Origin of the sequence: Chitinophaga sp. CF418 (assembly GCF_900142925.1) — a bacterium.
Classification (GTDB): Bacteria; Bacteroidota; Bacteroidia; order Chitinophagales; family Chitinophagaceae; genus Chitinophaga.
The window spans coordinates 608342-666012 of sequence record NZ_FRCN01000003.1 but is presented as its reverse complement, the minus strand read 5'-3'; the positions used below and the strand labels follow the sequence as shown (position 1 = coordinate 666012).

The 57671-nt window shown below is 45.0% G+C and carries 46 protein-coding genes (2 of these 46 running past the window's edge); 21 read left to right on the top strand and 25 right to left on the bottom strand.

Annotation, left to right across the window (positions count from 1 at the left end):
* The 6 genes in view from F3I09_RS10200 to F3I09_RS10175 are tightly spaced (at most 47 nt apart) and all read left to right on the top strand, a layout consistent with a single transcriptional unit that may run on beyond the window.
* On the top strand, positions 1-361 hold the 3' end of the coding sequence (locus F3I09_RS10200) for an amino acid adenylation domain-containing protein (RefSeq protein ID WP_149694927.1). 7769 nt of this gene lie to the left of the window's left edge; the window shows 361 of its 8130 coding nt (coding positions 7770-8130); its start codon lies beyond the left edge, outside the window; it ends in the stop codon at positions 359-361.
* 21 nt (positions 362-382) lie between these two features.
* On the top strand, positions 383-1045 hold the full coding sequence (locus F3I09_RS10195) for a methyltransferase domain-containing protein (RefSeq protein ID WP_149694926.1): 663 nt from the start codon (positions 383-385) through the stop codon (positions 1043-1045).
* Between the two features lie 33 nt (positions 1046-1078).
* Positions 1079-16321 (top strand): non-ribosomal peptide synthetase, encoded by a 15243-nt coding sequence (locus F3I09_RS10190; protein WP_149694925.1) that lies wholly within the window; start codon positions 1079-1081, stop codon positions 16319-16321.
* A 30-nt stretch (positions 16322-16351) separates the two neighbouring features.
* The gene (locus F3I09_RS10185) at positions 16352-17950 is read left to right on the top strand and encodes an MBL fold metallo-hydrolase (protein ID WP_149694924.1); all 1599 of its coding nucleotides are present in this window, start codon (positions 16352-16354) and stop codon (positions 17948-17950) included.
* Positions 17951-17976: 26 nt separating this feature from the next.
* Positions 17977-18942, top strand: a complete 966-nt coding sequence (locus tag F3I09_RS10180; protein WP_149694923.1) for a TauD/TfdA family dioxygenase — start codon at positions 17977-17979, stop codon at positions 18940-18942.
* Between the two features lie 47 nt (positions 18943-18989).
* Positions 18990-20309: a KamA family radical SAM protein gene (locus F3I09_RS10175; RefSeq protein ID WP_149694922.1), complete on the top strand. Its 1320-nt coding sequence runs from the start codon at positions 18990-18992 to the stop codon at positions 20307-20309.
* A 106-nt stretch (positions 20310-20415) separates the two neighbouring features.
* On the opposite strand, the gene F3I09_RS10170 is transcribed toward F3I09_RS10175, so the two are convergent.
* The gene (locus F3I09_RS10170; protein WP_149694921.1) at positions 20416-22860 is read right to left on the bottom strand and encodes a TonB-dependent receptor; all 2445 of its coding nucleotides are present in this window, start codon (positions 22858-22860) and stop codon (positions 20416-20418) included.
* 101 nt (positions 22861-22961) lie between these two features.
* Between F3I09_RS10170 and F3I09_RS10165 the strand changes: the two genes are divergently transcribed.
* Both F3I09_RS10165 and F3I09_RS10160 read left to right on the top strand, forming a co-directional pair.
* The gene (locus tag F3I09_RS10165) at positions 22962-23579 is read left to right on the top strand and encodes a Crp/Fnr family transcriptional regulator (RefSeq protein ID WP_223233194.1); all 618 of its coding nucleotides are present in this window, start codon (positions 22962-22964) and stop codon (positions 23577-23579) included.
* Between the two features lie 90 nt (positions 23580-23669).
* Positions 23670-24641: a zinc-binding alcohol dehydrogenase family protein gene (locus F3I09_RS10160; protein ID WP_149694920.1), complete on the top strand. Its 972-nt coding sequence runs from the start codon at positions 23670-23672 to the stop codon at positions 24639-24641.
* A 52-nt stretch (positions 24642-24693) separates the two neighbouring features.
* On the opposite strand, the gene F3I09_RS10155 is transcribed toward F3I09_RS10160, so the two are convergent.
* The 3 genes from F3I09_RS10155 to F3I09_RS10145 all read right to left on the bottom strand — a co-directional run bounded on the left by F3I09_RS10155 (position 24694) and on the right by F3I09_RS10145 (position 25733).
* On the bottom strand, positions 24694-25020 hold the full coding sequence (locus F3I09_RS10155) for an MGMT family protein (RefSeq protein ID WP_223233193.1): 327 nt from the start codon (positions 25018-25020) through the stop codon (positions 24694-24696).
* Positions 25021-25157: 137 nt separating this feature from the next.
* A complete protein-coding gene (locus tag F3I09_RS10150; RefSeq protein ID WP_149694919.1) occupies positions 25158-25391 on the bottom strand; it encodes a hypothetical protein in 234 nt (77 codons plus the stop codon).
* A gap of 75 nt (positions 25392-25466) precedes the next feature.
* Entirely contained in the window at positions 25467-25733 is a 267-nt protein-coding gene (locus F3I09_RS10145) for a DUF3892 domain-containing protein (RefSeq protein WP_149694918.1), read from the bottom strand.
* Between the two features lie 58 nt (positions 25734-25791).
* Between F3I09_RS10145 and F3I09_RS10140 the strand changes: the two genes are divergently transcribed.
* On the top strand, positions 25792-27063 hold the full coding sequence (locus F3I09_RS10140; RefSeq protein ID WP_223233192.1) for a DUF4236 domain-containing protein: 1272 nt from the start codon (positions 25792-25794) through the stop codon (positions 27061-27063).
* Between the two features lie 133 nt (positions 27064-27196).
* On the opposite strand, the gene F3I09_RS10135 is transcribed toward F3I09_RS10140, so the two are convergent.
* The 9 genes from F3I09_RS10135 to F3I09_RS10095 all read right to left on the bottom strand — a co-directional run bounded on the left by F3I09_RS10135 (position 27197) and on the right by F3I09_RS10095 (position 33802).
* The gene (locus F3I09_RS10135; RefSeq protein WP_149694917.1) at positions 27197-28165 is read right to left on the bottom strand and encodes a zinc-binding alcohol dehydrogenase family protein; all 969 of its coding nucleotides are present in this window, start codon (positions 28163-28165) and stop codon (positions 27197-27199) included.
* A gap of 56 nt (positions 28166-28221) precedes the next feature.
* A complete protein-coding gene (locus tag F3I09_RS10130) occupies positions 28222-28617 on the bottom strand; it encodes a nuclear transport factor 2 family protein (protein ID WP_188133755.1) in 396 nt (131 codons plus the stop codon).
* Positions 28618-28706: 89 nt separating this feature from the next.
* Entirely contained in the window at positions 28707-29306 is a 600-nt protein-coding gene (locus tag F3I09_RS10125; protein WP_149694915.1) for a Crp/Fnr family transcriptional regulator, read from the bottom strand.
* A gap of 76 nt (positions 29307-29382) precedes the next feature.
* Positions 29383-30702: a cell wall metabolism sensor histidine kinase WalK gene (locus F3I09_RS10120; protein ID WP_149694914.1), complete on the bottom strand. Its 1320-nt coding sequence runs from the start codon at positions 30700-30702 to the stop codon at positions 29383-29385.
* Between the two features lie 7 nt (positions 30703-30709).
* Positions 30710-31384 (bottom strand): response regulator transcription factor, encoded by a 675-nt coding sequence (locus F3I09_RS10115; RefSeq protein ID WP_149694913.1) that lies wholly within the window; start codon positions 31382-31384, stop codon positions 30710-30712.
* 5 nt (positions 31385-31389) lie between these two features.
* Positions 31390-32259, bottom strand: coding sequence for an outer membrane protein (locus tag F3I09_RS10110; protein ID WP_149694912.1), 870 nt, complete (start codon positions 32257-32259; stop codon positions 31390-31392).
* Positions 32260-32281: 22 nt separating this feature from the next.
* Positions 32282-32620 (bottom strand): hypothetical protein, encoded by a 339-nt coding sequence (locus F3I09_RS10105; RefSeq protein ID WP_149694911.1) that lies wholly within the window; start codon positions 32618-32620, stop codon positions 32282-32284.
* Between the two features lie 26 nt (positions 32621-32646).
* Positions 32647-33195 (bottom strand): hypothetical protein, encoded by a 549-nt coding sequence (locus F3I09_RS10100; protein ID WP_149694910.1) that lies wholly within the window; start codon positions 33193-33195, stop codon positions 32647-32649.
* A 172-nt stretch (positions 33196-33367) separates the two neighbouring features.
* Complete coding sequence (locus F3I09_RS10095) at positions 33368-33802, bottom strand: hypothetical protein (protein WP_149694909.1); 435 nt, start codon at positions 33800-33802, stop codon at positions 33368-33370.
* Positions 33803-34000: 198 nt separating this feature from the next.
* Between F3I09_RS10095 and F3I09_RS10090 the strand changes: the two genes are divergently transcribed.
* Positions 34001-34726 carry an SDR family oxidoreductase gene (locus tag F3I09_RS10090; RefSeq protein WP_149694908.1) on the top strand — a complete coding sequence of 242 codons (726 nt, stop codon included), beginning with the start codon at positions 34001-34003 and terminating at the stop codon, positions 34724-34726.
* Positions 34727-35031: 305 nt separating this feature from the next.
* On the opposite strand, the gene F3I09_RS10085 is transcribed toward F3I09_RS10090, so the two are convergent.
* Positions 35032-35718, bottom strand: coding sequence for a DUF1361 domain-containing protein (locus F3I09_RS10085; RefSeq protein WP_149694907.1), 687 nt, complete (start codon positions 35716-35718; stop codon positions 35032-35034).
* Between the two features lie 24 nt (positions 35719-35742).
* Entirely contained in the window at positions 35743-36489 is a 747-nt protein-coding gene (locus F3I09_RS10080) for a ferritin-like domain-containing protein (protein ID WP_149694906.1), read from the bottom strand.
* 457 nt (positions 36490-36946) lie between these two features.
* On the opposite strand from F3I09_RS10080, the gene F3I09_RS10075 reads away from it, so the two are divergent.
* Positions 36947-38038, top strand: a complete 1092-nt coding sequence (locus tag F3I09_RS10075; protein ID WP_149694905.1) for an amidohydrolase family protein — start codon at positions 36947-36949, stop codon at positions 38036-38038.
* 51 nt (positions 38039-38089) lie between these two features.
* On the opposite strand, the gene F3I09_RS10070 is transcribed toward F3I09_RS10075, so the two are convergent.
* Both F3I09_RS10070 and F3I09_RS10065 read right to left on the bottom strand, forming a co-directional pair.
* On the bottom strand, positions 38090-38449 hold the full coding sequence (locus F3I09_RS10070; protein ID WP_149694904.1) for a DUF6717 family protein: 360 nt from the start codon (positions 38447-38449) through the stop codon (positions 38090-38092).
* A gap of 858 nt (positions 38450-39307) precedes the next feature.
* Positions 39308-39691, bottom strand: a complete 384-nt coding sequence (locus F3I09_RS10065; RefSeq protein WP_149694903.1) for a hypothetical protein — start codon at positions 39689-39691, stop codon at positions 39308-39310.
* A 161-nt stretch (positions 39692-39852) separates the two neighbouring features.
* Here F3I09_RS10065 and F3I09_RS10060 point away from each other — a divergent pair, with 161 nt between their 5' ends.
* The gene (locus tag F3I09_RS10060) at positions 39853-41835 is read left to right on the top strand and encodes a sensor histidine kinase (protein WP_149694902.1); all 1983 of its coding nucleotides are present in this window, start codon (positions 39853-39855) and stop codon (positions 41833-41835) included.
* On the top strand, positions 41825-42460 hold the full coding sequence (locus F3I09_RS10055) for a response regulator transcription factor (RefSeq protein ID WP_149694901.1): 636 nt from the start codon (positions 41825-41827) through the stop codon (positions 42458-42460). Before F3I09_RS10060 ends, F3I09_RS10055 begins: the two co-directional genes overlap by 11 nt.
* A gap of 3 nt (positions 42461-42463) precedes the next feature.
* Here F3I09_RS10055 and F3I09_RS10050 read toward each other — a convergent pair whose 3' ends face one another.
* Both F3I09_RS10050 and F3I09_RS10045 read right to left on the bottom strand, forming a co-directional pair.
* Positions 42464-43045, bottom strand: coding sequence for a zinc-dependent metalloprotease family protein (locus F3I09_RS10050; RefSeq protein ID WP_149694900.1), 582 nt, complete (start codon positions 43043-43045; stop codon positions 42464-42466).
* Entirely contained in the window at positions 43035-44000 is a 966-nt protein-coding gene (locus tag F3I09_RS10045; protein ID WP_149694899.1) for a hypothetical protein, read from the bottom strand. The genes F3I09_RS10050 and F3I09_RS10045 overlap by 11 nt, the downstream gene beginning before the upstream one ends.
* Positions 44001-44125: 125 nt before the next feature.
* Between F3I09_RS10045 and F3I09_RS10040 the strand changes: the two genes are divergently transcribed.
* The 7 genes from F3I09_RS10040 (at position 44126) to F3I09_RS10010 (ending at position 51206) form a co-directional block, all read left to right on the top strand.
* Complete coding sequence (locus F3I09_RS10040) at positions 44126-44680, top strand: RNA polymerase sigma factor (RefSeq protein ID WP_149694898.1); 555 nt, start codon at positions 44126-44128, stop codon at positions 44678-44680.
* Positions 44658-45320, top strand: coding sequence for a hypothetical protein (locus F3I09_RS10035; protein ID WP_149694897.1), 663 nt, complete (start codon positions 44658-44660; stop codon positions 45318-45320). The genes F3I09_RS10040 and F3I09_RS10035 overlap by 23 nt, the downstream gene beginning before the upstream one ends.
* An 8-nt stretch (positions 45321-45328) precedes the next feature.
* On the top strand, positions 45329-46435 hold the full coding sequence (locus F3I09_RS10030; RefSeq protein WP_149694896.1) for a hypothetical protein: 1107 nt from the start codon (positions 45329-45331) through the stop codon (positions 46433-46435).
* A gap of 80 nt (positions 46436-46515) precedes the next feature.
* Positions 46516-47334 carry an AraC family transcriptional regulator gene (locus tag F3I09_RS10025; RefSeq protein WP_149694895.1) on the top strand — a complete coding sequence of 273 codons (819 nt, stop codon included), beginning with the start codon at positions 46516-46518 and terminating at the stop codon, positions 47332-47334.
* A gap of 97 nt (positions 47335-47431) precedes the next feature.
* Entirely contained in the window at positions 47432-47812 is a 381-nt protein-coding gene (locus F3I09_RS10020) for a VOC family protein (RefSeq protein WP_149694894.1), read from the top strand.
* 51 nt (positions 47813-47863) lie between these two features.
* A complete protein-coding gene (locus tag F3I09_RS10015) occupies positions 47864-50239 on the top strand; it encodes a GAF domain-containing protein (protein ID WP_149694893.1) in 2376 nt (791 codons plus the stop codon).
* A gap of 112 nt (positions 50240-50351) precedes the next feature.
* Positions 50352-51206: a helix-turn-helix domain-containing protein gene (locus F3I09_RS10010; protein WP_149694892.1), complete on the top strand. Its 855-nt coding sequence runs from the start codon at positions 50352-50354 to the stop codon at positions 51204-51206.
* Between the two features lie 49 nt (positions 51207-51255).
* Here F3I09_RS10010 and F3I09_RS10005 read toward each other — a convergent pair whose 3' ends face one another.
* The 3 genes from F3I09_RS10005 to F3I09_RS09995 are packed head-to-tail and all read right to left on the bottom strand — an operon-like array spanning position 51256 to position 53757.
* Complete coding sequence (locus tag F3I09_RS10005; RefSeq protein ID WP_149694891.1) at positions 51256-51963, bottom strand: M17 family peptidase N-terminal domain-containing protein; 708 nt, start codon at positions 51961-51963, stop codon at positions 51256-51258.
* A 4-nt stretch (positions 51964-51967) separates the two neighbouring features.
* Positions 51968-53350, bottom strand: coding sequence for an alginate export family protein (locus F3I09_RS10000; RefSeq protein ID WP_149694890.1), 1383 nt, complete (start codon positions 53348-53350; stop codon positions 51968-51970).
* Positions 53347-53757 carry an OsmC family peroxiredoxin gene (locus F3I09_RS09995; protein ID WP_149694889.1) on the bottom strand — a complete coding sequence of 137 codons (411 nt, stop codon included), beginning with the start codon at positions 53755-53757 and terminating at the stop codon, positions 53347-53349. Before F3I09_RS09995 ends, F3I09_RS10000 begins: the two co-directional genes overlap by 4 nt.
* Before the next feature lie 154 nt (positions 53758-53911).
* Here F3I09_RS09995 and F3I09_RS09990 point away from each other — a divergent pair, with 154 nt between their 5' ends.
* On the top strand, positions 53912-55519 hold the full coding sequence (locus tag F3I09_RS09990; protein ID WP_149694888.1) for a sigma 54-interacting transcriptional regulator: 1608 nt from the start codon (positions 53912-53914) through the stop codon (positions 55517-55519).
* A gap of 84 nt (positions 55520-55603) precedes the next feature.
* Here F3I09_RS09990 and F3I09_RS09985 read toward each other — a convergent pair whose 3' ends face one another.
* From F3I09_RS09985 to F3I09_RS09970, 3 genes are all read right to left on the bottom strand, one after another.
* The gene (locus F3I09_RS09985; RefSeq protein ID WP_149694887.1) at positions 55604-56080 is read right to left on the bottom strand and encodes a Dps family protein; all 477 of its coding nucleotides are present in this window, start codon (positions 56078-56080) and stop codon (positions 55604-55606) included.
* A gap of 464 nt (positions 56081-56544) precedes the next feature.
* A complete protein-coding gene (locus tag F3I09_RS09975; RefSeq protein WP_149694886.1) occupies positions 56545-57606 on the bottom strand; it encodes a PLP-dependent aminotransferase family protein in 1062 nt (353 codons plus the stop codon).
* Positions 57607-57638: 32 nt separating this feature from the next.
* On the bottom strand, positions 57639-57671 hold the final stretch of the coding sequence (locus F3I09_RS09970; RefSeq protein WP_149694885.1) for an MFS transporter. 1134 nt of this gene lie beyond the right edge of the window; only the last 33 of its 1167 coding nucleotides appear in the window; its start codon lies beyond the right edge, outside the window; it ends in the stop codon at positions 57639-57641.

Below are 57671 nucleotides of genomic sequence, written 5' to 3'. Positions count from 1 at the left end.
CCCCGTTTTTGATGTTACGGTGATCTTACAGAACATACAACTGAACAAGGGACAGGATACTACTATGGAGGGAGTGACCGTTTATGCGGAATTACCCGAACTGCATATCAGCAAAGGAGATCTCCGTTTCCAGTTTATAGAGAGTGAAGGCAGTATAGCCGGTAATATTGAGTATAATACCGATTTGTTTGATGCTCCGCGTATAGAACAGATGTTCCTGGATCTGAAAGCATTGTTAACCAGTGTTGTTGCTGACCCCGGAATATTACTTCGCAGGATCAGTTATATGGAAGGTACACAGGCCGCCCGTATTGAAAAGCAGCAAATTCATTTCATGTCTGATATTGATGAATCTTATTAACAACCCACTAAAGAAACCCTGATGATCGAAGCTTTAATCCCGGAGAAATACATGGTTGAATGGAGCGGATGGCCGCTCACAGACAACCGGTTTGGTGAAGAATTTGACCGGGACGCCCGGATAAGAATGGTAATGGGCGGCAGGAGACTGATCCCCTATTTGCTGAAGAACAGGAAATACCTGAAAGGTGATCTCCTGGAAATAGGCCCGTTTTTCACTCCGCTGCTATACTCCCCTGAACTAAGGGAGGTACTGCCTCCGTCAGCCAGTATCACTTTCCTGGAGAATGACAGCGATGCGCTGCAATGGCTGCAGCATCAGGGTCGTTGCCGCTTGCTCAATCTTGATATGAACGCAGCTTCTTTTGCCCGGGATCTGCAACAGCAGTTAGCTGGTGAAGTATTCGATAACATCATTATTTCCCAGGTATTGAACTATGTTGACTATAAAAACCTGCTTACAGAATTGTTTGTACTGGTCAGGCCCGGTGGGCATCTCTTTATCAATAATGTTTGTGACTATGGCCTGCCTGTACTTTTTTCAGGAAAGCGGCCTTCAGATAATGAATCTGTGATAGCGGCATCGCTTGCCGCAGGATTCAGCATAAAAGAACAACGTGTTATCCCGAAATATTTCAGAAAGGAGCCGGCTGACAGGCTGATACTCATTCTACAGCGTCCCTGAAATATTGCAAAGATTCCCAAAACTTCATTCCAGATGTCGAAATCATTTATCCATAGCGTTATAGAAAGCAAGGCCGCTTTACTGAAGGACAAGGTAGCTATTGAAGAGTCGCATGATGTAATCAGCTATGAAGCGCTTTCTGAAGAAAGCAACAGATTGTCTCATGTGTTATTGTCGCTCAGTATTACACCAGGCAGTAATGTGGGTGTCGTTATGCACTCCAGCATCAGGCTGGCTGTTGCTATGCTGTCATGTTTCAAGACCAACCAGGTATATGTACCCCTGGATATTGACCAGGCGCCAGCACGTGTATTACAGATGTTGTCGCTTACAAGCCCGGCGGCGCTGATCACTTTTTCAGAAGATCTGGACAAACTACAACAGTTCCTCCTGCAGCGGAATGTACATATACCATTGCTGATAGGCCTTCCTGCAGCAGCCTATACGTTACTGGCAGATCTGCAGCTGGATGCCAGTATGATTGAAACACAGGAATCAGGTTATACAGTGGCCAGACTGGCAGGTGATATTTATACCTGTGAAACACTTACGTTGTCTGCCTTCAGTACTACATTACCAGATATACCACAACAGGCTGATGACAGCAATTATATATTCTTTACATCCGGTACTACCGGTACGCCGAAAGGTATATTGGGATGCCATGAAAGCCTGAGTCATTATATACATTGGCATGCCGGAGAATTGAATATTGATGAGTCGACCAGGATCAGTCAATTGGCCCCGGTGACCTTCGATGCATCCCTGAAAGACATACTAACTGCATTGAGCACTGGCGCTACCTTATGCATCCCTGATCCCGCTGTACGCTATCAGTTGCCTGCACTCGTAAAGTGGTTGTATAACTCCGGCATTATGCTCCTGCAAACAGTACCTTCATTATTCCGCCTGATCACCAGGGCCATGAAGGAGCAGCAGATCATTTTACCACAATTGAAACATGTGGTGCTGGCAGGCGAGAAGCTATATGGAAAGGATGTGCTCAACTGGCGTGCTGCAGCGGGAGAGCATACTGTTATCTATAATATGTATGGGCTCACCGAAACGACCATCCTCAAATCCTGTTATCGTATTCCTCATTGGGAATGGCAGCCGGGAGAAGTGATCCCGGTAGGAAAGGCCATTAGCAATACCCAGCTGGCGGTGATTAATGAAAGCGGTTTATGTACAGGAGGAGAGATAGGAGACGTATACATTAAGAGCCCTTACGTAACCAAAGGATATATTAATCAGCAGGATGTTCAGACATTGTTTGTTCAGAATCCACTTGTAAAAGACCGAAAAGACATTGTATGCAGAACGGGTGATCTGGGACGTTACAGACCGGATGGCATGCTGGAATTGCTGGGGCGGCGTGATGAACAGGTAAAGATACATGGTGTGCGTGTAGAGCTGGATGCGGTTAAATCATCCATGCTGAAACAGGAAGGAGTGGATCAGGTAGAGCTGGTCGTATATCAGGACGATGACTTTCAGCAGGAGTTGATCTGTTATTATATCGGTAATCCCCGTAAGGATGCCGATCTGCGTAAATTGCTGGCAGAAGAATTACCTGTTAGCCATCTGCCTGCACATTATGTATGGCTGGCTAGCTTTCCGCTGAACATCAATGGTAAGGTAGACAGGAAGCGTTTACCCAGACCGGAACAGTTACTGGCAGGGCAACAGTTTGACGCACCGCATGCCGGACTGGAACAACAGCTGTTAACCATCTGGCAGGCTATCCTGGGAATTACAAATATCAGCAGAGATGCCTCTTTCTTTGTGAATGGAGGATCATCTTTAAAAGCTATCCAGCTGATCTCCCGTATTTATAAAGAGCATGATGTACAGCTTACCATTGCTGATATCTTCAAACATACTTCTATAGCCGGACAGGCAGTGTTGATCCGGGACGCGAAGAAAGCTGTTTTCCAGTCGATCAGTCCTGTAGCTGCACAACCCCATTATGCACTGTCATATTCTCAGAGACGCTTGTGGTTGCAATCCCAGAGATTGCTGGATGCACAGCCTTTCAATGGACTGGAGACGTACCGCCTGAAAGGAAAACTGAATAGGGAGGCAATAACTGCGGCGTTCTATACAGTGCTTGAACGGCATGAATCGTTAAGAACTGTTTTCATATTACATAATGGAGAACCCAGGCAAAAGATCTGTGGCCTGGCGGAATCAGGTTTTGCAATTACCTTCCAGGATATCAGTTCCGGTGAAGATATTGGACTGATCATTTCGCAACGTCAGAAAGAAGTAGTAGAAACGCCTTATAATCTTGAAAAAGGCCCCCTGCTTCGCATTGTATTGCTGCAAACTGCGGCAGAAGAATTTACATTGCTGTTTGGCATCCATCACATTGTTTCTGATGAATGGTCTATGCAGCTCATGATAAAGGAATTGCTGCTGCTTTATAATGCGTATCATGATGGGCAGGGCAATCCGCTATCACCACTGCAGTTGCAGTATAAAGACTATGCTGCCTGGCAGATAGCACAGGTAGAAGACAGTGAACATAGTACACACCGCAAATACTGGCTGGAACACCTGGGTGGTGAGATACAGGCACTGTTGCTGCCGGTAGACAGACAGCGTCCGCAGATACCCACTTATAGAGGAGCACAATATCATTTCAATATTGATAAAGGAAGAAGCACTGCTTTCCAGGCATATCTGAATAAACAAGAAGCTACTCTGTTTATGGGATTGGTAGCGCTGGTAAAAACATTGTTATTCCGCTATACCGGTCAGTCTGATATAGTAATAGGTACGCCTGTTGCTGGCCGCGAGCATACTGAATTGGAAGACCAGGTAGGGTATTATCTCAATACACTTGCACTTAGAACACAGGTAGACGGCAACGCAGGTTTTTCAGCATTGCTGGAAGCTGTAAAATACTGCGCTGTGAATGGATTCCAGCATCAGGCATATCCGTTTGATCTGCTGGTAGATGAATTGGGCGCGGATGCAGATCCGGCCCGTAACCCACTATTTGATGTGGCGATAGTATTGCAGAATGTGCAGCTGGATACTTCTGCAGTACAGGAAATGAAGGGAATAGAAATAGAAATGGCGCCTTCGCTCTTATCGATCAGTAAAGGAGATCTGCGTTTTCAGTTCAGCATCCGGAATGATGTACTGGAAGCCGGCATAGAATATAATACTGATTTGTTCAACAGAAGCCGGATCACTACTATATCTGAAGATCTTGACCGACTGCTCACAGCAATACTTGCCACGCCTGACAGCAGTATCCGGACATTAGCATATCATAATAAATCAGTACCCGAAGGTGCGGTGTCTTTTGATAAGCGTCAACTTATAAAATCTCATAAACCAGTATATCAGCTATTTGCTGAAACAGCGGCATTATATCCTCTCCATGTGGCTATTGAAGAAGAAACAGGCAGCGTTAGCTATGAAGAACTGGAAAAAGATAGTAACAGGTTAGCGAGACTGCTGAAGGCAAAGGGTGTGACCCCGGGAGATGCCATTGGTGTAGTGCTCACATCCGGGATTAATCTGGTTACAGCCATGCTGGCAGTGATGAAAAGTGGTGGGATATACCTGCCGCTGGACCTGCGGCAGCCGCGGCGTATATTGTCAGGTATATTGGAGCAACTGGCTCCGGTAATATTGATCACTGACAGCAGTTCCCTGCAGGATGTTAAAGGAATGGCGGGAGATATTCCATTATTGCTTGAAATGCCTGCATCCGGAGAAGAGATCCTGAATGAACTGGATATTGAATTCTCATCACTGATAGGTATTGAAAAACGCCCTTATCGTTGTTTTACCCCGGAAGGCTTGCTGCCCGAGTATGAAGTGCTGCCGGAAGAATTATCATCGGCAGCGTTGGATGTCATTATTCCTGATGATGCACCCGCGTACGTATTTTATACCTCAGGTTCAACAGGTGTGCCGAAGGGAATCAAAGGTAATCACCGTAGCCTCAGTCACTATATACAATGGCATGGTAAGGAGTTTGCAGTAGATATAGACAGCAGGATCAGTCAGATCGCACCTGTTACATTTGATGCATCCCTGAAAGATATACTCGTAGCCCTCACTTCAGGCGCTACCTTGTGCATACCTGCGCCTGATACCCGTCAGCGCATTCCTTCGCTGGTGAAGTGGCTGTCAGATACGCGTATCTCCATTGTTCAGACGGTGCCATCCCTGTTTCGTCTTATTACACGTGAGATGGAGGAATCCGGTATTGGACTGCCAGGGTTACGGCATGTCGTTCTGGCGGGAGAACGCTTATATGGACGCGATGTGCTGAACTGGAAGAAAGTAAATGACGGAAAGGCACGTTTGTCGAATATGTACGGACTGACAGAAACTACAATTCTGAAGAGCTGTTATCATATAGACGGTCCTGATTGGGAGCCGGGAGAAGTATTGCCTGTGGGAAGGCCTATCGAAGACACCAGCATTGCCGTCATCAACAATGGATTACTTTGTGTGGAGGGAGAGATCGGAGAGATCTATATCAGCAGCCCCTATGTTACACTGGGATATACAGACCCAATACTGACGGATGCTTTATTTGTACCTAATCCATTGCTGGAAGATGACAGGTTCCTCGTTTGCCGTACCGGCGATATAGGCCGCTACAGAAGCGAAGGTATACTGGAGTTGCTTGGCAGGAGAGATGACCAGGTAAAACTGCATGGTGTGCGCGTAGAACTGGATAGCATCCGTCAGGCGCTGCTGGGATTAGAGGAAATACGTCAGGTGGAGCTCATTGTACAACAGGATGAAGAGCTGGTGCAGGAGTTGATCTGCTACTACAGTGGAAAAGAGTATGAAGCTACCACACTGAGAGCTTTGCTGGAAAACGAATTACCGCTTACCCATCTGCCGGTGCATTATATTTTTATGGAGGTCTTTCCGCTGAACATTAATGGAAAGGTGGACAGGAAAAAACTGCCCAAACCTTCTGACAGGAAAGAACAGGAAGGCAATGACCAACCACATGAAGGCATAGAAGAGCAACTCGCCGGCATCTGGAAAGCTATTTTACGTGTGGATAAAGTTGGACGCAATACCTCATTCTTTACTATCGGCGGCTCTTCATTGAAAGCCATACAGCTTATATCACGTATATATAAGGAACTTGAAATACAGCTGACCATTGCTGATATATTCAATCATACTACTATCGCTGCACAGGCTGTACTGATCAGCGGGACGAATGCCCAACAGTATCAGCAGATTAGCATAGCACCTGTTCAGCAGGATTATCCGCTATCACACGGGCAGCGTCGTCTGTGGGTGATCGATCAGCTGGAAGAAAACATGGTGGCTTATAGCCGCCCGCTGGCTTATACTTTGCAGGGAGCTTTGGATCAAACGGCTTTGCAGCAGGCTTTCCTGAAAGTGATAGAAAAGCATGAAAGTCTGCGTACGATTTTTCCACTCGTCAATGGAACGCCAAGGCAGAAAGTAGTGCCAGCAGAAGACCTGGATTTTACTATTGTTACACACGATCTCAGCGATGGTAGTGGTACAGTGGAGCAATATAAACAGTTACTGGCTGCAACACCATTCTCTCTTAGCCAGTGGCCATTATTGCGTGTTTGGTTACTGAAATTATCAGCAGATCAATATACCCTTTTGCTTGCTGTGCATCATATCGTTTCCGACGAATGGTCTATGCAGGTATTTGTGAAAGAGGTGATCAGCGCGTATAATGCATTTCATCGCGGAGAAGCTTATCAATATAAACCATTGCCGCTTCAGTATAAAGATTATGCCGTATGGCAGCTGGAACAGCTGAGTGACGACAGGCTGCAGGAACACAGGAACTTCTGGCATAATACACTTTCCGGTGAATTGCCCGTATTGGAGCTACCGCTTGATCGCCCCAGAGCTAATAACCGCACCTACAATGGTGAGCAGCTACGTATTCATCTCCCCGCTACACTCAGGGCTTCCCTCAAAGAAGTTGCCGGAACAACGGGTGCTACTTTATTCATGGGATTAGTGGCTACCGTGAAAGCGTTGCTTTACCGTTACACCGGGCAGACTGATATCATTGTCGGAACCACAATCGCCGGAAGAGAACATTTACAGTTGGAAGAGCAGATCGGTTTCTATGTGAATACACTGGCGCTGAGAACTGTCATTGATGGAAATGCAGCTTTCCCGGCATTGCTGGATCAGGTTAAACATGTTATGCTGGCGGCGTTTGACCACCAGGTGTATCCGTTTGATAAACTGGTGGATGAGCTGGATATTCCCCGTGACCTCAGTCGCTTCCCGGTTTTTGATGTGGCAGTGGTGATGCAACAGGGTATGCAGACGGAAGAAAGTATTCCGCAAATGGATGACCTGCAGGTAGAGGAAGACAGAGTCGGGGTTACTACCAGCTTATATGACCTTACCTTCTGGTTCCTGGATCGTGGAGATGGTATTACACTGACATTGGAATATAACACAGATCTTTTCGCAAGAGAGAGGATTGAATTCATGGGCCGGCACTTCGGAAAATTGCTGGAACAATTGTGTGGAGGAGCTGCTGTTATTGATGCAGATTTCCTGGATGTAGAAGAGAAGGACAGGCTATTACATGTGTTCAATAAGCCAATAGCTCCGCCTGGCAAAGATACTTTGCCTGGTCTCTTCAGCAATCGCAGCCCCGCATGGTCGGATCTGCCTGCGATAATATGTGAAGGCCGGCAGATGTCTTTCGCTACACTAGATGACTATACTAATCGCCTGGCTGTGCATCTTATCAGCCATTACGGGGTAAAACCGGGTGATATAGTTGCCCTGCTTTCATCGCGAAATGAATGGGCGCTTGTATCTGTGCTGGCTGTTTTGAAAGCAGGAGCAGCCTATGTACCTATGGATATTACTTATCCTGTTCAAAGGATCAGTTATATCCTTAAGGATACGGCGGCAGTATTATTGATTACAGATGAAGAGATCGCGGTGGCGGATGTGCCGGTACTGCATACAGCTGGCATCAGTACTGAAATTACGCAATGGGAGAGTGGTTTATTGCCGGTTGTTTCCCCCGAAGATGTAGCTTATGTAATGTATACGTCCGGCTCTACCGGCAATCCCAAAGGAGTTATTATACAACACAAAGCCGTACTGAATTATCTGTTATGGGCTAATAGCTGGTACTTTAATGATCAGCGGGGCAACGTGTTCAGCGTGTTTACATCATTATCTTTCGACCTGACTATTACAGGGCTCTTTTCAGGATTGCTGAGGGGTGATAGTGTACATCTCTTCCCCGGAGAAAATATCGAACAGGTGTTGTCTGATACTTTCAACAATGCTGCTGTGAATGCAGTGAAGCTGACGCCCTCCCATATCAGCGCACTGGAACTGCTGGATATTACCGCTACCAGCGTTAGTACAATCATCGCCGGAGGCGAAGAACTGCATAGTGGACATATCAGGATATTACGCCAACTCAATCCGGACATAAGGATCTTCAATGAGTATGGTCCTACGGAAACAACTGTAGGATGTACGGTATACGAGGTGAAGAATGATGACCGCATATACATAGGAACACCTGTGGCCAATGCGCAGATCCTTGTACTGGACGACAAGCTACAACTGTCGCCTGCAGGTATTGAAGGTGAGATATTTATTGGAGGCACTGGTGTGGCTGCTGGTTATCTCGCACAGCCGCAGCTTACTGCTGAGAAATTTATACATCATACATTAACTGATCAGCTATTATATCGTAGTGGAGACCGTGGACGCTGGTACTTCAACGGACAATTGGGCTATGCGGGCAGAAGGGATGAACAGCATAAGATCCGTGGCTATCGCATAGAAACGGCGGAGATCGCACAGGCGCTGTCTGCTTATCCTGGTGTGAATGAGGTGTTTGTTACTGTGCTGACGCAGAAAGAGGATAAACAGCTGGTGGCCTATTATACAGCAGAACACAGCATAGCCACAACGGATTTGAGAGCGCACTTGTCCCGGTCCCTGCCCGAATATATGGTCCCCACCTGGTATGTGCAGCTGGATGCTGTGCCGTTGAACAGTAATGGAAAGGTTGATAAGGTAAAATTGCCAGCTCCGCTGACCACTGCAGGCGACCAGTATGTAGCGCCTCGCAATAAGCTGGAGAAACAACTGGCAGCGATATGGATGGATATTCTCGGTGTATCGCAGGTAAGTGTAAGTGATAACTTCTTTACCAGTGGAGGACATTCGTTAAAAGCCATGCAGCTGGTGGCCAGGGTATATAAAGATCTTTCTGTGAAGATCACGCTGAAAGATGTGTTTAAATACCCGGTGCTGGAAGCGCAGGCATCCTTCATACAAAGCTCCAAACGTGAACAATATATAGCCATACCATCAGCAGCACCTGCGACTTATTATCCTGTATCTTATGCACAGCAGCGCCTTTGGGTATTACATCAGTTTGATGGTATTGATCTGGCTTACTCCATCACCGAGATATTCGAATACGAGGGCAAATTGGACTTGGATCGCCTGGCTACTGCATTTGATATACTTATCAACCGTCATGAGGTATTACGTACCGTATTTGATACAATAGATGGCAAACCGGTGCAGATGGTCAGACAGACTACCGGTTTCAGCCTGCATAGTGAATCTGCCGATAACAATCTGCAGGCGAAGATAGCTGCATTCACCCGGCAGCCTTTTGATCTTAGTAATGGTCCTTTGTTAAGAGCAGCAGTATTCAGTGCCAGCGATACGCATCACTACCTGGTGCTTGTTATTCATCACATCATTGCGGATGAATGGTCGCTGCAGGTATTGAAACGCGAGCTTACAATTATCTATACGGCACTGGAGAATAAGGAAGAGATCCGTTTGCCGGTATTGCCTGTTCAATACAAGGACTATACAAACTGGCAGCGGAATAATCGTAATAGTGATGCACTGTTGGGACAGCAGGCTTATTGGAAAAGTAAGTTACAGGAAGAGCTGCCCGTGCTCGAACTACCTGCCGATTTTCCTCGTCCTCCGGTACAGCGTTTCGAAGGGGGAAATTATTACCATACCATTCCGGCTGAAGTACTTGTAGCATTACAATCACTAGTGGCCGGTAACCAGGCTACTTTGTTTATGGGACTGGTAGCGGCTGTGAAGTCTCTTCTGTACCGTTATACCGGACAGAAAGACATTGTTGTAGGAACTCCGGTGGCAGGTAGAGAACATCCTGATCTGGAGGATCAGATAGGGCTGTATGTGAATACGCTGGTACTCAGAACTACGCTCACGGGTGATGAAGGCTTTGCAAGCAATCTGTTGGCTGTAAGAGAAACGGCGCTGGAAGCCTATGCTAATCAGGAATATCCTTTCAACCTCTTGGTAGAGGATATAGATATTAACCGCGATGTGAGCCGTTCGGCTATATTCGACGTCATGATAGTGCTCAGGGATGCAGATGAGGAAGTACCTGTTGGTGGAACCGGACGGCGTGATGAAGAGCTGGATATGCATCTTGGAGGCAGCAAGTTTGACATCACCTTCTATTTTAAACAACAGCCTGAAGGCCTGCAATTGCAGATAGAATATAACAGGGAGTTGTTTACGCATACCCGCATTGCACGTATGGGGCAACATCTGCATAAGCTTATAAAAGCAGCAGTGGCTGCGCCGTCTACACCAATATCCAGGTTGTCTTACCTGAGCATTGAAGAGGAACAGGCCTTATTGCATAGTTATAATGATATAGCAGAGGAATTCCCACCATTTACGCCATTGGGTACATTGATTGGCAGGCATGCCGCAGCTACGCCGGAAGCAATAGCGCTTATTACCGGCAACAGGCAGATAACATATACTGAACTCAATAAACGCGCCGACAGACTGGCGGCTTACCTGCAGCACAATGGTTATGCAGGAGCAAATAAGCTGGTAGCAGCGATGGTGGATCGTAATGAATGGCTGCTGATTGCCATACTGGGTATACTTAAATCCGGTGCAGGTTATCTGCCACTTGATATTACCGCTCCGGCAGAGAGACTACAATATCTTCTTGAGACCAGTGGGGCAACTGCTGTTGTAGCAGGAGTGGAAGAAATACCCTTACTGTCCTTTTATGAAGGAAGGATAATTACAGAAGAATTGTTGTCTGACACAGCTGTCATCAGCCATGAGGTCCAGGCAGGTGATCTGGCTTATGTGATCTACACTTCAGGTTCCACTGGTAAGCCTAAAGGCGTGATGATCTCTCATGGATCAGTTTATAACCTGTTCCTGGGGCTTAGTAAGAAGACGGGCATCAGCAATACAGATAAGTTGCTGGCTATTACAACGGCTTCATTTGACATGTCTGTACTGGAATTGTTTCTGCCATTGATCAATGGTGCCACAGTGGTATTGGCCAGCAGGGAAGAAGTACATTCTCCTGAAGCGCTGCAGCTGATAATGCAGCAGGGAATCACTTTTATGCAGGCAACGCCCGGTATGTGGCACCTGTTGACTGAAAGTGGCTGGAATGGAACGGAAGAACTGACTATCATCACCGGGGGGGATGCCCTGAGCGCATCGCTGGCACAACGCCTGCTGGACAGATGTAAAGTACTGTGGAATATGTATGGGCCTACAGAGACAACTATATACTGTACCTGGCATAGAGTTATCAAAGCTGATGAATCGCAGATCCTGGGAAGCGGTCTATCCAACATGTCAGGATATATCCTCGATGCCAACCTCCAACTATTACCGGTGGGTGTTCCCGGAGTAATATATTTCAGCGGACCGGGTATTGCCACTGGTTACCTCGGGCAGCCGGAGCTAACCGCCAGTCGCTTTATTGATAATCCTTACAACCCTGGTACGGTGATGTACAATACGGGTGATGTCTGCTCATGGACAGAAGAAGGATTGATTAGGTTTAACGGTAGGGCAGATTTCCAGGTTAAGATCCGTGGTTACCGCATAGAGCCGGGTGAAATTCAGGCATTGATGATAAAGCTGGAAGGTATTACTCACGCTACTGTACTGGCTTATGGTAATGGCGCTGATAAATACCTGGTAGCTTACTACTCGACCGACAGGGATATACAACCGGATATTGTTCGCGAATATTTGCACCGTTTCCTGCCGGATTATATGGTGCCGGCTCACCTGGTATTGCTGGATGCTATTCCGCTGAACAGGAATGGCAAAGTGGACCGGGCCCGCCTGCCGGTACCAGGACTTACCAAGGCTGCCTATATAGCGCCGGAAACAATGACAGAGAAGGTGCTGGCTAAGATATGGGAAGAGGTACTCGGTACAAAGAACATTGGAAGGAATGACAACTTCTTCACCCTGGGAGGGCACTCGCTGAAAGCTATACAGACAGCTTCCCTGATCTATAAACGCCTCGAAGTTAAACTACCGCTGAAAGAAATTTTCCTGCGGTCTGTCTTATCTGACCTTGCTGCCCTGATAGACCAGAGTGGTAAACAATTATTCAGCGCCATACCATTGGCGCCTGTACAGGAATATTACCCGCTCTCCAATAGCCAGGAACGCCTGTGGATTCAGCAACAAATGCTCAACAACCAGGAAACGTTCAATATGCCGTATACCTACTGGCTCAGAGGACAGTTTGACCGGACTGCATTTGAAGCAGCTGTGCGCCTGCTGGTGGAACGTTATGAAATATTGCGCTCCGTGTTGTTTGTAGTGAATGATAAACCCGTACAACAGGTAAAGCAATATGAAGACTTCGATGACTGGATGGTCTTTGAAGACCTGCGGGCGCTTCCGGATGCTGAACAGCAAGGCCTCATAGCGGCGGAAGAATGGGCTGGTATTCCTATCAGTCTCAGAAAAGGACCATTATTGAGACTGAAGCTGTGGCAGGTAAAGGATGATCAATACCTTTTCCTGGTATGTATACATCATATTATCGCAGATGAATGGTCTATGCAGGTAATGATGCGTGAGCTGGTAATACTGTACTCCGCATGTCTGGAAGGTAGCCCAAATCCATTGGAACCACTACCATTGCAGTTCAAGGATTTTGTGATGTGGACGAAGAATGAAGAGAACATTGCACGCATGGCAGAACACCAGGAATACTGGGTGAACCGCTTCTCTGGCGATATACCGGTGCTGGAATTGCCGGCCGACAGACCAAGACCAGCTATGCCTGATAATACCGGTACCCGGTATTACAGCAGGATGCAGGGTGTACTTAACGGAAAGCTGTTCTCTCTGATAAAGGAACAGGAAGCTACCCTGATGATGGGGCTCGCTGCTATCGTTAAACTCCTGATCTATCGTTATACAGGAGATAAAGATGTCATTCTTGGATTGCCTGTTACCGGCAGGGAACATCCCGATCTGCAGAACCAGATAGGCTTTTTCCTGAACACCATCGCACTCCGTTCCCGGATTGATGAAGAACGTGGATTTGATGAATTGCTAAGGGAAGTGAAGGCGAACGCCATTGCTGCTTACGACCGTATTTCCTTTCCATTTGAGATGCTGGTAGACGCTGTGAATGAATACAAGCCGCTCAATAAACGTACGTTGTTTAACGTCATGCTGGTATTACAGGATGAAGACAGGAAAGAAGAAGACCTGTTGAACCTGCAGGATATGCTCGTGGAAGAAGCCTCAGTAGCCAATGAGATCAGTAAGTTCGACCTGACATTCTTCTTCAGGAAACAGGGAGATGATCTTTTACTGACATTGGAATATAGTACAGTTTTGTTTGATGAGGCCAGGATGATTCATCTCTGCGAGCACATACATCAGTTGATCATTAATGTGGGAGAACATCCAACTCTACCACTGAACCGTATTAAATACCTGCCTTCGCCGGAAGAGACGCTGTTGCTGGCACTAAATAATACCAGTGCAGAGATCCCTTCAGGTACTATTGCAGCGGCCTTCAGAGAGGTGGCTGCTGCTCATCCTGATAATAATGCACTTATTGCAGGTAAGACAACCTACACATTCTCAGCATTGGATATGTTGTCTGATAAACTGGCTACCTGTCTTATACAGCGTTATCAGGTAAAATCAGGAGATGTAGTGGCTATCATGGTCAACAGGAACGAGTGGTCACTTATCAGTATACTGGCCATTCTCAAAACCGGAGCAGCTTATCTCCCGATAGATAGTACCCTGCCTGAAGACAGGATCAGGTACATCCTCGATGATGCCGCAGCTACATTGTTAATGACGGATCATGACGGATTCTCCTGGAATGAAAAAGTATTGGCGCTGAAGGAGCTTGCTAAAGACATCGATCAGATAGTGCCGGGAACGCTACCAGTTATAAATCAGGAAGCTCCCGCTTACATTATCTACACTTCCGGTTCTACAGGTATGCCGAAAGGAGTACTGATCTCTCATGTTTCCCTGATGAATTACCTGACATTCGTTAACCGTCATTACTTCGATAATACTACTGGGCATGTATTCGGCGTATTCTCTTCATTGTCTTTCGATCTGACTGTTACCTGTCTCTTGAGTGGTTTACTGCGTGGTGATGAAGTGTATCTGACGCCGGAAGAAGATGTGCTGGCAGCGCTGAAAGAGGTCTTTACAAATGACAGGCTGACGGCCGTGAAGATCACTCCGGCACATATACGCGTGCTGGCAACCCTACAATTGGAGAAAACGGCTGTCAATACTGCTATTGTGGGAGGAGAAGCACTGTTGCCGGATCATGTTCTCATACTGAAAAGGCTGAACCCGCAGATGAGGATCTTCAATGAATACGGTCCGACGGAAACAACCGTAGGTTGTACAGTCAGTGAAATAACATGCGCAGCGCATATTACTATTGGTAAACCCATAGATAATGCACAGATCTATATTCTCGATGAGTTGCAACAACTGCAGCCTGTAGGTATAGAAGGAGAGATCTATATCGGTGGTGCAGGTGTAGCAATAGGATATCTCAACAGGGAAGAACTGACTGCCGCCCGCTTTATTCCCGATCCTTTCGGTCCTGGCAAATTATATCGCAGTGGTGATAAGGGTAGATGGAATCATCAGGGTGAAATTGAATACACCGGAAGAGCTGACGAACAGATCAAGCTGAACGGGTTCCGTATCGAACCGGGAGAAATAGCGTCTGCCATCCTGAAGTACCCCGGTATAAAAGAGGCTATTGTAGTTAAAACATCGCTTCAGCAGGAAGAGTACCTGGTTGCTTACTATACAGCCCCGGCAGCAGTAGACAGGAAAGAGCTGCAGCAACATATCGGTAAGTTCTTACCTGCATTTATGGTACCTGCATGGTTTATACTGATACCTGTGGTGCCATTGACCACCAATGGTAAAGTAGATAAGACCTTACTCCCGGCGCCTGAAATAGATAGTCTTACAACATTTGTAGCTCCTCGCAATGAACTGGAAAGCCAGATGGCTGTGATTTGGGCAGCAGTGCTTAACCTGGATGCTGTAGGTGTTACCAGCAACTTCTTTGAACTGGGAGGCCACTCCATGAGGGCGGTGCAGCTGGTGTCAAGGATGAATAAAGAACTCGACCTGAGATTATCACTGCGCGATTTCCTTGGTAATCCCACTATCGAATCCCTGTTGGCTCTTGCTGATACACGTGGGATGCAGATGGGTACCTTGTTAAGCCTGAACAGGAAAGAAGCAGATCTGCCCCGGATGTACTGCTTTGCTCCCCTGATAGGGACTTCACTGTTATATATGGAACTGGGTAAAGCGCTGCAGGGAATATACAACTGCTACGGCTTACAGGATGCCGGGTTTGATGATGGTAAAGACTTCGACACCACAATAGAAGAAAAAGTAAAGCGGTTTGCAACGACTATTCTGGAAAGTGAGCCTGGCAAAGAAGTGGTGTTAACCGGTTTCTCTTTCGGTGGTACGATTGCTTTTGAAGTGGCGAAAGTACTGGAGGAAAAGGGTATACGAACCACTTTGCTACTGTTGGACAGGGATATCAGGGATAAGAAGAAACGTAAGCAATCACTGGAGCTTTCAAGGGATGCCATACAGCAGGAAGTCAATTGGCTGCGTGACTGGCTGGCAGATGTAGGTCTTGAAGATACACACAGAGATCACCTGGAGAAACTTTTCTATCATAACCTCCGCCTCAGCGAAACATACGAACAGAAAGGAAAGATAAAAGGAGACATTATCGCCTTTAAGGCCAAACAAAATATTCATAATGACTTCCTGCATATGAAGGATTGGGAACGGTACACCGGCGGCCGCTTCACACACCTGTTCACACAGGGAGATCATTATGATGCCATCACATTGCCAAGGAACCTTCAATTGGTTGTAACAAGCATCACAGACAAGGATAAGTAACCCGTTTTTGTTAACGTTAATATTGTTTTTATGGAAAATGAAGTGGTATACCTCAGACCCAATGTTGTATTAGAACCCTTAATGGACAAGTGGTATGCCTGGACGCATCTGATCTATCCTCCAACAGCGGCTATGAACATACAGTCGAGGCACCTCAGGATCATGAGCTCTTATGTACAGGCGCCACAGGTGCACGCTGCTGCCATCCGCAATCCGAAAATGCTGGGAGGTCCGTTCATGAACTATGAAACGAACCGGGCAGAAGATATCAAACAACTGATAGCAGAAACGAAAGAACGCAGGAAACACATGCTGGAACTTGCCGAAGCTATTAAAGACCTGGACAACCTGCTGCAACAGGAAGCCCATGGTTTCTCACTGGATCCCTTGTATGAGAAAATACCTGATATATTGAAAGGACTTGTTGAGATCAATTATGATCTGCACAACAATCCAGGTTTCCGCTTCTTTGAGCAGCTGATGTATAAGAGCGAATATTATAATGAGGATGCGCAGAGCCTGGCTATGTGGCTTACTACCAATGATGAACGTCCCTTTGTATTGAGTACTGCAAGGCTGAAAGATACTACCAGTATAGAGCTGAATATTCCCTTCTCCAATAGCCTGGTGGACCGCCTGCAACGCATGAGGACTGTTCCGGGGAGTTTCAGTGAAATAAAGGATGCCCTGGGTATTGCTGATGAAGATCTTGAGCTGTTCCAGTCGTTTTTCACCACAGAAGCTCCTCCTAAATACGAGCGCTATACCGGCGATAAGATACGGATGCGTTATTTCGGACATGCCTGTATCCTGGTAGAGACTAAGGAAATATCCATTCTGGTAGACCCTGTTATCAGTTATTACGGTTACCAGGCCGAAGTGGAAAGATTCTCTTACAGCGATCTGCCGGAAGAAATAGACTATATCCTGATCACACACAACCACCAGGATCATATCCTGTTTGAAACCATGCTTTACCTGCGCCATAAGACCAAAAAGATCATTGTGCCCAGAGGAAGTATGGGAAACCTGCAGGACCCTAATCTCAAGCTGATGTTCAATATGATCGGTTTCCACAACGTAGTGGAGCTGGAAGAAATGGAATCTATAACATTCGGCAATTGTACCATTACCGGATTGCCTTTCCTGGGGGAACACGGCGACCTGAATATCCGTTCGAAACTCTGCTACCATGTAAGGATCGGTTCCCAGTCCATGCTATTCCTCGCTGATTCATGCAATATAGAACCCCGTTTGTATGAGCACGTTGTAAAACAGACCGGTCCTGTGGATATCATCTTCCTGGGCATGGAATGTGACGGCGCTCCTTTTACATGGGTATACGGACCACTGATGACGGAAGAAATACAAAGAGAAAAGGATCTTTCCCGCCGGCTGGCAGGTTCTAATTTCCCCCGCGGACAAGCACTCGTTAGTACATTTAAACCCCGTGAATTGTATGTGTACGCGATGGGCCTGGAACCCTGGATAGAATTTATCAGCAGTGTAAGATATCATGAGGATGCCAACCCCATTGTAGCATCCAATAAGCTGATTACAGACTGTGGCGAAAACAATATTGCCGCAGAAAGACTGTTCGGCGAAAAAGAATTATTGTATGAAATCTGATTTATAACATCGCTAAATCTTCATGTATGAACTTAACTAAATCTATTGCTCACATAGGTGAGGATAAACTGCCCGTGTTCCTGAAATTTGAAGAACAGATAAGCACTGATTTCTTCGCTGACTGGTACCAGGAAAACCGTGAACTAATGGAATCTACATTGTTAAGAAATGGCGCTATTCACATAAGAGGTATTAATATAGATTCTATTGACGCTTTTAGCGGGTTGATGAAACGTCTGCATCCTGCATCATCCAGCTTCCTGGATGGCAACAGCAGCAGAAGCAAACATACCTCCAATGTATACAATGCCTCAGAATATGATGAAGCGTCTATCATTCGACTCCATACGGAATTCTCCTACTCTAATCTCTGGCCGGCACACATTTTCTTTTGTTGTATCAACAAAGCAGCTACCGGGGGCGAAACAACTGTAGGCGATTGCAAGAAGGTACTGGACTTACTTACTCCCGCTATAGTAGAAGAATTTGAAGCGAAAGGCATTACCTATATCCGTAATCTGCACGGTGGTTCAGGCCTTGGCCCTTCCTGGCAGGAAGCATTTGAAACGACAGACAAACAGTTCATGGAGTCTTACTGCAATGAAAACGGTATCACCGTGAAATGGCAGCCTGACGGTGCTGTGCGATTAGAGCAAACAAGACCCGCTATCAGGAAACATCCCGTTACCGGCGACCGCCTGTGGTTTAACCAGGTAGATCAGTTTTACCCTGTCATTTATGGTGAAGAAGTGTTTGAAACGCTGATGTTCCTGGCGAACAATGATCCTAATGGCTTGCCTATGTATGCCCGTTATGGCGATGGTTCCGAGATACAGAAAGAATATATCGATGAGATTATCCGGGTAATGGATGACGTAACAATTCCTGTTCCCTGGGAAAATGGTGATCTGTTGATGGTTGATAATATGCTGTCGCTACATGGCCGTCTTCCTTTTACCGGAGATAGAAAGATATTGGTTTCGATGGCCTGAGCCCGGAGATACTTCCCTTTTCGTAAACTCCCTTTCAATTTTTTGTAATGTTTAAGTTCAAATCATACAATATCAATCAGCTTGATAAGATTCCCCAATTGATGTTACTGGATCAAAGGCAGATGGAGGATATCAGGATCGTCAGCGAGATCTATCCTTTCAAAACGAATAACTACGTATTGGAGAATCTTATTAACTGGACAAATGTTCCCGACGACCCGATCTTTCGCCTGAACTTTCCACATAAGGAAATGCTGACAGAATTGCATTATGATCAATTGAAATGGGGAGTGCGGAACATGGATGAAGCATCCTACCGTAATCTGGTCCATGATATACGTTTATCATTGAATCCACATCCTGCCGGGCAGGTGGATCATAATACGCCTTATTTCCTGGGAGAGAAGCTGGAAGGCATGCAACATAAATACCGCAATACCATATTGTTCTTCCCCAGCCATAGTCAAACCTGCCACGCTTATTGCACGTTCTGTTTCAGGTGGCCTCAGTTCGTTAATGAGCCAGGGTTCAAAATGCAGGCAAAAGAAATAGAGCTTTTGGTGGCCTATTTAAGGGCTAATCCTTATGTCTCAGATGTTTTGTTAACAGGAGGGGACCCTATGGTAATGAGCCCCCGTATCCTGGCAAATTATCTGCTGCCTCTGCTGGAAGTAAAGAGTCTGAAGGTGATCAGGATTGGCACCAAATCGCTTAGCTACTGGCCTCATAAGTTCGTTACGGATTCTGACAAAGATGAGCTGTTGCAGTTATTAGCCAAAGTAACTGCAGCAGGTAAACACCTGGCTATAATGGCTCATTTCAATCACTATGTGGAATTTGAAACAGCAGTGGCACAGGAAGCTATATTCAATCTGCGGAAGATAGGAGCGGAGATCCGCACGCAGGCGCCACTTCTAAGACATATCAATAACAAGGTAAGGATCTGGTCAACCATGTGGGAGCGGCAGGTACAGCTGGGTTGTGTGCCTTATTATATGTTCCTGCCCAGGGATACAGGCGCTCAGCATTACTTCGCTGAATCACTAGAGACTGCGCTGCATATTTATCGTGGGGCTGTACAACTAACAGGCGGTTTATGTCGTACAGCCAGAGGGCCGGTGATGTCTATGACTACTGGTAAGGTTGAATTGTTAGATATCGAAGACGATGTGTACCAGTTACGTTTCCTGCAACACAGGAATGGATCGCTCGCATATAAGACGTTCAAAGCCCGGAGCAGCCATGACCATCCGAAATGGTTTGACGATCTTTCCTGTTACGATGAGCGTTACATGGAGTTTTTCAGTGATCAGGATGATTATGACAAGAATGAATTGCGGTATGATAATATTTCTTTACAGCTGTAAAAAAGGCTGATCCCCAAAAGATTATTGCAGTGGCTGACAAATAAAAAGCCGCAGGCATTATGCCTGCGGCTAAATCAGGGTTTAACCCAATGCCATCCGGGATGTACTAGAACTTGAAAACAAAATTAGCTGACAGGCGTCTTGGCATTTGCTTTTCCAGTGTGGTCCATCCGCCGAAATATTCTTTGTCCGCGAGGTTATCCACTTTCAGGCCGATACGGTATTTACTGGCACTATAGAATACAGAAGCATTCAGTACAGTGTAAGAAGGCAATGTAAATAAGCCGGTTCTTGCATCATTGGTGATAACATTATCGCTTGCATAGTTGCCACCGAATCCGATACCTAATCCTTTGACAGTACCCTTTGTAAAGGTATAGCTGATCCACGCATTTGCCAGGTTGGCCGGGCCTGCGGAGGTTGGTCTTCTGCCTTTTAAAGGGTCAATAGCCTGTACAGCCTTGCTGTCATTATAGCTATATCCTGCTACGATGTTCAATCCTGGCAGAGGATTGGCAATCACATCCAGTTCAATACCCTTACTTTTCTGCGTGCCATCCTGGACAGTGACATTATAGCTTTGTCCATCGCGTACCACCGTTTCCCCACGTGTGATATTCTTTACAAGCAGGTCGTAGTAGCTGGCAGTAGCAGTCAGCTTATGGTTGAACATTTCAAGTTTTACACCACCTTCCCATTGGTTAGCCTGTTGTGGTTTGAAAATATTAGTGTAGTCGTCCAGTACTTTTGTACCCGGAGCGACGTTACGGAAACCATTCATATAGTTGCCAAACACACTTACCTGGTCTTTTACGATCTGGTATACAAGCCCGAATTTCGGAGACACTGCCGTCTGTCCATATTTACCGCTGGTCACGCCTGTAGCATAGTTTTTACTTCCTTTGCTTTCGAAACGATCAATACGTACGCTCGCCATCACACTTAACGCGTCTGTTAAGTTCAATACATCTGAAACATAAGCACTATAAACCTGGTTGCTGTTACCATCTTTTGTTCCGCCAAGGGCGGCCAGTTTAGCATCTACTGCTGCTTTGGTAAGCATGGCATAGCGTGGGTCATTGTTACGGGTAACGTTTACATAGTCGAATAGTGCATATGCGCTGTTATCATTTACTGCACTTACATCCGCGAAATCAAGACCAAATACCAGTCTGTTGCGCATATTGCCAATCCTGAAATCTCCTATGAAATTTTGTTGAATGTCTGTGGTAGTAGTGGTAGAGTTCTGGTAGTACACAAAACGGCTGATCAATGAGTCATTAGCCGCAATCGCACCGGTAGGACTTCCATCCAGGAACATCACATAGGAATAGTTGCCGTCGCTCTTACGCACACTTCTTGACAGGTTGGTCTGGGATATCCATTGATCAGATATTTTGTAAGTGGCCTGTCCGTATAGATTGATGGTAGGTGTTTTGTAAGTAATATCATTGCTGGTGTAAGACCTGTCAAAGTCCATATTTAATTCAGCAGGAGTGTGTGCAATTAACGGACGGCTCCTGTTCATGAATACCATGAGTGCATTAGTGCTCTGAGCTGTATAAAACTCTGCATTGATCAGGAAAGATAGCCTGTCATTCGCTTTGACAGAAAGACTGGGGGCTAAAAAGAAACTCTTTTTGAACCCTGCATCCTGAAAACTGCCTTCACTGTGATAAGCAGCGTTTACACGTAATAAGGCAGTTTTATCGGCATTCAATGGAGTATTTACATCAGCGGTAAAGCGGCTCAATCCAAATCCTCCTGCAGTATAACTTACTTCTCCGCCAAAGTGATCGTATGGTTTCTTCGTCACAATATTCAATAATCCGCCAAAAGAGATAAAACTACTGCCAAATAAAGTACCTGATGGCCCCTTAATAGACTCGATCCTCTCTACATTAGCAGGGTCTATACCTCCGTTAGTCAGGCCGGGAATGCCATTGATCATCGTAGGTTGTACACTAAAACCTCGCATGGAAAAATAGCCTGCACCATCATTAGGACGGCCGGTAGATGACCAGAGCCTGTTTACACCTGGTGTGTTTTTTAACGCATCGTCAAAATTTACAACCACCTGTTCCTGCATCAGCTCCTTTGAAACTACATTATATACCTGTGGATTCTCCAGGTTCTTCAGTGGCAGACGCGCCACATACTCAGATTCCTTTTTGGCGAACTTGCTACGGCCTGTATTCACAACGACTTCCTGCAGCTGTATATCTGACAGTGATAATGAAATGGCTATCTGAACAGTATTATCTGCAGTTACAGTTACTGGTTCTTCTTTAGAATCGTAGCCCAACAGGGTAATCTGCAGCGTATATATTCCCGGCTTCACGTTATTCAGGATGAAAACGCCATTTTCATCTGTAACAGTAGTTTTCTTTGTGTTCTTGAGTCTCACTGTAACCTGGTCAGCTGGTTTACCATCAGTAGTGGTAACCGTGCCTCTGATAATTCCGTTTCCATCCGACTCGTTATCATGTGCAGAAAGGACGCAGGGACAAAGCATCACAAGCGTCAAAAGCAGCAGTAGAAATGATTTCATATAGCGTTGATTTGGGCTGCGAAATTGGGGTATTATGCTTTTATTTGTTTTAACAATCGGGAAGAGTTTTTACGCTATCGGGAAAAAAATAGTAGCTTTTGATGCCCGTAACTTATCTTGCAATTAATAAGACCATGTTTCTTCATTTCAGAGATAAATTTCCTCAGCTAAACGTCTTCTGGGATAAATACCTTCCATTCCAGACTCGTTTGGAAGTTCCAACAAAGACGATTTTGCTGGAGGAAGGAAAGATTTCCCAGAACTACATTTTCATAGAAAAAGGCTGTGTGCGTACATTCTTTAACAACAATGGTGAAGAGAAAACCGTACAGTTTTTTTTCGAAAATGAGGGGTTAACCTCGTTTGATAGCTTCGTTAATAATATTCCAAGTCAGTGTGCTATCGAAACAATTGAGCCGTCTGTCATTTACCTGCTGCCTAAGCAATATGTCACACAAATGATAGAGGAATTAATGCATGAGCAGAACTTTGCGCAGATGATGTTACAGATGTTTGCCCAGCGGCAGACGCACTACATTAATGAATTCATCTCCTTTATTCGTGATACTCCTGAGCAGCGTTATCAAAACCTGTTGAGGGAACGTCCGCATATCGTGCAGCGGGTACCTCAGCATTATATTGCTTCTTATCTGGGGGTGACAACTGTGCATCTGAGTCGTATTAAGAGTAAAATTGCAAAGGGTAAAGCACATTTTTAAAAAAGCAGAGCATCCCCTGAACTTAATAACATATGTTATCGTCCGGCAATGCTGCCCATTCTAATTTTGTCTCAACAAAAAAGGAAAAAAATGAAAGCAGCAGTCATGTATCAGACAGGAGAATTCCCTCAATACGTGGATTTTCCTGAGCCAACCACTCAGCATGATAATGAACTATTAGTCACTGTAAAAGCAGTAGCGATTAAGCACTTTGACAAAGCTAATGCCTCAGGCAGGCACTATTCCAGCGATGTCCCAAAACAAGATGGCCGGGTAATTGGAGGAGACGGTATTTGCCTGTTAGAAGATGGTACCAGGGTGTATGGTATGGGTATCAGTGGTATGCTGGCAGAAAAGGCAATTATCCATAAAGATCGTATAGTGAAGGTTCCGGAAACCCTGGATGATATTACTGCAGCTGCACTGCCCAATGCGGTTATCGGTGCTGCTATGGGACTTAGATTTAAAGGAGATCTCCAGCCGGGAGATGTGGTATTGATCAATGGTGCGACAGGCTTCACAGGTCGTGTTGCTGTTCAGATAGCCAAGCATTACGGCGCGAAAAAGGTGATCGCAACGGGTAGAAATCAACAATCACTGGAAGACCTTTTATCACTTGGAGCGGATGAGATAATTTCTGTTCTACAGGACGATGACGGCTTTAAAGCGAAGCTGAAGGAGATCCATTCACAGACGCCTATTGATGTCATTGTTGACTATTTATGGGGACATACTGCAGAAATAATACTAGGCTGTCTGAAAGGTAACGGTTCATTTACCAACAGGGTAAGGTATGTATCTATCGGTAGTATGGCGGGAGATATTATACAGTTGTCAGCGGCAAACCTGAGAAGTGTTGATCTGCAGTTAACAGGCTCAGGACTGGGTGCCTGGTCTAAGCCAGAGGTAGCGAAGTTCTTTAGTGAAATAATGCCGGAGATGTTTCAACTTGCGGCTACTGGTAAGCTTAAAGTAGCGGCTGTCCAGGTGAAGCTGAAGGATATTGCTGAACTATGGAACCTGGATGTGCCTGACGGGCAGCGCCTGGTGGTAACAATTTAAACAACATCTTTTCCTGAAATTTTACAGTACCCCTGACCATTGGTGAGGGGTACTATAATTCCTCGGTTGGATCCCAGAAAAACTTCTTAAAATTTACAACCTTGTCGCCTTTTACTTCCACTCCTTCCTTTTCAAGTAACTTTTTTCTGGCAGAGATGCCTGCCGGTTCTCCAGTCAGTTGTCCCTGGCTGTTTACCACTCGCTGCGCTGGTACAGGAGGCTTTTCATGGCCACAAGCGCCCATAGCATGTCCTACCATGCGGGAGTAGTTTGCTTTACCCAAAGCTTTTGCAATCGCTCCGTAAGAAGTCACACGGCCTTTAGGAACCAATCTGGCAATCTCATAAACAAGTTTATTGAAATCCGGGTCATTCATCATACAGAATAATTATGCTGTATGAAGGTAAAAAATTCCTAAATAACCAACGTGTTCCTTTATATAAAACGGGAGATCCGATTAAGAAATCGGATCTCCCGTAGCTTTGCTCAGACTTACGACGAGTATATGAAGCCTTATTAACCACATTTACACTCAGACCTTGTTACATATGTTCTGTTGCCGCTACTATTAATGTAATAACAGCCACCGCTGGATCCGAGATGTAAAGGTTTCCCGTTGTGGTATCCGCAGCCGGAAGAACCTCCGGAACCCGAAGTGTTGTCTGTGCCACCAGGCTCTAATGTGGTATTATCTTTTCCGCAGGAAAAGCATAAGAGGATAAGGGTTGAGATCAACAACATTTTTTTCATATGGGGTAGATTTAATATTAACTGAAAGTAATTGCAATAGATTACTGGTTTAATTACAAAGACATAGTCGCCGGCTTATGGACATTCTGGTAAAGCCAGCAGATTATCATTGGGTACATTGTCTGCGTAGGTTCTGAGGTATTTCCCATTCGCTCCCTGGACTACTCTTACATCAGCCCTACGACCGTTTACATAAGTGTAGAAAGTATTGGTTTTGGCTTCAATGGATTGAATTACCTCGGTTCTTGTCCACTTCCATTTAGCCCCTCCTAAATGAGTGATCCCTTCATGAGAGCTGTTGCGGTTTAACTTATTGATACATGTGACTTGTACATCTGGCATTTTGAAATGGTTTTAAGGTTAAGAGATTTAAATAGATATTCTGAACTGAGTTAATGACATGTCTATAATTCATGTCAAAACTAAACACGTTCTTCAAAATGATTGGAGGGGATTTTTCCTGTTTTTTAAAACAGCTATTTGTCTATCCATTCATTTGTTTCACTTTTGCCTCATACCTGAATTCTTTCATCACCCCTTAAATCTATATCACATGTCATGGAGCTACAGAAAGAGAATCAAAATTATCCCCGGCGTACACCTGAATATTAGCGGGAAAGGTATCAGTACGACCATTGGAGTTAAAGGCGCGAGTGTAAATTTCAGTGCTGATGGAACATTTCTGAATACGGGTATACCGGCATTAGGCATTTATAACAGGCAAAAAATATCATCAGGGAAAGGGATACCGCCTGGCAATACCATTCCCCATGTAGCTACAATTGAACCTATGCCCCGTGGTAATATATTCAGTGTGCTGCCGAATGAGGTCACAAGCAATGATATGCAAGGCATAAAAGATACTCTTATTGCCGCCCGTAGACAACGGATGGAGCTTGGGCATGATTTATCCAAAATCTGCACGGCATTATCTTTAACAAAGATCAGGCTTATTTTGAGTTATGTGTTCATAATCGGATTATTGAAACGTTCAATACCGCAAAAACTCAGGCACACAATATCTTCTCAGCTGGACACCATTGCTCAGATAAAAGAACAGATCGATAACAGTTGTATGAAGATGGATGTTGAGTTTGATCCTGATTTGAAGGGCAAGTTTGAAGTATTAACTGATGCTTTTAAACAGCTATCCCATTCAGAGAAGATATGGGATGTTACCAATGCAGAGGCGCAGAACAGGGTAGCAGCCAGGTCGGCGGCATCCACCCTGGTAATGAAAAGAGAAGTGGCCATTGGTATTAAGCCTATTCCGGATATAAAATCTGAGTTTGCCCCATTGTGGTTAAAAAATGCAAATGGAGCAGATCTTTATTTTTATCCAGGGTTCATCATAATGTATGATTCGCGTGATCATTTTGGGATTATTGGCCTGAATGAATTGGAGTTTCATTATGAATATGTTCGTTTCGTTGAAACAGGTACTGTCCCTAAAGACAGTAAGATAATCGATAGAACATGGGCAAAAGTAAATAAGAACGGCTCTCCCGACAAACGGTTCAAGAATAACTACCAGATTCCCATAGTCAGGTATGGCTGTATAAGATTAAAAAACAGGAATGGCCTTCATGAAGAATATGAATTTAGCAACTACGAAGCAACTGAGCTTTTTGGAAGAGCTTTTTCAAGCTATATTAGTTCAGTGAGGGGCTAGGTTGTTATCAGAAGCAGGTTATCGATCTCTTAATAATTGCAAATAATTCCTCATCAGTGGTTGCAGACAGGTTTACTTCCTGTTCTGGAAGAACAGGAAGTAAATAATTTTGGATAAATGATCAGAAGGATCTTCATGTAACAACCACGATCTTCCCATCAGCCAAATTGCTATCCATCAACTTATGCGCTGCCGCAATATCATCAAGCTTGAACGTACAGCTGACATTCAGCTTTATGTCGCCCGCTTCCACGTCACGGACAAACGCCTGAAAATGTTCCTTGTCCACCCTGATCTGACCAGTGCTATACACAGTGAGGCGAACCGTCGCCGGAATGTAATCCATAGGAGCAAAATCAACGAATGACCATTGTTCTGAGAGCATACCAGTCATGCAGACGGTCCCCCCTTGTGCGGCACATTGGAGTGAATCTTTTAATGTCGCAGTACCCACCAGTTCAAGTATTTTATCTATACCGGCAGGAAATGAAGCTTTGATCCTGGGAGCCAGATTGCCATCATCAATAAACACTTCGTCAACGCCATTATCTAAGAGCAGGTGTTCCTTTTCCGGTTTCCTGGTAGTGGCCACTACATACAGCCCGTTCTTTTTTGCCATTTGCGTAGCTAGCATACCAATGGAAGAGGTGCCTCCCCTGATCAGTAAGGTTTCGTTCTTTTGAATTCCCAGCGCCAGATGCAGTGATCCATAAACTGTCTGGAACATCTCAGGAATAGCTCCCAGCTTATCCCAGCTTAAATGACTGTCGAAAGGCGTGAGAATAGATCTGGGTAGTACTGCATACTCTGCATAGCTGCCATCATATGCTCTTCCCATTTCGCCCATGAACGCAGCTACCTTTTGCCCTTGTTTAAATTCCCCTGTCGGATCATTTGCTACTTCACCGACGCATTCAATACCCAGTACTCTGGGGAAAACAACACCTGGCGACAAGCCTTTACGTGTCATTAATTCCGATCTGTTTAATCCAAAAGCCTTTACTTTTACGAGCACCTGTCCCTCCCCCGGAACAGGTGTTGGTCTTTGCTCCAGTGAAAAGTTTTCCGGCCCACCAGGGTGGTATAATACTGCTGCTTTCATGTATACTTGTTTAGATAATTATTTAATGCTTATATGCCTGGGGCTATACCTTCATCTTAATGATCTGCGATATGATTGAACATATAACGATAGATCTTCCATGCTTTCCCTTCTTTACGAAGCACAAAGAAATCCCTGCTCCGTTTAGCTGATGGCTGTCCTGTTACCGGATCATGGGTAGTGGCTACGGCTGTTGCCTGCACAAATGCATAGCGGGTATCCAATACAACATCCTGTACGGTGAAATCGATATGAAACCGGGTCCTTTTGAGATAGCTGCCATTATTCCTGGTTGACAGATCCTGAGCGGTAATTGTCTTAGTACCAGCGGCCATAAAAATGCCATCCGCAGTGTAAAAGAGATGTATCAGCGCAGTATTCGCTGTATTCAATGTGTCTGCATATGCAGTCAGCAATTGTTGAACCGCCTGTTTTTCTTCATGAATGCCCATGTTTGTCCTTTTGTAATGCAAAGGTGGCATCTTCAGACAGGATCAGCCAATGAGGTATCTTAAGAAATACCCTTAATATAGTTTAAGGTTTAGGTTCGTTGCGTCAGGTCTTTACGGATCTTACTGAGGAATTCCGGGGTGATTCCCAGATAGGAGGCTATCTGTGTGTTAGGTAATCGGTTGGAGATATGTGGATACTGCTCCAGGAAGGATTGATATCGTTCTTCAGCTGTCGAGCTGATATTTTGTAATACCCTGTTTTGCAGTGCTATGAATTTTTGTTCGATAATGATCCTGAAATTGCGGTCAAATTTGTGATGGTTGATATAGAGAGAAAGCAGATCAGGATGTTTGATCTGTAAAACGACGGATGGCTCTATTGCTTCTATATAAAGCTGACTTGGTTTTTCAGCGTAAAAGCTGGCCAGATCAGTGATCCAGTCATTCTCCGCAGCAAACTGGATATTGTGCTCTTTCCCGTTTTTATCCACTGCATACATCTTAAAGCAACCGCTAACGACAAATGTAAAGTGACGGCATACATCCCCTTGTTGAAGGATAAAACCACGGCGCTTTATTTTACGCTCTGTAAAATGCACCAATAGTTCATCGCGCTCCTTGCTGTTAAGTGGGAAGTAATTTTTGAAATAGCTGATTAACTGTTCTACAGATGTATTTTCAGTGTTCAAAATCCAAAGTTTATACAAATGAATATTCCTTCAGAGATTACAGGTAAAGATAATAAATATGGGAAAATCAGTATAATCAGCCTACTGAAGGGAATACCACATTAATAGTAGTGCCTGTACCCACCTCCGAAACCACTTTTACCCTGATGCCATGATAGTCAGCAATACTCTTTACAATGGACAGGCCCAGTCCATAACCCTCCCCATCTATCGTATTCTTTTTCCTGAAACGGTTGAATATTGTGTCAATATCTGAAGGATCAATCCCTATTCCCGTATCCCTGATAGCAATAGTGTAGGAACCATCCGCAGCCAGTGTATCACTGATATGAATGCTTCCGTCTGGTTTGTTGTACCTGATAGCGTTATTAATAAGATTATAGAATAACTGGAACAACAGATCATGGTTCAGTTTGCGCAATGTAATATGCTGCTGCAGGGAAACAGCCATCCGGATATTTTTGTCTTCCAGCCGGTGTGTCAGCTCCTGTATGATCTCACCAATCATTTTCTCCGGCTGAATGTTATCCTGCCTGGCATATTGGTCATTTTCAATCCTGGATATTAATAGCAGCGAGTGAACGATCTTCTTCAACCGGTTAAGGGTCTTCATCATTTCCATGATCTTTCCCATCGCTGTTTCGTCAAGATCATTGGATAGCAGTACATTCTCCATTTTGGTCTGCAGGATGCCAATTGGCGTCATCAGCTCATGAGATGCATTGGAGGTGAACTCCCTTTCCCTGTCAAAATCTTCCTTTATCCGGTTCATCAATGCGATCAGGGAGTTGTCCAGGTACCTGAAGTCTCTTGTTGTGGTGCGGATAGCAGGAGGGATCTCCTTAAACGGAAAGACAGGATTGATTAGTTTAGTCTGGATGATCGTTTGCAGTGGTTTAAGAAGGATACGGGTAAAAGAAATGTCCGTAAGCAGCGTCAATATCGTTAGCATACCCAATACATATAAGGCAATTCTTTGCAGCGGACTATTATACTGACTGATAGATGCGATCGTTTTACCAATCTCCAGCTCATACACCTGGTCATTGTATTCAAAGGCCTGGTTAAGGATACGGTACATGACAGTATCGCCCTCAATAATTCTTTGTGCCGTCTGAATAGTATCCGGTGAATAGATATGTCTGGCCCGTTCCAGCGAAATATATTCTTCCCTGAGCAGGGTATAACTTCCGTACGTTGAATCTCCCTGCAGATAATAATCGATACCATTGGTCTGGATATTGGTCATTACCTTTTTTGCCTGCTGCTTTAACAGGCGGTTGGTGCTTTGAAAAGCGACCCTGTCTATGAGAACAGGCAACAGTATAATAAAGAGGATGACAGTTGCTATCTTGGACAGGGTAGAAGTAAGCGTAAGTTTGGTAAGCAGCTTCACGATATGGTTATAGTTTTATTTTGTATCCTACCCCTCTGATGGTTTGCAGCCATTCTACCGGTCCGTATTCAGTCAATTTTTTACGGATATTTTTTATATGCACATCAATATAATTGGAATCATAATCATCGTCCGAAAAACTTCCCCAGATATGCTCACTTAGCTGCATACGCGTAAGCGGACGGTTCTTGTTCAGCAGCATATAACTTAACAGGTCAAACTCTTTTTTCGACAGGCCGATATCTGCATCGCCATACAACACCATTCTGGTGTTTAAGTTGACGTTGAAATCCCCCAGTGCCACCAGGTTATCTTTCAAGCCTGATTTCCTGCGACTGATCGCCTGCATGCGTGACTGTAATTCCAGCAGTGAAAAAGGCTTTGGCAGATAGTCATCCGCTCCCAGGTCCAATCCCTTTATCCGGTCCTCCAGTTTGCCACGGGCGGTAAGAATAATGTAAGAGGCTTCGGGACAGATCTTCTTGGCATCCTCCAACACCAGTAATCCGTCCCTGTCCGGTAAACCAAGATCAAGCAGTATAAAATCATAAGGCCCTTCCTCCATGAGCTGTCTCGCCTGTTTGGCGGTAAAAGCAAGATCGCAGAGGTAGCTTGCCTTTACCAGGAAATCCTCCATTTCCAGCGCCATCCCTCTTTCATCTTCGATGATCAGTACTTTCATATCAATTAAAACTGGTAGTAAAAGTTCGCCGTGAAAAATGAATTCGCTTTTCCCGGATCCGATTGAGACTTTTGTCCGAGTAAGGAAAGCTGATACTCAAATTCTATCATATAGCTCGCCCTGTTATAAGCTAAAGGCAGTTTCAGATTGTAGGATAAAAGATCATAGCTGGTAGTTGCCTGGGTGGTGGTACTGCCCGTCCCGCTTCCCGGAGTAGTACCGAGTATTGGAGGAAGGATACCCAGTAAACTATCCCTGATACTTTTTTCCTTTACATAGTAAGTATAAAATCGTTGTGTACCCGCTGTCACATCTATCAAAGGGGTAAGCGTCACTATATCTTTTGAAGTCAGACTAAAGAGATTGATCTGTTTGCTGATCCCCAATGTAGAGAAAAAGTCATTGGTCTTTCCAAAAGCATAATCTACTCCCAGCGTGGTGGTTAGCCAGCTTTTATGAGTCAGACCAATAGCCGCTGAATGGGGATTGGCAGCCTGCAGGAAAGGAGAAAGCTTAGGATAGAAAGTGTAATTATAACTAAGATCTGCCGACAAACGCTTACTCAGTTTAAAGGAAAAGCCTGCTCCTGCACTGTAAGCGGAAACTGTATGATCCTTATCGTTCAGTAAACGGTAGGCTGTACCCGTCAGCGAGAAGCCTGAGCGATGCCGGTAAGCAGCTACTGCCGCTACATAGGCCATCCGTTCTTCTGATTTCTGCCCGTAATAGTTCGCATTATTGGCATAACTGGTTCCAATAGTAAGTGTGGATCTTTCAGCAGTAGATGCACTGTCCTTTTGTAATGTACTGTCTGTCTGCGCCTGGCAGAAAACACTGACTAATAGTATTGGCAGTAAAAAGAATATCTGTTTCATGGTTTTTCATTGAAGTGTTGTGTTATGGTACACGAACACTTATTTTCCTGATGACAATCTTTGGCTTAATGATTTTCGGTGTTTTCACAGGCAGCACAGCCGGAGGAACGGCTATAGGTTTCAGCTGTTTTTTAGACCTGGGAACTTCTTTGATGACCGGTTCCACAGGTAGCTCCTGCGTTGGTTCTACTGTTTCCGTCTCTACCGGCTTTTTGACAGGAATGGTGTCCAGTGGCACGGCATCCGGGGGTATTACCTTGTAAGTAGGTTGGGGTAGTGTATTACTACCCCAACTATAGAGGGAAATGATTGACAGGATGACGGTTATTCCTACATGGCGATATAAAGCCCCTTTGTTCATATTCACAACAGTATTTTAATATTGCATTACCTCAGCCCCACTTTCATGTTTGCCCCGATATGAGCGGCAGGTTTGATAGAGGGCGCCTTCAGGTTATTGTGCACAGCTCCCACAGCTTTAACAGAGGAGGAAGCGGCAACTTTCGTATGATTTTTTACACCTGCATCTACTGATTTTACAGTTGCTTTTGTACCCACAGCGGTCTGCTTGATTTCGCTGCCGGCAGCCGCGCTGATATTTTGCGTGCTTTTAACAGTCGCACTGCTTGTGCTGTTTACACTATTCTTTAATGCGTCTGCATGTTCAGTTGCAGCAGAAATGTTTGCTTTGCCCTCAGAAGCAACAGCTGTACTATTTTTAGTAGTTATTCCGGTTGATGCATTTGCAGCCCCATTAGTCCCTGTTTTTACATTATCTGGTTTAATATCAGCCTGGGAAACAGTCTGTGCAGACGCTGTTCCGTTCACTGAATTGGTCCCGATAGTCGCTGATTGGTTTGTTTTTACAGTTGCCTTCTGAGCAAATACAGCGCCGGAAAATAAAAAAGCAGTAACGACAAAAAGTGTTGTTTTCATACAATTCCAATTTTAAGTTAGTATTTATTACTTGTTGATACAAACTTAGATGCCCAACATGAAGAAAAAATGAAAAACGGGTTGTAGGGGGAGGAAGTGTTCAACCTACATAATATATAATAAAAAAGGAGGGGAAATCCCCCTCCTCGCTTACATTGATTGTTATTGCGTGTCAGTTTTGCTTTTTTGCGGGCATTAACATACCGGGATAAAACACTCCGTCAGCCTGTTTCAATTCCAGCCCAAGTAACTTTGCTATCAGTGGCGCCACGTCTTCCAGTCCTATTTCCGGGAACACGGCTCCCTTATTCAGGCCAGCGCCCATAGCAACGAAGCCGGTACGGATCTCTTTGAAATCAGGAAAATAGCCATGTGCGCCTCCTTTGCCGGCCCTTAACTCCGGACCATCTGCACTGTTGTTGAAGGAGATTCCCTGTACGCCTGTAATTGCCAGTGTGGCAGCGGGATCACTATGTATACTGTCCATCACGGAGCGGTCTATTACACGGAACAGTTTTCTCACAGAGAGTGGCAGTTCTGCCAGTATTTGTTTTACCTGCTGTAGTGTTTTTTCAAATGGATACCTTCCACGTAGCCGATCATTCATCTACTTATAGAAACCTGCAGGGTACTGTGGAACATTTACATTACCATCCGGGACAGATAGTGATCCTGAAAAAGCTGATTAAGGCTGGTAATTAAACCGTGCTGTTTGAATTTCGCAATTGATGGTTTGATGTGCGTAATTGGTATAATGCAGCCCCTTCTTAATTTTACTTATTATTCATCGTAAACAGATCAATCCATGAAACTAACAGGAAATAAAATTTTAATTACCGGCGGCGCCAGCGGTATCGGGCTGGGGCTTGCAGAAAGATTTCTACAGGAAGGCAATATCGTGTTGATCTGCGGAAGACGTGAATCTGCCCTGAAGGAAGTGACGGATAAATATCCTGCTATCATTACCAAAGTATGTGACCTATCTGCAGAAGCTGGACGGGAAGACCTTTATAACTGGATTGCTGCCAATCACAGTGATCTGAACGTACTGGTGAACAATGCGGGTATCCAGAACTGGATGAATATTACAGATGAGGATTTTTATCAGCGTGCAAAGAATGAGATAATTACAAACATCGAAGCTCCTGTGCATTTAACAGCGCTTTTTAGTAACCTGAAATCATTGAATGCTATCATGAATGTAACGTCAGGGCTGTCTTTTGTACCATTGACCAAAGTACCTGTTTACAGTGCGACCAAGGCGTTTTTCCATTCATTCACGCGCTCATCACAATACCTGCTCAAAGCAAAAGGTATAGAAGTAATTGAAGTAATACCGCCTGCACTCAATACCGATCTCGGTGGAAAGGGCCTGCATGATGCTGCTCCTCCGGTGAGTGATTTTGTAGACGCAGTATTTAACCAGTTAAAAGAAGGTAAAACAGAACTGACTTTCGGATTCAGTGAGGCGATGTCAAAAGCCGGTCCTGAAGAGCTTAATAACGCTTTTAGCAGGATGAACCCAAGCTGACGGAGTATAGCGCAAAAAATGCTCCTGACGTGCTTATTTACGCTTATTAGATGACACTGTTTTACAGACAATAGTGTCATCTAATCCCTGCAATTTTTAACGCTTAATTTCTGATTTGGATCCGGATAGCCCCGCTTTGTTAGATGCTGTGTTTGTAGCGCGGGACGTAACCCCGGGGATCCCGGTGTTTATAGCACAAATCATAATAGGACTCCGTCAGGAGCCTGTGTTTGTAGCGCAGGGTGTAACCCCGGGCATCCCGGTGTTTATAGCAGACGTCATCAACAAATCATAATAGGACTCCGTCAGGAGCCTGTGTTTGTAGCGCGGGGTGTAACCCCGGGACGTGTGATAACCCCGGGTAATCTGAATTGTTTTAACGTGAAATAAACAATACCAAACATAGTTCCAAACAGAAAGGTAAACGCCCACATCATCATATGCTCCTGCGGCCGGAAAATATGCAGAGAGAAGGTATGTAAAAGTTTTTGCGGTTCAGTAACAGCATCCCAGCTATTGAAGCGCAGATATCTGCCTATATAAACACCATAGCCGCATAATATAAAACTAATGATCACAGATATCTTCACCCATCTGTCCCTCAGGTACTTCGACAGAAACTGTTCTGTCTGCATAAGTGATACAATCCCCAGCAATAGACCGTTCCATGCTGCAGATGTCACCAGCAACAGATCAAACCATTTTGGAACAGGAGGTTTTTCTGCATAATGGAAAAGATCTGTTATCATATAAGGCGCATTAGGGAAAAATGCCAGCCAACATGTTAATAACAGTATTGCCCTGAGATTGAACCTGTTCAGCCGGACCAGGGAACGGCTGAATAACAAGGGTAGCACCGCCAGGAAGGTATTCCAGATATAAAATCCGTAAACCAGTTCTTTCGTATAGATGCTCCTTGTTAACAGCAACAACATGGTAAATGACACAGATACCAGCAGCATTCTTTCAAGCGGGGAAATATTCTTTAGCATGTAAACAAATAATTTAAGACCTTGTCAGTGTGCAATAGCACTGTTTCCGAACACAGCGCTGTTGGCTGTTATGCGATTGATGATTCTGTTGTACTTGTATCTCATCTTGATCATATATTTCCTGAAAGTATTACCGCCTGCTTTGAACAGCTTCTTATGCGCCATCCATACTACGAGCGCAGTAGAGAAGTAGAAAATATAATAGGCCTTATGGGCGATTGCTTTCCCCAAAGCGGTCTTGCCGTTGAAGATGATTGACAGCCGCTCGGTCTGAAACTCAATATGAGGCGCTTCATCAATAAGTATATCAGTACAGATCTGCTTCAGTAACTTACACCTGGTGGCGTCTTTCATGGATTGATAGAATACTTGTGCGGTACTTTCCACAACGGTAACTGTCAGTGTCCATATTTCCATATTAGCATTGAAGTACCTCACTTTTCTGAAAAGAGTATCCCCGAGATCCGCTTTGATCCTTGGTTTTCCTATTCTGTCCAGGTAAATCCCTAAGTTGTTGCCATGTTTCTGCTCTTCCTTTATAAATAGTGCGGTGGCTTCAATATAAGGCAGATCATTTGTCTGTTTTGCATACCTGGTCACTGCCTTCAGTAAATGTCTGCCGTCAGATGTCTCTCCCAGCTGCCAGGCCTGCAGGGAGTGTAATATTGCTGAAATTTCCTGCTCAGAAATATCAGGGCTCAAAGACCAGTCTATACGTTGTTTTTTTGCGTTTTCTTTAAAGTGCAAAATCCACTGATTACTTGTCTTCATATGTCATGTTTTATCATAGTTAGTACAGGTCAATAATTGTTCTATATGCTTTGTATTACAAAGTGTAAGGGCAGAAAAAATGACAAGACAATGCCTATATCAGACGATCAGCATTATTGCTTGTCTTGATCCAATGAACCGGGTTACTAAAAGCATACAAAAGATGCAGATAACATCAGGTCCGGGTACCATTATAGTACCCCTGAAAGAGCAACTATCGGCAATAGGTGAACAGAAATGGTTCCGGCTAACTGCATTACAGTTAATAGGTTACAAATGAATGCAGGCAGGTGTTCCTCATCCGTAAAAGTGTATTTAAAGCACTTTGAATAACAAAGTAAATGAATAATTTTAACTTTAAACAAAATATTTTTCCCTTCCGTTTACCGCTCATAAAAGCTTGCTTTTGATACTTATGATCTTTTTATAAATTTAGATTAAACTATCTCTACAACATATGCGTAAACTGTCTATTGTCGCCTGTGCCTTAATATGTACAAGTTCTATGTGTTATGGTCAGGAAAGACCCACCATTGATTTTGAGAAATACGACCCGCCTTCCTCCCTGGTGGTACCGGAACACAAGCTGACCAGGGCGAAGTTTCCTTTTATAGATGTGCATAATCATCAGAATGGGTTGTCGTCAGGAAACCTGCGTGACCTCTTGCAGGACATGGATGCCCTGAATTTGAAAGTGATGGTGAACCTTAGCGGTGGAAACGGCAGTCGTCTGAAAGCGCAGACAGACAATGTAAAGAGTAAGGCGCCCAACCGGTTTATCATTTTTGCGAATATTGATTTCAGCGGCATAGGAGAGGAGGGATGGACAGAGAAAGCTGTGCGTCAGCTGACGGAGGATGTGAAGAATGGTGCAAATGGTCTGAAAGTATTCAAGAACCTTGGTCTCAGCGTACGTGATAATAAAGGCAAGCGGGTAGCTATTGATGATCCCCGCCTGGATGCCATATGGGACCAGTGTGGTAAGCTGAAAATACCTGTATTGATACATGCCGCTGATCCGAAACAATTCTGGCAACCGGAAGATTATAACAACGAACGCTGGCTGGAGTTGATCACTCATCCGGGCCGCAAACGCAGTGACACTGATCCCGCGCCCTGGGAGCAGATCATTGAAGAGCAACACCGTATGTTCAGGAAACATCCGGGTACCACCTTTATAAATGCACACTTCGGCTGGTATGCAAGCGACCTGGCTCATTTATCGCAGCTGATGGACGAGATACCGAATATGTATGTTGAATTTGGAGCAGTGATTGCTGAACTGGGACGGCAGCCAAGGATGGCAAGGCAGTTCTTTGAGAAGTATCAGAACAGAATCCTCTTCGGTAAAGATTCCTGGCAGCCGGAAGAATATACCACCTATTTCCGCGTGCTCGAAACAGCAGATGAATACTTCCCGTACCACAAAAAATATCATGCTTTCTGGCGTATGTATGGTATGGCACTGCCGGATGATATATTGAAGAAGGTATATTATCAGAATGCCTTGAGGATCATTCCGGGGATAGATAAGAGCTTGTTTGAATAATACTGTATTGATAAGGGGGCTGATCTTTCAGCCCCCTTTTACATTATAACATCATCCATTGTTTGTAACCGGACTTACATAAATGGCCTCCGGAAGATCTGCAAATACATGTTCTGTAACTGCGCAAAGCCACATCGGATGATTAACGGGTTCACCTTTATACGTTTCCATTATATAGTTACCTCCACCTATAGAATCGCGTAAGTCGCTAACCAGTTTAACCGTATCCGATCCCTCAAAAGGTTCGTCACTCATATCAATGAAGCATTCGTTACCATCACCACTGATCTTGTCAAGCATTGTATCAGCACCTTCCACCATCTCCAGCTCACCAATACCTCCTTCCCAGCCGGGAAGATCAATGTACCACCTGTTTGAAAGCGTTTTGTAAAATCTGAATGTGTGTCTCATGTTTTTGGAGTTTAAAAGGATGCAAAGGTAATGCATCATTCCATTCCTCATTACAAGAACAGATGATATCTTATTATAACATTAAAACAATATTTCAAAGAACTAAGCTGTTGTGATGATGGCCTCCCGCCAGGCTAATCATTGAACACAGTAACAAACGGTGAACAATCTGGCAGTGGTCAGCACTTTAATAGTGGTTACCCCTCTGCCTGGGTATGTTTGTTCATGATTTACAATGCAATGTTAGGGAAGAATCCCAAGCGGTTTTAAACAATGTATACGAAAGCCTCTTATGTCGTTATAAAGGCCTTTAATCGCGTTATAAAGGCGGTTTATCCCTACGGTAACAATGTCAGTATCTCCATCTGACTTGCATGCAACGTGCATATGATCAGGATCTTCCTCCGTCTTTCTTCCGTTAAAAACGGAGGAAGAACGGAGGAAGAACGGAGGAAGATCCTGATCATATGCGGGTCATATGCTGGTTTATGCTGGTTTGATGCAGGACATATCCGGGATTTACTTTGTATATAACCAGGATGTGATTAGCATTATCTTTCGTTAATCCTTCGTTCGGAACGAAAGATTAACGAAGGATAATGCTAGTCATATGCAAGTTGTATGCAACTTAAATACACCTGAAACAGGCACTCTATACGCATACAGAGAAAGGAGCCGCGTTGCTGGCTATTGTCCGGGACTTATATCTGTGAGGAAAGAAAGATTGGGGATCTGGTCCTATGGAGTTCTGCAAATATTCCAGATAGAAAAGGCAGCATTTGATTGCTGCCTTTTTTTGTTGAAATCCCAACAAAAGATGTCCCCTTTATGTACAGAATATGTTACTGTCACGCAATGTTAGAAGCCGTAGGTAGCCGACGCGCTGAGAATTTGCCCCGTTGAAGTACCTTCTTTTTTCAGTTCCCCGTCCACAAATATCTGCACTTTTAATGATGAAGATGCGTTTGCTCCTGTCGCACTAACTGCTGCTGTTACCGCCACTGTACCTGCCGGAACGGTGATCTCAGGACTTGTCCATGTAGTGCCGGTAAGGCTGGTAGCGGTTGTCTGGTTGCTATCGTAAGCATAAGCAGCTACAGAGATGTTGGAACCTGTACTGGCCGTTGCCTTGAATACTACTTTGTGTGAAGTGGATGCTGGTTTGTTATCATCGTCTTTAGAACAACCAGTAAAAGTTGAGGCCAACATCAATGCCAGAAGCGCGTTTCTTAAAAATTTCATACATGCAAAGTTTGGTAAAATGCCTACTCTTTCAGTTAATCAGTTTTCGGCGTCCCTGTTTATCGGAAAACAAAGGTATACCTGACCGTTAGGCATGACAATACCGGGAACCGGTGATTTATTTCTACCTGTTTCCAGGTATTTTTTTAATTTTACTGACCATGATCCGTTTACTTAACCTTATAGCATTATTCGTAATCATCTCTTTATGTTGTAAAGCCCAGCTGCCTCTTGATCAACAGAGATATTATGATAGCTTAACGACCATATTACATCAAACAAGCTCCGATAGTTTAAAGGCGAGGGCCTATTATGGATTGGTATATTATTGGGTGCCCAGGGACACAGCCAGGGCAAGACAATGCCTGGATGAGGCGCGCCGGCTCAGTAAACATTATCCCTTCCTGCATGCTATATCCTATGCACATGAGGGCTATCTCTATTATAGTTCCGACATAGACAGAAGTGATGCGGCCTTTGCGAAGGCAGACAGCTTTTTGAACAGTTTCACTACAAAAGAAGCATACCAGTCAAGGGCAAACGTGTGGATAAACCGCGCGGCCATCAGGCAGCGAAAAGATGATGACAGGGCCTATATTGACATTATACTGAACAAAGTCATTCCATATGCACTCCAGGCGGGAGACAGCGCTATTGTGGCATCCCAGTATGTAGGCGTAGGTGTCGCCTTTATGAACCTGGAACAATACGACAAAGCCGAACCTTACTTTGACAGGGCCATTCAAATCTTCCGGTCGACCAATGCGCAGCCTTCAAGATTAGTGGCAGCATTGAACAGGGCAGGAGAAAACTACACCTACCTGAAAAAATATGATGAGGCAAAGAAGACAGTCGCCGCTGTAAAGACATTGCTGGCTCCTTATCCGGAATCGGAGCTGTATGCCGTGCACTATATGGTGGAAGGATTGTGTTATTTGCATGATCAGCAGTATACACAGGCGGAGGCCAGCTTTGATAAGGGAATGGCAGCAGCCAAAGGTCCCAATAAAGCGTATGTGATACAGGAGCTGTTGTTCTATAAGGTCAAAGCATTGCTGGCGAATAAGAAATATGAACCGGCCAGACAGATCCTCCTGGAGCTTTCGGAAGATGAGGAAGTGATGGAGCTGGGCAGCAGCAGGCTGGAAGTGTATGAAGGACTGGCAGAGAGTTATGCAGGACTGGGCCAGATGAAGCTTGCTTACGAGTGGATGAAGCAGTCCCGCCACCTGAGCGATAGCCTGCATGAGAGCGATGTTACGAATGATATCAATGCCCTGGAAATGAAATACCAGCGTGCAGAAAGCCAGAAAGAGATTATTACACTGAAAGCGAAAAATGAACAGGCAGCTCTCTCGGCGAAGAACAGTCGCTTATATATATTACTTCTTGCTTCAACCACCTTGCTCTTACTGATAGTAGCCGTATTTGCATTGTTGTACTATCGTAGTAACAGGAAATTACTGGTGCAGAAAGAGCTGAATCATCAGCAGGAATTGAAAGAAATAGAACAACAACAACGCCTGCAGTTCGGTCAGGCCGTGTTACAAGGTGAGGAACAGGAACGCCGCAGACTGGCTCAGGACCTGCATGATGGCCTGGGAGGAATGCTGGCGGGTGTTAAATTAAACCTGTCTGGCCAGGTGGAGAAGATAGCTGCTGAAGAACAGCACGAACTCCGGAAAACAATCAGTCAGCTGGATGATTCAGTGACAGAACTGCGCCGTATTGCTCATAATATGATGCCGGCAAACCTGCTGAAGTTTGGACTGCAGACAGCATTGAAAGACTTAAGCGAATCATTGATGACAGCCGCTGTGAAAATAGATTTTCAGGCCTATGGTATTGAATCGTCTATGCCGGAACAAACACAGATAAACATCTACCGTATTATACAGGAACTACTGGCAAATGCTATCCGTCATGCCGATGCCAGTAATATTATCCTGCAGTGCAGCCAGGATGGAGATACTTTCCTGATCACACAGGAAGACAATGGAAAAGGCTTTGATACTTCCATCAGCGGGAAAGGTATTGGACTCGGTAATATCAGGAACAGGGTGGGCTTCCTGAGAGGAATGATGGATATTACATCTGTTATCAACGAAGGAACCACGATAAATATAGAACTACATGTCGGATAATAAGACCACACTCGCCATTGTGGATGATCATCCAATTGTACAGGAGGGATTACAGAAACTGCTGGTGAATGCGCCAGATATCACTATTGTGGGATGTTTTACCACAGGCACAGATTTCATTCGTTTTCTGAAGGAACATGCTGTAGATATTGTCCTGCTGGATATCAGCCTGCCTGATGTCAGTGGTATCGATCTTTGCAGGGAAATAAAGAAGCTGTGGCCCGATACCAGTGTGTTGGCCCTGAGCAATCATAGCGAACGCAGTATGGTGCTGCAGATGTTGCAGCATGGCGCGACAGGGTACCTGCTGAAAAATATCTCCGGAGAAGAATTAATAGCTTGCATTAACGAGGCATTGAACGGGCAGGTCACTTTCAGTAAAGCAGTTAAGGAGATTATGTCCAGGCCCTCTGTGAATGAATTAAAGGATGTGCCAAGGCTCACCAAAAGAGAAAAAGAGATCCTGCAATTGATAGCTGATGGTATGACGACGACTGATATCGCCGGGACATTACATTTAAGTCCCTTAACAGTAGAGACGCATCGAAAAAGCCTCTTGCAGAAATTTGAAGTGAAGAATGTGGCGGCAATGATGAGGGCGGCTATAGCGTTGAAGCTGATATAAGCATTATAGCTTCCAGCCTTTCTTTTGCAGGTAAGCAGTACATTTTTCACAGAAAGCCTTTTCTTCTCCGGTAGGATCGCCACCTTTGGCGTCACGCATGTAACAGGTCGAAACAGGGCAATGTTGTAATCCCATGTTGTGCCCCAGTTCATGAATAACTAATTTGTAGAAGTGCTGTTTGTCCTTTAAGCGATAACTGGATACGACGCAGGCTTTCCCCGGACAATAACCCAGTCCCATCACACCATAATCCGCATATTCTCCTTTAGTAGTACTGATATCCTGCATGGTGATGCCCACGTATATCTCATTTGCTTTCCCCTGCCTGCTCATCCAGCGTATCAGGGAATCCGCCCTGTAGCGGTTCCGCGGAGCATAAAAGGCCATGGCCGGTATTTCTATGCCAGGAAGCAGTTCTGCATGGGCAGAGATTTTTTGTATGTTATCGTAAGCCTCCTTTATATAACTTTCCTTTACCTTACCCAGCGGGAGTATTTTGATATGTATATCGGGTATTTTGCGGCTGTCAACATTGTTATGACAGCTGCTAAGGATAAGGAATATAGCCAGCAGTCTAATTACCATATTCAGCTCTTTGTTTGACGATTTGCAGGATATTATTCTGGATATCTTTCATGATCCATCCGGCCCACCAGCTGGCATAGAAATTAAAGGAAGTCGTCAGTTTGAAATGACTGTACAGATGCAACCTGTAAGTATGATCATTTAAGGGCTCAAGCTCATAAGTACCATTCAGTACGTCAAAATAATCGCCTCCTACTACTATATGCTCATCCATCGTGGTAGATGGAATATCATAGGGATTCGCTTTGATAGTAAAACTCATTTTCCGCTGATGCTCGTAATCTGTTACAGTTTCATCGAATATCAGGCCTTTATCAAAGATAGCCTTACGGAAAGCGCCCTTGCCTTCGAAGTTCAGTTCCGCTTTTATAGGACGGGGAAACCCAAGAAATCTTGTGAACCAGCCTTTATCCTGTGTGGCACTGATTTCCCTTACGCGTGTTACGTTATTCCAGATCTGCTCTTTGTTAGCATGGATATCTATGTAGGTGTCTGCCTTATAGCGACCGGGTATTTTGGCAATGCGTTGTTCGATGGGAGAGATGAACAATGGTAGCAGTACAATGAGTGAAATGTATCTCTTCTCGTGTTTATGGTTTTCTATCTTGATGAACCCTGCTATAAAGCCTCCCACAGAAGCGGCCACAAGGAAGACTGGCAAAATCATGATCCAGCATGCCCAGCCTTCAATGCTAAGCAGTGTGGTAACAATAAAGAAGATAAAGATCGGCAGCCATGGCATGAATATACGATAAGCGCTGGAGTACACCTTTTCAATGGGAGAAAGATTGATAGTTAATGCACCGAGGCCAAAAGGAACGAAGAACAGGAAGGCAAGGTTCATCAGCACAAAAAAACCGTTCAGCTCAGCAAGACCAAAAAGGCCACGGGCAATCAGGGCGAATACAACGGGTATAATAACCGCGAATACGACTTTCTTGCTTGGATATCTCATATGTAAGGGAATATGTCCCTAAAGATAGTCAAAGCCGCTATAATATTCCTTTCAGAAAAATTTATTTGACCAGGCAACCCTTTCTCTGTAAACTGCATTTATTGAAGTATAAACCCGCTGTTCTCTTGACTATACCGGAACTCATAAAAGAAGCAAAAAAAGGCAGTACCGCCGCCCAGCGCTACCTGTTTGACCTGTTGTCGGACAGGATGCTGATGGTATGCCGCCGCTACGTCAGGAATCAACAGGACGCGGAAGAGCTGTTGCTGGACGGCTTTTATAAGTTCTTTAAGTCGCTCCCGGACCTGAACTACCAGGGAGACGCCGCCCTGCACAGCTGGGTGAAGCGGATCATGATCAATGAATGCCTGATGTTCCTGCGAAAGAAGAACGCATTTGTGGTGGTATCGGAACATGTAGCGGAAACAGTGACCCTGGAAGAAGATGTGTTGAACAAGCTGTCGGCCGCAGAGATCTTCAACCTCGTCATACAATTGCCCGCAGGTTATAGAACGGTATTCAACCTCTATGTCATTGAGGGCATGAATCACGGGGAAATAGCTGCCTTGCTGGGAATATCGGAAGGAACCTCCAAGTCCCAGTTAAGCAAGGCCAAATCATTATTGCAAAAAATGCTTACGCAGCAAAATATTGAGTATGTCAAACGAAAAACACAGTGATAGCTGGATAGGTGAACTGGATGCACTGGAAGCCTTACCGGGTGAGGCGCCGCTTGATAAAGCGGTAGTATGGGACCGTTTGCATCAGCGGATGAACGAAAAAGGAACTAAAAAGAGGGTGGTCTGGTACTGGGCAGCGGCTTGTTTGTTCGTCGCAGCTACAGGGCTTCTTCTTCTAAAGCAGGGACATAAAGCACACTTCCCGCCTCCGGCATCATATGTAGCGAATCCGCATAAAAAGAAGATAGATGCAGGAAAAGCGGATATAGCGGAAATGCCTGTTATCGTGAAGAATCCCGCCGTAGCACCGGTACCCGCGGATACTTCTGCCAGAAGAAAGACAGTTCCTGTGAAGGAAAAGAAAGCGGTCACTATATCGGACATAGCGGTCATATTACCACCTATCATAAAGGCAAATCCTCATCCTGATACGATGCTGGCAGAGACGACAGCAGTGGCGGCAGCACCCAAAAAAATGCGGGTAGTGCACATCAACGACGTCGACGGTGACGTGATCGGCAATGCCTATGTATATCCTGAACACAAACAATTCAAAATAGGTCTTAGCGGTCCGGCCGGTTTCGCCAGCCAGATAGTGGCCGATAAGACCCCGCAAACAACTTCTTCGCCCAAAAATTAAATAGCAACATGAAGACGAACATTTACTTTCTGATGCTCTTTATGAGCATCACCGGGATAGCGTATGCCCAGGAAAATAAGCCCGCTGCCAACGAAGACCGGATCTTTGACGTCCCCGCAAATGAGATCAACAAGCGTTTTTTCATCGCGCTCGATAAAGGCGATAAAATGCAGATAGAGCTGGTAGACATGAAAGACCTCGCCCGCATAGGAAATATCGATTCATTACTGAAGATATTTCTAAAGGACTTAACCCCGCTAAAAGATTCCCTGGCCGACGAGCTTACCGTAAAACGTATCGACTATGTAATGGAACCGCCAGCCGCAAAGAAGATCCGTATCAGGCAGGAGAGACCCTCCGGTAAGAGTTTTCTGATACAACAGAACGATGTAGCCGCACTGAAGCTGGAACAGGATACCGTTCATTTCATCGGCGTAGTGGTTGTACCCGGCACCAAAACTATCCACCGTTACAGGATCAGTTTCTTTGTAAATCACCTGGAGGATCTTGTTAATTACGCAGATGGCCGTTTACAGGCACGCCTGGTCAGCCTCAGAGAAAATGTAAACTCTAACTGGGTGAGAGGTGATAAAGGCATGATGCATATCAAAAAAGACTATACCATATCATCCAGCGTACCGGGAGGCTCTATTTATGCGCACGGCGACTACCTGGCCTTCGCTCCGACTGTGGCTATCCAGAACTACAAAAACTACTTTGTGCCATCTTTCAGCGTAGGTACAACAATGATAACCGGCACCATGGGCAGTAGCGGCAGAACGCACGAAATTGGGGCCTACTGGGAGCCTAATTTCTTCTTCGGAAAGAATAGTGAAGGCAAGGTGAAAACCTACCGGAACGATTTCCTGACACTGGCATATGGCACAGGACCAGGAAGGAAGGGAGTGGAAAAAAAAGAGCCCTACCTGCAGTATGTTTTTTCTGTGAGTTATCTTATTCACCGCAGTGGGGACTATCTCGAAAAACATACCTTCCGGGCAGGTATTGGACGGATGTCGCTGTTTGAAGGGAAAACCAAGATAGAACCTGTCCTGTATTTTCATGAATTCTTTAAAGGTGTTACGCCCGGTATGAGACTGATACAAAGTTTTTAATGGTCTCCTTATACACCTCCGCGTTATAGAACCATTTAACCAGAAACAGAGAATTACGGGAATTCCCGTAATTTTCGCTTATGTATACCAGGAACCTTACACAGCAGCTGGAAATCGACTATGTGATCACCGACAAATGGCCTTTGCCCCTGCATAAGCATACCCATTATGAATTGCTTTATATCATGCGGGGAAAAGGGCAGCATATGATCAACGGACATGGTTATAACTATGAGAAGGGAGACTTGTTCATCCTTGTCCCGCAAGACAATCACTTCTTTATTTTTCAGGAGAAGACAGCTGTCTGTCTGGTAAAGTTCCATGAGGATTTCTTCCAGGATTTCCTGCAGGATGCCAGGTTTAAAGCGCTTTTTACCCGCCTCTCATCCCCTTACCGCAAGCTGTCTTCTACACGCAATAACAAGCAACATATAGTACCACTGATGGAACTGATCATGGCGGAACACCGGAAGGATACTGCGTACCAGCATATTATCATCAAAAATGCATTATCCCTGATCATGGCGCTTACCGTCAAAGATGCAGGCGAGCATAACACTACTGCCAAAGATGATAAGATCCAGTCCATCCTCAATTATATTCATCAGCATATTGCAGACAAGCATCTGCTCTCTGTTCAAAAGATGGCAGATACCTTTCTCATCAGCAAAAGCTACTTTAATCAGTATTTCAAAAATGCCACTGGTAGTCCCTATAAGAAGTATGTACAGGAATATGCGTTGAAGCTGATCGCCCAGCAACTGGTGGAGAGGAATAAGACAGTATCCCAGCTGGCGGAAGAATTTGGGTATAGCGATGAGAGTCACCTGAACAGGTCATTTAAAGCGTATTTCAATCAGACTCCCTCTGCGTTTAAGAAACAGCAACAGGCACTTTGACCTATCTTCAGTTTATACAGGATAATCATTGTTTCGTTCAACTTTTCGGCCTCAATGTCGTCTCAACTTTGTACAGGATAATTTTAAAGCCACGGTTATGCACATTGACCATACTACTTTACGGACAGACCATCTGGAGGAAACAAAGGATTTTTTCATCCGGGTTTTTGACCTGGTGGAAGGGCCGAGACCCATCTCCATTGCTAAGGCTATACCGGGACACTGGTTGTATTGGAAAGATGCTCCGTTAGTACATCTTATACCCAGTTCATTTTATCATGACAGAAATGGGAATGCTCCTGCAGAAGCTATTGATCATACCGCTTTTTTTATGGAAGATTATGATAGCTTTAAACAAAGGCTGATTGATCTGAAAATAAAGTTCTCACCTATGGATCTGCCGGATATGGGAGAGCGGCGGATCTTTTTGCGTACGCCGACAGGGATATTGCTGGAGACGGTGTTTAGGGGGGAATAAATGACCTATGTTCCCTAAATTTGTATCAAACGCTCCAAAGAGATCTACGCCATGAGAAAAAACATACTGGACCTTTCCGGCAGCAAAGGCCTCCCTTTACCGCTGGACGCGGCTATTTCCTTTAATTCCTTCGTTGACTACCTCCGTAGGCGGGTAGCAGGGGAGAAAACGGCCAAGGCTGGTATATATAAGCACACGCTGGCATTGTTTGAAAAGCACAATGTACAGGACGTAGACCTTACGCTTGATAACATCCATGAATATGAAGAGTTGTTGGAACAGATGTACGTCTGTCTGTCTCCGCCATTGGCGGATGAATATGAAGTAGCCTGGGGACTTGGTTTCCCTTTTCAACCAGTTATCTTTTACGGTACCCCTATGCTGTTTGAGTTGATGCAGGGTACAGTAGCGGATCAGGATAAGTATGTGGTGACCAAAACACCGGAAGAATATCATCAGAAACGCCTGCAGCTGGTATACTCTTTTATTCTGCAGCGGCTGTATAATTTCCGTATTCCCGTACAGGTAGAGCAATACCATGCCGGTACTAATACCGAAACAGGGCTGTTGCAATACTTTGCAGTACATATCAATACCGATTTCCTGGATGTGGTGCCGATAGGTCCCCTGCCAACGCCTGACTTCACAGAACTGTCTGTCCGTATGGCAGAGGAAGAAGGATATGGGGTTTTTGAAAAGATACTGCCCTTATCTATGTTCAAATTCCGGGGAATAACGATGGTGACAATATCAGATGTTACTGCGGAGAAAGCTGTTGAAAATATTGAGAACGTCAGACTGGCCAGAACGCCGGATAATGATGAGACAAGTTATCATCATGTTATCCAGTCCCTGAAAACGATAGTAGGAAATAATAAGATAGAATTTGACCTGTTCCCGCTGGTAACAGTGAATAATGAGCCCGTGTACGGATACCGGAAAGGAGGAACAGGCATCCTGTTCGAAGTATGGGGCGAAAGGTTGTCGCCGGAAGCCTTCCGTAGAGAGGCGAAAGGTTATTTCTCCAATCCGAACTCTTTTTTCTCTAAGGATCTTTTTGGTCCGAAGGAGATGGAGGTCCCTTTCCTGGATCATTTCCGGAAATTAAAGATCAGGTCCCTGGCGCTGATGCCGGTGTTTTATAATCGTCAGCCGGTAGGAGTCGTGGCCATGCATACCTGGTTGGATGATACATTTGATGAAACAGTTGTTTCATTGCTGGAGCCTGCATTAGCGGCGATAGGAAGCCTGATGCAGGTCTATATAGACGAATTTAACCTGGAGATAGAAAATATCATCAAGGAGAAATTTACCTCCATACAGCCATCAGTACAGTGGAAATTTAATGAAGTGGCCTGGCACTACCTGCACGACAGGAAGAGAGGGCTGCCTGAGAACGCGGAAACGATCCATTTCAGTGAGGTATTCCCGTTATATGGAGCCGTGGATATCAGGAACTCTACCCTGGAAAGGAATAAAGCCATCATTTCCGACCTGGATAGTCATCTGAGCCTGCTGATGAACACCTTAACAGCTTTACAGCAGGAATATCAGTCTGTGCTACAGGAAGAGATGATCTATAAATGTAGCAAATGGAAAGAAGTGCTGAAACAGGAACAACTGAATGGCAGCGATGAGAACAGGCTGGTGACTTTCTTCAGGGAAGAGACAACGCCTTACCTGACGCATCTGTCAAAGCACAACGGCAATAATGCGCTGCTGACAGATTACATGACAGCACTGGAAAAGTTCAATAGTAATGTGTATGGCAACAAACATGCACTGGAGCAGTCCATGCAGATGATCAATAATGTAGTCAATAATTATTTTGAATCAGAGAAAGACCAGCTGCAAAGGTCATACCCCTGCTATTTTGAAAAGTTCAGAACGGATGGAGTGGAATATGATATCTACATCGGACAAGCATTTGCTCCCAATCAGCCATTCAATCACTTCCACCTGAAGAATCTCCGCTTATGGCAATTGTCTTCCATGGCAGCAGTAGCACAACTGACTGCCGCTTTACTGCCGGATATGCCTATTCCCTTGCAAACCACGCAGCTGATCTTCGTACACAATCATACCATTGATATCAGCTTCAGAGCCGATGAAAGAAAGTTTGATGTGGAGGGCGCCTACAATATCCGGTACCAGATGATCAAAAAGAGGATCGATAAGGTACATATTCATAATTCCGAAGAACGACTGACGCAGCCGGATAAGATCGTACTGATCTACTTCGATCGTAAGGACATTGAAGATTATCTCCCTTTCATTAACTATCTGCAGGAAAAGGGAACGCTGAATAATGACCTGGAAGAACTTGACCTGGAAGACCTCCAGGGACTGACAGGCCTAAGGGCGCTCAGGGTGGGTGTCACACCCGGAAATTTTGACGAGATGTCGAAAAAAAGACTCACTAATTAACGAAATGTCGCTAATATTCGATGACTGAATTTCCTTGTAAGTTATTGATTGTTATTTGATTGTGCGTGTGGCATCCATATTGCCTAATATAGCCGAATCAAATTTGCCAGTCATGAGCCACAACGAAGCAAAGTTACCAAGACCCCGGATTGAAATCTTTAACCTCGGATCAGCCGCTGCTAATACGTTGCATGGCCAGCAGGCTTTTAAACTGGAAAATGTCGAGATCCTGTGGTGTAAACATGGCGTCGGTACGATAGAGGCAGATGGAAAGAGCAATCCGGTAAGCGGGCAACAGATCTACTGTTTTCTTCCCGGACAATTGAGGAAGTTTCAGCTGGATCATTCCGCCAGTGGCTACTATCTTTCTTTTTCGCCCGACTCCCTTTATCTGGCCCCTAACCTGAAAGAGATGATGTCTTCTTTTGAAGAATCCATCCTCAACATGCAGCTACTGAGTTTCCGGGCTGATGAATCTATGCAGGAACAACTGGAAGAAATAGTCAGGAAAATGCAGCGGGAGTGCGAGAGTAACCTGTGGATGCGTTCAGAAGTGTTATCCGGCCTGCTCAATGTATTTATGATCTATCTTTCCCGGGAACTGGGAATAGGGGGCCACACACTGATCGTATCAAGAGAAGGTGAGATTGCGCGGAAATTTATGACCATGCTGAAACAGCAATTCATCACCAGGAAAAAAGTAGCTGACTACGCAGATGCATTAAGCGTTACACCTAACTATCTTAACTCCGCTATAAAAAAAGTAACAGGTTTCACCGCCAGTTACCAGATCCATAAACTGATCATCTTGGAAGCGAAACGCCGTATGCTGTATTCCGACTGTAGCCTGAAAGAGATTGCGTTTGACCTGGGATTTGACAACCAGGCGCATTTCAGTAAGTTCTTCAAATCCAAAACAGGCATGAACTTCACCCGGTTCAAACATAGCCTGGCAGATGCTGTATAAGGATCTGTTCCGGAAGAAGCGACATACACTTCTTCCGGAATAAGATCTCTTATTGCGCATAAGCAGCCAATGCTGCTTTCACCGCTGCCGATGACGGTGCATAAAACGCAGGGCCGGACAATAACGTGAACTTTACCAGTGGCTTAAACGCTGACATCTTTTTCCCTTTCAGATGTAACTGTGTATTGTATGCATCCAACGCACCTTTCACTACATTCTCCGCCACTTCTGCAGTAGGAGAATCAATACCTGCATCTTTGATATCACTGGCATGTGTGTAAGAGCTTACACCCAGTCTTAATGCTTCTCTCATTCCAATGCTGCCCACGGTGTACATAACTGCTGCATTAAACGTATTCCTGTTGCCAAGCCCCACAAGCAATAATTGCTTTGCAGGAATAGTGCCTGGAGGAGGAGTGATGAGCAATGTTTCAAATGCATGTCCTGTAAACTTGCCGCTCTTGCGTAATTCGGTGATGATGCCATGTAATGCCTCGTCAAGGTGTAACATGCCATTCAGCTGTGCAGGCAGTGCAGGAGGATTGGTGATATCACCTTCTGTATATTCGAACACGCAGGCGATCTGCAGAGGAGTGACCTGTGCCGAAGGGCTTTGTACCTTCACTTCTACTGCAATACCGGAGGCTTTGCCGGCAATATTGGAAGTACCAATGGTGGGCAGGTCCTGCGCCTGTATGGTTGCAGTAAATAGTAAAAAGAAGAATAATCCCGCCAGTTTTGTTTTTAATGTTTTCATATTATCAGAACTTAAATGATAAATGTGTATTGATGAAGAAAGAATTAGCGGAAGGCGTGATCTGCTGATCAATAAATGCGCCTGTATTAAAATATTGGGCGCCGCAACTCAGCTTGATGAACTTACTGAAGACATATTCTGCACTGAGCAGATAAGCGGTGCCTATGTATCTTTCATTAGATCCGGCGCCGGGCATGTTAAAGGACCCACTGGGCCGGTAAATACCATCGCCGGTGGAATAACGCCAGTTGAACACCACATCAGCCTGTGTAGAGAAACGGTCGCTGAAAGTAAGCGTGCCATAAGGATGAAGGTCTATCAGGTTAGCGGGTCCGATACGCGGGTTAAACCCGAAGTACCCTCCTTTGGGATATAATGGGTTGAATGTACCTAGCCGGCCGTCACCGGGCGTTTTATCACCGGAAATGTAATCATTGCGCAGGTTAATGGAAGGTTTGTAAAGGGCATTTTCAAATGAATAGCCGATGTCAACAGCGGTGGTCCAGGCACTGATATGACCATCTCCAAAAGTGCCGAACTGGTAAGCAGATTCCAGGTTGTAAATAAACCCGTTGCCATATTTCCAGTAACGGACGGCAACCGTATGCCGTGTCTCGTTTGCAGTACCTTCCTCAAAGGTAGCATCATCTTTATGGTAGCCCAGGTAATAAATGTCCAGGTTGCCCTGCCGGGGAATGATCACATAAGAATATGCTCCCCACAGATTGATTTCATGGGTCGGCTTATTATCGAAGATACCCGGATTTACTTTATCGTCCATCATTGCAAAAATATCCACGCCAAAAGCAGGAGCTTTGTACATGAGTTTTCCTCCCGTAAAATATTTGCGTACGTTCGTGCCTTCCCGTACAGAGATCAGTCTGCCTGTACCATAGTCCAATTCCTGCCTGCCTGCCCTGACTGTAACAGACCTTTTCTCCCTTTCCCATGTTTTAAGGCGTACATCAACAAAGAGATTTTGCACGTTCAATTCGTCTTTGTTCACAGGACTGGGATCCAGTTTACTAAGACTTTCCAGCGCACTGCTCAGCTGTGCAAACACCCTGACATATTGCCCCAGGTGAAGGTCTGCATGCAGGTTATAACGCTGTAATAAAAGATGGTTATTCCCTTCACCATTTTTCTGCCAGTCTTCATGACTGGTGGCAGCATATTCATAGCGGGCTTCACCACCGAATGAAAGATAGAAACGGTCTTTATGGAAGAGAGGCAGATATTTGATCTTATTATACCAGTTGCCGGAACTGTCTTTACTGAGATAGGAATAATCTTCATTGTAACGTAGCAGTTTGAATTGCTGCGCTGTCAGCGGTTGCAACCGCAGGCAAAGAGAAAGAATAAAAAGAAATATGATCTTATTGTTCATGTCAGTTCGTATTCTACCCGGATGCGCGCTTTCAGTACCATACTCAGCGGACTGTTGGCTTCTGCATCTTTGATACAGGATTCGAATAATGCTTTACTTATTTTAGGAACATCAGCTTTTACTATCAGATGCGACTCTGTAATGGCGCCGTTTGTCAGGCTTACATAAGAAGTTGTCCTGATGATGTTTGGTACATACCCGGCCTCTCCCAATACAAAGCTGAGTTTCATGGTATAACAGCTTGCATGTGCTGCTGCCAGCAGCTCTTCAGGATTAGTGCCGGGAGCATTCCCAAACCGGCTGTCAAAAGAATATAAGTGTTCATCCAGCGTCTTGCTTTCGGTTGTCAGTACACCGTTGCCCTCCCTCCCGGGGCCAGACCATACAGCAGTGGCGTGATGTTTCATAAAGCATGATAGATTTAATTGATGTATGATGTTCCGCTATCAAAGGTATCTGAAAGAAGCAGATTACCGGATCTACAAATCATGACAAGTGTTGTACATTTCCAATAAGGCAGAAATAAGTAATTTTGACACGGAGTACTCCTAATTTCAGGCAATGGCGAAATCAACTCATAAAAAAACTGGTCAGGCTTCAGATAACGAGGATGCGCTGGAAAAGAAGATCCGGCAACAGGAGATCCTACTCTCTCTGAGCGCAGAGATCATCCGGATAAAAAATAAACCTGGCCTGATGACAATGATCAGGGAAACGCTTGGTCAGTTGTTCACATTCTCTCATGCCATGGTTACACTGATCACTAAGGATAGAGAACAGTGGAAGACATTTCTGCTGGATAGCCAGTCGACCGACCAGCATCACAAGCAATACAAAGACCTGATCACATTTACCTATCCTATACAGGACGGTATTTATAACAAGGTACTGGAAACGGAAGGCAGTGTTGTATTTGACCTGGATGAACTGGTGGCTACAGGCAGTGCGCCTTCGCATATCGTTGTTCAGCACGAAACCGGTATTAAGGAAATGGCCGCCATCACGCTTATCTGCGATAATATACAACTGGGCGTGCTTTCATTTTACGCCAAAACACATGGCGCGTTCACCAGGGATGCCAGGGACATTATAGAGCAGATAGTGGGGCAGGTATCGCTGGCTGTAGCAAATGTTCAGCAGATGGAGGAAATCAACCGTTACAAACAACAGTTGGAGGAAGAAAACCATTATTTCAGGGAGGCTAATACTACAGGCTATACATACAGCGATATTATCGGAACCAGTGAAGCCATGCAGAAAATGTTCCATCTGTTAGGGCAGGTGGCGTATGCCAACAGTACGGTATTGATACTGGGGGAAACAGGTACCGGTAAGGAACTGGTAGCCCGTGCCATCCACAACTCTTCTCCCCGGAAAGACAAGTTAATGGTAAAAGTGAATTGCGCCGCTATGCCGGCCAGCCTGATAGAGAGTGAGTTGTTTGGACATGAGAAAGGCAGTTTTACCGGGGCTACGGAACGACGGATCGGGAAATTTGAACTAGCGAGTAAAGGCACCTTGTTCCTCGATGAAATAGGAGAGATGCCGGTGGACCTGCAGGTGAAACTGTTAAGGGCCCTCCAGGAAAAAGAGATTGAACGGATAGGAGGTAAAGGGCCTATTAAAGTGGATGTCCGCATTATTGTTGCCACCAACCGTAATCTGAAGAAAGAAGTAGCGGAAGGCCGCTTCCGGGAAGACCTTTTCTACCGCCTGAATGTATTCCCCATTACACTTCCTCCCCTCCGGGAACGCAAGGAAGATATCCCCGCACTGGCCAACCACTTCATCGGAAAATATTCACGGAATGCAGGCCGTAAGGAAATGAGCATTTCCAGTAAGGCCATGAAAGAGCTGATGAGTTATAACTGGCCCGGTAATGTCAGGGAACTGGAACATCTCCTCGAGAGAAGTGTGCTGCTTACAAGCGGCAATGTTATTAAGGAGATAGATCTGCCTGTGATCTATAAGAATACCGTGAAAGAGGAAAAAGACTATACTAAAACACTGGCGGAAATGGAACGGGAATATATTATTGAAGTATTGAAGAGATGTAATGGTAAGGTGTTTGGTCCCGGCGGCGCCGCAGCGATACTGGGACTGCGGGTATCTACATTAAATTCCAGGATCAAGAAATTGGGCATTAAAAAAGAAACACTGATATCCTGATCAGCATCCTGACCGGCATTCATATAAATGGGAATCCCGCAGCATTAAGCCGCGGGATTCTTTTTATAGAGAGTAGATTGGTAATTATTTGCGGTAGTGCGCACGTAACATCCAGGCCATCTTCTCATGCGTTTCCAACAGTCCTGTGATGTAATCACTGGTGCCTGCATCTTTATAAGTATTTGCAAATGCATCAATGTTACCTCTCAGGAACTCGATAATGCTTTCGTGATCTTCCAGTAATTCTTTCATGAAGCCCAGGCTGTCATTTTTCCTTTCGCTGTATTCAGTCAGGTGAGTCAGTTCCAGGAAGCTTTTCAGTGTAGCCGGCGGGTAGTGACCGATAGAACGGATCCTTTCTGCCACGCTATCCATGATCTCATCCAGCTCCTCGTACTGTGACTCGAAGAACAGGTGCATGGAATGAAAATCAGGCCCCTCTACATTCCAGTGTGCGTTACGGGTCTTAGTATAAAGCAAGAACTCGTCAGCCAGCAATTTAGCCAGCTGGTCAGCTACATGCTGTCTGTTTGCTTCTGTGATGCCAATATTCGTATTCATATGTCGCTTGTTTAATGCTGCTAAGGTAAAACATTCTTACTTCTCTAAATTCCTCCGGCTATAATTAACACATCATTTACAGTAATGTTTACAACAGCAAGCAAACAGTAAGCAAACAGGCAGCAAACACCAAACGCCAAACACCAAACACCAAACACCAAACACCAAACACCAAACACCAAACACCAAACACCAAACACCAAACCGCTTCTCAGAATCATAATAAGGAAACAGTATAAATATAATAGCGACAGCGGAAGTAGCACCCGGTTTCAGATGGGAATGGCGGGCCTTCGGCTCTCCGGTGACACGGCAAGTGCAGCCCAATCCATATTCAAACCCCTATTCGCTTGACAACGCTCAATCGGCTTCCAGAGAGGCGCCGACCGACATCCCATACTGAAACCGGAGCTACTTAGCGTTGAGTAATCTATCTGGAAACAGCGTGGTATATACGAATCATTTTACCCGATCAGCTTTTTGATGATCTCCAGTCCCTGTATCACTCTGTTCATATCCTGTTCCGCTCCCATTGCTATTCTGATATACTCGCCCGCATGAACACCCGGTACGGAAAAGACGGTACCGGGCATCACTTCCACACCTTCCTTCAGCAGGGACGCATATAAGAACGCAGCTGTAATACCGGCCGGCAGTTTCAACCAGCAGTGAAAACCATTCTTATGTCCGTATACTTCATACCCGGAGAGTACAGCTCTTGTTTTTAACTGCCTGTTGTTGCCTTCAATACGTTTTTGGCCGATCAGCTTTTCCAGTTCACCACTGGTAATGGCAGCAGACACGAACCTGGTAAAGAATGTGGATGGATTGCTGGAAGTCAGTTTCAGCATTATGCTGATTTGATCTCTGTATTGCTCAGGAGCTGCGATGAATGTTACCTTGACATCGGGTGCGAGTGGTTTGGACAGGCTGTAAATATACCACCCCAGATCCGGCGCCAGCTGTGCGAAGTTGGCAGGAGGATTGTCGTCCAGGAAGCCATAGGCGTCATCATCAATAATGACCTGTCCATTCTTACGGGCAATATCGATCAGTTCCAGGCGGCGCTCTAATGGCATAACAACACCGGTGGGGTTATTGATGGTGGGCATAATATAGATGCCTTTGACATTGTGTTGTGCTGTGGCGGCCTCCAGTGCGGATGGTAACATTCCCTTTTCATCGGTTTTGCAGCCGATCAGCTGAATATTCAGCAATCGGGCAATGGTGATAAAATTGGAATAGGTAAACTCATCGACTGCTATAGTCTTACCCTGCAGCGATGTGGCCAGTAATGCCACGATAATAGCCTGGTGACCGGAAATAGCCATGAATATACGATCTTCACTGATAGCGGGTCCGCTGCGCGATATCCATCCGGCTGCTACCTGTCTGTCTTCCAGGTTACCAGCAATAGGTTTCACGGTAAACCACTCATTGTACGTTGAGTAGTGTTTTTCTGTAATAGGCTTAAATACGGTCTGCTGGTCGGCGAGCACCGGGTAATTTGAACTTAGCGATATCATGGAGGTGAGGATTTGGATCGCCAAAAGTACAACTATTTCTCTTCAGAGATCTTACCCGCCTGTGA

What these genes read in the sequence shown, in the direction of transcription:
- F3I09_RS10015 (WP_149694893.1), top strand. Translation starts at nt 47,864, where the DNA reads ATGAGAAAAAACATACTGGACCTTTCCGGCAGCAAAGGCCTCCCTTTA.
- F3I09_RS10115 (WP_149694913.1), bottom strand. Translation starts at nt 31,384, where the DNA reads ATGAAAGTACTGATCATCGAAGATGAAAGAGGGATGGCGCTGGAAATG.
- F3I09_RS10025 (WP_149694895.1), top strand. Translation starts at nt 46,516, where the DNA reads ATGTATACCAGGAACCTTACACAGCAGCTGGAAATCGACTATGTGATC.
- F3I09_RS09990 (WP_149694888.1), top strand. Translation starts at nt 53,912, where the DNA reads ATGGCGAAATCAACTCATAAAAAAACTGGTCAGGCTTCAGATAACGAG.
- F3I09_RS10170 (WP_149694921.1), bottom strand. Translation starts at nt 22,860, where the DNA reads ATGAAATCATTTCTACTGCTGCTTTTGACGCTTGTGATGCTTTGTCCC.
- F3I09_RS10065 (WP_149694903.1), bottom strand. Translation starts at nt 39,691, where the DNA reads ATGAAATTTTTAAGAAACGCGCTTCTGGCATTGATGTTGGCCTCAACT.
- F3I09_RS10140 (WP_223233192.1), top strand. Translation starts at nt 25,792, where the DNA reads ATGTCTATAATTCATGTCAAAACTAAACACGTTCTTCAAAATGATTGG.
- F3I09_RS10105 (WP_149694911.1), bottom strand. Translation starts at nt 32,620, where the DNA reads ATGAACAAAGGGGCTTTATATCGCCATGTAGGAATAACCGTCATCCTG.
- F3I09_RS10005 (WP_149694891.1), bottom strand. Translation starts at nt 51,963, where the DNA reads ATGAAAACATTAAAAACAAAACTGGCGGGATTATTCTTCTTTTTACTA.
- F3I09_RS10145 (WP_149694918.1), bottom strand. Translation starts at nt 25,733, where the DNA reads ATGCCAGATGTACAAGTCACATGTATCAATAAGTTAAACCGCAACAGC.
- F3I09_RS10070 (WP_149694904.1), bottom strand. Translation starts at nt 38,449, where the DNA reads ATGAGACACACATTCAGATTTTACAAAACGCTTTCAAACAGGTGGTAC.
- F3I09_RS09995 (WP_149694889.1), bottom strand. Translation starts at nt 53,757, where the DNA reads ATGAAACATCACGCCACTGCTGTATGGTCTGGCCCCGGGAGGGAGGGC.
- F3I09_RS10030 (WP_149694896.1), top strand. Translation starts at nt 45,329, where the DNA reads ATGAAGACGAACATTTACTTTCTGATGCTCTTTATGAGCATCACCGGG.
- F3I09_RS10050 (WP_149694900.1), bottom strand. Translation starts at nt 43,045, where the DNA reads ATGGTAATTAGACTGCTGGCTATATTCCTTATCCTTAGCAGCTGTCAT.
- F3I09_RS10185 (WP_149694924.1), top strand. Translation starts at nt 16,352, where the DNA reads ATGGAAAATGAAGTGGTATACCTCAGACCCAATGTTGTATTAGAACCC.
- F3I09_RS10055 (WP_149694901.1), top strand. Translation starts at nt 41,825, where the DNA reads ATGTCGGATAATAAGACCACACTCGCCATTGTGGATGATCATCCAATT.
- F3I09_RS10190 (WP_149694925.1), top strand. Translation starts at nt 1,079, where the DNA reads ATGTCGAAATCATTTATCCATAGCGTTATAGAAAGCAAGGCCGCTTTA.
- F3I09_RS10090 (WP_149694908.1), top strand. Translation starts at nt 34,001, where the DNA reads ATGAAACTAACAGGAAATAAAATTTTAATTACCGGCGGCGCCAGCGGT.
- F3I09_RS10100 (WP_149694910.1), bottom strand. Translation starts at nt 33,195, where the DNA reads ATGAAAACAACACTTTTTGTCGTTACTGCTTTTTTATTTTCCGGCGCT.
- F3I09_RS10085 (WP_149694907.1), bottom strand. Translation starts at nt 35,718, where the DNA reads ATGCTAAAGAATATTTCCCCGCTTGAAAGAATGCTGCTGGTATCTGTG.
- F3I09_RS10000 (WP_149694890.1), bottom strand. Translation starts at nt 53,350, where the DNA reads ATGAACAATAAGATCATATTTCTTTTTATTCTTTCTCTTTGCCTGCGG.
- F3I09_RS10155 (WP_223233193.1), bottom strand. Translation starts at nt 25,020, where the DNA reads ATGATGAATGACCCGGATTTCAATAAACTTGTTTATGAGATTGCCAGA.
- F3I09_RS10035 (WP_149694897.1), top strand. Translation starts at nt 44,658, where the DNA reads ATGTCAAACGAAAAACACAGTGATAGCTGGATAGGTGAACTGGATGCA.
- F3I09_RS10180 (WP_149694923.1), top strand. Translation starts at nt 17,977, where the DNA reads ATGAACTTAACTAAATCTATTGCTCACATAGGTGAGGATAAACTGCCC.
- F3I09_RS09985 (WP_149694887.1), bottom strand. Translation starts at nt 56,080, where the DNA reads ATGAATACGAATATTGGCATCACAGAAGCAAACAGACAGCATGTAGCT.
- F3I09_RS10165 (WP_223233194.1), top strand. Translation starts at nt 22,962, where the DNA reads ATGCCCGTAACTTATCTTGCAATTAATAAGACCATGTTTCTTCATTTC.
- F3I09_RS10160 (WP_149694920.1), top strand. Translation starts at nt 23,670, where the DNA reads ATGAAAGCAGCAGTCATGTATCAGACAGGAGAATTCCCTCAATACGTG.
- F3I09_RS10045 (WP_149694899.1), bottom strand. Translation starts at nt 44,000, where the DNA reads ATGAGATATCCAAGCAAGAAAGTCGTATTCGCGGTTATTATACCCGTT.
- F3I09_RS10010 (WP_149694892.1), top strand. Translation starts at nt 50,352, where the DNA reads ATGAGCCACAACGAAGCAAAGTTACCAAGACCCCGGATTGAAATCTTT.
- F3I09_RS10175 (WP_149694922.1), top strand. Translation starts at nt 18,990, where the DNA reads ATGTTTAAGTTCAAATCATACAATATCAATCAGCTTGATAAGATTCCC.
- F3I09_RS10135 (WP_149694917.1), bottom strand. Translation starts at nt 28,165, where the DNA reads ATGAAAGCAGCAGTATTATACCACCCTGGTGGGCCGGAAAACTTTTCA.
- F3I09_RS10075 (WP_149694905.1), top strand. Translation starts at nt 36,947, where the DNA reads ATGCGTAAACTGTCTATTGTCGCCTGTGCCTTAATATGTACAAGTTCT.
- F3I09_RS10060 (WP_149694902.1), top strand. Translation starts at nt 39,853, where the DNA reads ATGATCCGTTTACTTAACCTTATAGCATTATTCGTAATCATCTCTTTA.
- F3I09_RS10095 (WP_149694909.1), bottom strand. Translation starts at nt 33,802, where the DNA reads ATGAATGATCGGCTACGTGGAAGGTATCCATTTGAAAAAACACTACAG.
- F3I09_RS10150 (WP_149694919.1), bottom strand. Translation starts at nt 25,391, where the DNA reads ATGAAAAAAATGTTGTTGATCTCAACCCTTATCCTCTTATGCTTTTCC.
- F3I09_RS10020 (WP_149694894.1), top strand. Translation starts at nt 47,432, where the DNA reads ATGCACATTGACCATACTACTTTACGGACAGACCATCTGGAGGAAACA.
- F3I09_RS10130 (WP_188133755.1), bottom strand. Translation starts at nt 28,617, where the DNA reads ATGGGCATTCATGAAGAAAAACAGGCGGTTCAACAATTGCTGACTGCA.
- F3I09_RS09975 (WP_149694886.1), bottom strand. Translation starts at nt 57,606, where the DNA reads ATGATATCGCTAAGTTCAAATTACCCGGTGCTCGCCGACCAGCAGACC.
- F3I09_RS10080 (WP_149694906.1), bottom strand. Translation starts at nt 36,489, where the DNA reads ATGAAGACAAGTAATCAGTGGATTTTGCACTTTAAAGAAAACGCAAAA.
- F3I09_RS10195 (WP_149694926.1), top strand. Translation starts at nt 383, where the DNA reads ATGATCGAAGCTTTAATCCCGGAGAAATACATGGTTGAATGGAGCGGA.
- F3I09_RS10110 (WP_149694912.1), bottom strand. Translation starts at nt 32,259, where the DNA reads ATGAAACAGATATTCTTTTTACTGCCAATACTATTAGTCAGTGTTTTC.